Source organism: uncultured Senegalimassilia sp., assembly GCF_902464545.1.
Lineage (GTDB): Bacteria > Actinomycetota > Coriobacteriia > Coriobacteriales > Eggerthellaceae > Senegalimassilia.
This window is the reverse complement of sequence record NZ_CABQJR010000005.1, coordinates 57,451-109,818: the sequence shown is the minus strand read 5'-3', so window position 1 is coordinate 109,818 and position 52,368 is coordinate 57,451. Positions and strand designations below refer to the sequence as shown.

At 63.4% G+C, this 52,368-nt stretch carries 37 protein-coding genes, 1 tRNA gene and 1 pseudogene (1 of these 39 only partly in view); 28 read left to right on the top strand and 11 right to left on the bottom strand.

Features of this window, described 5'->3' with window-relative positions; translation table 11 throughout:
• Both RDW26_RS02780 and RDW26_RS02775 read right to left on the bottom strand, forming a co-directional pair.
• Positions 1-1,116: pseudogene (locus RDW26_RS02780) on the bottom strand (hypothetical protein); the annotation flags it as partial.
• A gap of 77 nt (positions 1,117-1,193) precedes the next feature.
• Positions 1,194-3,242, bottom strand: a complete 2,049-nt coding sequence (locus tag RDW26_RS02775) for a L,D-transpeptidase family protein (RefSeq protein WP_307982431.1) — start codon at positions 3,240-3,242, stop codon at positions 1,194-1,196.
• A 76-nt stretch (positions 3,243-3,318) separates the two neighbouring features.
• Here RDW26_RS02775 and RDW26_RS02770 point away from each other — a divergent pair, with 76 nt between their 5' ends.
• Entirely contained in the window at positions 3,319-5,196 is a 1,878-nt protein-coding gene (locus tag RDW26_RS02770) for a GH25 family lysozyme (protein ID WP_307982430.1), read from the top strand.
• A 146-nt stretch (positions 5,197-5,342) separates the two neighbouring features.
• Here RDW26_RS02770 and RDW26_RS02765 read toward each other — a convergent pair whose 3' ends face one another.
• Positions 5,343-5,705, bottom strand: a complete 363-nt coding sequence (locus RDW26_RS02765; RefSeq protein WP_307982429.1) for an Hpt domain-containing protein — start codon at positions 5,703-5,705, stop codon at positions 5,343-5,345.
• A 52-nt stretch (positions 5,706-5,757) separates the two neighbouring features.
• Between RDW26_RS02765 and RDW26_RS02760 the strand changes: the two genes are divergently transcribed.
• The 7 genes from RDW26_RS02760 (at position 5,758) to RDW26_RS02730 (ending at position 15,732) form a co-directional block, all read left to right on the top strand.
• Positions 5,758-8,253: a hypothetical protein gene (locus tag RDW26_RS02760; RefSeq protein ID WP_307982428.1), complete on the top strand. Its 2,496-nt coding sequence runs from the start codon at positions 5,758-5,760 to the stop codon at positions 8,251-8,253.
• A 358-nt stretch (positions 8,254-8,611) separates the two neighbouring features.
• Positions 8,612-8,686, top strand: a tRNA-Asn gene (locus RDW26_RS02755).
• A 267-nt stretch (positions 8,687-8,953) separates the two neighbouring features.
• On the top strand, positions 8,954-11,038 hold the full coding sequence (abc-f, locus tag RDW26_RS02750) for a ribosomal protection-like ABC-F family protein (protein ID WP_307982427.1): 2,085 nt from the start codon (positions 8,954-8,956) through the stop codon (positions 11,036-11,038).
• Between the two features lie 15 nt (positions 11,039-11,053).
• Entirely contained in the window at positions 11,054-11,515 is a 462-nt protein-coding gene (locus RDW26_RS02745) for a tRNA (cytidine(34)-2'-O)-methyltransferase (RefSeq protein ID WP_307982426.1), read from the top strand.
• A 40-nt stretch (positions 11,516-11,555) separates the two neighbouring features.
• Positions 11,556-12,938, top strand: a complete 1,383-nt coding sequence (locus RDW26_RS02740) for a hypothetical protein (RefSeq protein ID WP_307982425.1) — start codon at positions 11,556-11,558, stop codon at positions 12,936-12,938.
• Positions 12,935-14,743, top strand: coding sequence for a hypothetical protein (locus RDW26_RS02735; protein WP_307982424.1), 1,809 nt, complete (start codon positions 12,935-12,937; stop codon positions 14,741-14,743). Before RDW26_RS02740 ends, RDW26_RS02735 begins: the two co-directional genes overlap by 4 nt.
• A 5-nt stretch (positions 14,744-14,748) precedes the next feature.
• A complete protein-coding gene (locus tag RDW26_RS02730) occupies positions 14,749-15,732 on the top strand; it encodes an FHA domain-containing protein (protein WP_307982423.1) in 984 nt (327 codons plus the stop codon).
• Between the two features lie 4 nt (positions 15,733-15,736).
• Here RDW26_RS02730 and RDW26_RS02725 read toward each other — a convergent pair whose 3' ends face one another.
• From RDW26_RS02725 to nadA, 4 genes are read right to left on the bottom strand one after another with little or no spacing between them, the layout of a single operon-like run.
• Entirely contained in the window at positions 15,737-16,345 is a 609-nt protein-coding gene (locus tag RDW26_RS02725) for a transcription repressor NadR (protein WP_307982422.1), read from the bottom strand.
• 2 nt (positions 16,346-16,347) lie between these two features.
• Positions 16,348-17,256, bottom strand: a complete 909-nt coding sequence (gene nadC / locus RDW26_RS02720; RefSeq protein WP_307982421.1) for a carboxylating nicotinate-nucleotide diphosphorylase — start codon at positions 17,254-17,256, stop codon at positions 16,348-16,350.
• Positions 17,253-19,079, bottom strand: a complete 1,827-nt coding sequence (locus tag RDW26_RS02715; protein ID WP_307982420.1) for an FAD-dependent oxidoreductase — start codon at positions 19,077-19,079, stop codon at positions 17,253-17,255. Before RDW26_RS02715 ends, nadC begins: the two co-directional genes overlap by 4 nt.
• A gap of 9 nt (positions 19,080-19,088) precedes the next feature.
• Positions 19,089-20,087 (bottom strand): quinolinate synthase NadA, encoded by a 999-nt coding sequence (gene nadA / locus RDW26_RS02710; protein WP_307982419.1) that lies wholly within the window; start codon positions 20,085-20,087, stop codon positions 19,089-19,091.
• A 443-nt stretch (positions 20,088-20,530) separates the two neighbouring features.
• Between nadA and serC the strand changes: the two genes are divergently transcribed.
• The 16 genes from serC (at position 20,531) to RDW26_RS02630 (ending at position 40,761) form a co-directional block, all read left to right on the top strand.
• The gene (gene serC, locus RDW26_RS02705) at positions 20,531-21,613 is read left to right on the top strand and encodes a 3-phosphoserine/phosphohydroxythreonine transaminase (RefSeq protein ID WP_294420696.1); all 1,083 of its coding nucleotides are present in this window, start codon (positions 20,531-20,533) and stop codon (positions 21,611-21,613) included.
• A gap of 264 nt (positions 21,614-21,877) precedes the next feature.
• Positions 21,878-22,564: a site-2 protease family protein gene (locus RDW26_RS02700; protein WP_307982418.1), complete on the top strand. Its 687-nt coding sequence runs from the start codon at positions 21,878-21,880 to the stop codon at positions 22,562-22,564.
• 15 nt (positions 22,565-22,579) lie between these two features.
• On the top strand, positions 22,580-23,371 hold the full coding sequence (locus RDW26_RS02695) for a segregation/condensation protein A (protein WP_307982417.1): 792 nt from the start codon (positions 22,580-22,582) through the stop codon (positions 23,369-23,371).
• Complete coding sequence (scpB, locus tag RDW26_RS02690) at positions 23,372-24,331, top strand: SMC-Scp complex subunit ScpB (RefSeq protein ID WP_307982416.1); 960 nt, start codon at positions 23,372-23,374, stop codon at positions 24,329-24,331.
• A gap of 42 nt (positions 24,332-24,373) precedes the next feature.
• Positions 24,374-25,255 (top strand): pseudouridine synthase, encoded by an 882-nt coding sequence (locus RDW26_RS02685; RefSeq protein WP_307980145.1) that lies wholly within the window; start codon positions 24,374-24,376, stop codon positions 25,253-25,255.
• Positions 25,256-25,711: 456 nt separating this feature from the next.
• Entirely contained in the window at positions 25,712-26,884 is a 1,173-nt protein-coding gene (locus tag RDW26_RS02680; protein ID WP_307982415.1) for a prephenate dehydrogenase/arogenate dehydrogenase family protein, read from the top strand.
• Positions 26,874-28,193, top strand: a complete 1,320-nt coding sequence (aroA, locus tag RDW26_RS02675; protein WP_307982414.1) for a 3-phosphoshikimate 1-carboxyvinyltransferase — start codon at positions 26,874-26,876, stop codon at positions 28,191-28,193. The genes RDW26_RS02680 and aroA overlap by 11 nt, the downstream gene beginning before the upstream one ends.
• Positions 28,190-28,870, top strand: coding sequence for a (d)CMP kinase (gene cmk, locus RDW26_RS02670; RefSeq protein WP_307982413.1), 681 nt, complete (start codon positions 28,190-28,192; stop codon positions 28,868-28,870). The genes aroA and cmk overlap by 4 nt, the downstream gene beginning before the upstream one ends.
• Positions 28,867-29,718: a lysophospholipid acyltransferase family protein gene (locus tag RDW26_RS02665; protein WP_307982412.1), complete on the top strand. Its 852-nt coding sequence runs from the start codon at positions 28,867-28,869 to the stop codon at positions 29,716-29,718. The genes cmk and RDW26_RS02665 overlap by 4 nt, the downstream gene beginning before the upstream one ends.
• A gap of 254 nt (positions 29,719-29,972) precedes the next feature.
• Positions 29,973-30,809 carry a 4-hydroxy-3-methylbut-2-enyl diphosphate reductase gene (ispH, locus tag RDW26_RS02660; RefSeq protein ID WP_307980154.1) on the top strand — a complete coding sequence of 279 codons (837 nt, stop codon included), beginning with the start codon at positions 29,973-29,975 and terminating at the stop codon, positions 30,807-30,809.
• Positions 30,810-31,079: 270 nt separating this feature from the next.
• Positions 31,080-31,808: a LytTR family DNA-binding domain-containing protein gene (locus tag RDW26_RS02655; protein ID WP_307982411.1), complete on the top strand. Its 729-nt coding sequence runs from the start codon at positions 31,080-31,082 to the stop codon at positions 31,806-31,808.
• 323 nt (positions 31,809-32,131) lie between these two features.
• On the top strand, positions 32,132-33,550 hold the full coding sequence (locus RDW26_RS02650) for a DUF512 domain-containing protein (RefSeq protein ID WP_307982410.1): 1,419 nt from the start codon (positions 32,132-32,134) through the stop codon (positions 33,548-33,550).
• A gap of 45 nt (positions 33,551-33,595) precedes the next feature.
• A complete protein-coding gene (gene der, locus RDW26_RS02645; RefSeq protein ID WP_307982409.1) occupies positions 33,596-34,912 on the top strand; it encodes a ribosome biogenesis GTPase Der in 1,317 nt (438 codons plus the stop codon).
• 12 nt (positions 34,913-34,924) lie between these two features.
• Positions 34,925-35,590 (top strand): glycerol-3-phosphate 1-O-acyltransferase PlsY, encoded by a 666-nt coding sequence (plsY, locus tag RDW26_RS02640; RefSeq protein WP_042435991.1) that lies wholly within the window; start codon positions 34,925-34,927, stop codon positions 35,588-35,590.
• A gap of 5 nt (positions 35,591-35,595) precedes the next feature.
• Positions 35,596-36,609: an NAD(P)H-dependent glycerol-3-phosphate dehydrogenase gene (locus RDW26_RS02635; RefSeq protein ID WP_307982408.1), complete on the top strand. Its 1,014-nt coding sequence runs from the start codon at positions 35,596-35,598 to the stop codon at positions 36,607-36,609.
• Positions 36,610-37,077: 468 nt separating this feature from the next.
• Positions 37,078-40,761, top strand: a complete 3,684-nt coding sequence (locus RDW26_RS02630) for a M6 family metalloprotease domain-containing protein (protein ID WP_307982407.1) — start codon at positions 37,078-37,080, stop codon at positions 40,759-40,761.
• Positions 40,762-41,277: 516 nt separating this feature from the next.
• On the opposite strand, the gene RDW26_RS02625 is transcribed toward RDW26_RS02630, so the two are convergent.
• The 3 genes from RDW26_RS02625 to RDW26_RS02615 form a co-directional block, all read right to left on the bottom strand.
• A complete protein-coding gene (locus RDW26_RS02625; protein WP_307982406.1) occupies positions 41,278-42,141 on the bottom strand; it encodes an Mrp/NBP35 family ATP-binding protein in 864 nt (287 codons plus the stop codon).
• Between the two features lie 402 nt (positions 42,142-42,543).
• The gene (bsh, locus tag RDW26_RS02620) at positions 42,544-43,470 is read right to left on the bottom strand and encodes a choloylglycine hydrolase (RefSeq protein WP_307982405.1); all 927 of its coding nucleotides are present in this window, start codon (positions 43,468-43,470) and stop codon (positions 42,544-42,546) included.
• 295 nt (positions 43,471-43,765) lie between these two features.
• The gene (locus RDW26_RS02615; RefSeq protein ID WP_307982404.1) at positions 43,766-44,131 is read right to left on the bottom strand and encodes a hypothetical protein; all 366 of its coding nucleotides are present in this window, start codon (positions 44,129-44,131) and stop codon (positions 43,766-43,768) included.
• A 580-nt stretch (positions 44,132-44,711) separates the two neighbouring features.
• Here RDW26_RS02615 and RDW26_RS02610 point away from each other — a divergent pair.
• The 4 genes from RDW26_RS02610 to recQ all read left to right on the top strand — a co-directional run bounded on the left by RDW26_RS02610 (position 44,712) and on the right by recQ (position 51,627).
• On the top strand, positions 44,712-46,778 hold the full coding sequence (locus tag RDW26_RS02610) for an elongation factor G (RefSeq protein ID WP_307982403.1): 2,067 nt from the start codon (positions 44,712-44,714) through the stop codon (positions 46,776-46,778).
• Positions 46,779-47,476: 698 nt separating this feature from the next.
• Positions 47,477-48,781 (top strand): amidohydrolase family protein, encoded by a 1,305-nt coding sequence (locus RDW26_RS02605; protein WP_307982402.1) that lies wholly within the window; start codon positions 47,477-47,479, stop codon positions 48,779-48,781.
• A gap of 352 nt (positions 48,782-49,133) precedes the next feature.
• Positions 49,134-49,544 carry a peptide deformylase gene (locus tag RDW26_RS02600; protein WP_307982401.1) on the top strand — a complete coding sequence of 137 codons (411 nt, stop codon included), beginning with the start codon at positions 49,134-49,136 and terminating at the stop codon, positions 49,542-49,544.
• A 193-nt stretch (positions 49,545-49,737) separates the two neighbouring features.
• Positions 49,738-51,627 (top strand): DNA helicase RecQ, encoded by a 1,890-nt coding sequence (gene recQ / locus RDW26_RS02595; RefSeq protein WP_307982400.1) that lies wholly within the window; start codon positions 49,738-49,740, stop codon positions 51,625-51,627.
• Positions 51,628-52,006: 379 nt separating this feature from the next.
• Here the strand turns inward: recQ and RDW26_RS02590 are convergent, their stop codons facing one another.
• Positions 52,007-52,368, bottom strand: the final stretch of a protein-coding gene (locus RDW26_RS02590) for an aminotransferase class I/II-fold pyridoxal phosphate-dependent enzyme (protein WP_374110306.1). The gene runs 1,204 nt beyond the window's last position; 362 of the gene's 1,566 nt are visible here — the last part of the coding sequence; its start codon lies off the right edge, out of view; the stop codon is at positions 52,007-52,009.

Here is a 52,368-nt window from a genome sequence, read left to right as displayed (position 1 = left end):
GGCCATCTTGCCGGTCTCGGGGTCGAGCCAGTACCAGGACCCGCCCCAGGACAGCCAGCCCGAACCCATGCGGCCCGAGGCGTCGACCCAGTACCAGGAGCCCGCCCAGCCGGCGACCCAGCGCTGGCCCGACAGCGTGCCGTCGCCAAGCAGGTACCACCACGCGCCGCCGCCGTCCTGCGCCCAGCCGACGGCCATGGCCCCGCTCTCCGGGTCCAGCCAGTACCACGCGCCGTCCCACAGCCAGCCGGCGTCCATGCGCCCGGAGCCGGCCAGGTGGTACCAGCGCCCGCCGGTCGCCTGCCAGCCGGTGAGCATGCGGCCCGAGCCGTCCGCCAGGTACCAGTCCCCGCCGCCGTCGCGGAACCAGCCGGCCGCCATCTTGCCGCTTTGCGGGTCCAGCCAGTACCAGGCGCCGTCCCACAGCCAGCCGGTGGTCAGCGCGCCCGAGGGGCTCGTGCGGTACCACGCGCCGTCCCAGGCCCAGCCCCGCCCGGTGAGCAGCGCGCCGGAGGCGGTGGCGTGCCACAGCGACCCCTGCGCCTCGAAGGTTCCCTCGGCCATGCGCCCGTCCTCGCCCAGCCAGTACCAGGAGCCGCGGTCGCTCACCCAGCGGGCCTCGGCGGCGCAGGGGGAGCCGTCGAACCAGTACCACGCGCCCTCGAAGCTCTTCCACCCGCTGGCGGCGCACGGCTCGCCGTTCTTGGTCCACGTCAGGTGCGGGGACGACTCGGACGGCTCGAGGGCGTAGACGTCCTCGGCAGGGGACGCGGGCTTCGCTTCGCCGCTGCCTTCGCCGGCGGCTGGGCTCGCGTCCGCTGCAGGTATGGTGGTGGCCGGATCTGCCGCTGGGGCATCCACGAGCTGATCGGCACCTCGCTCGATTGTGCTTGATGTCGTTTCGTCAGCTATGGCGATGCTTGCGTTTCCTGCGCTTGAGATCGCGGTGCAGCACGCTGCCGCCAACGCGACGATGGCGGCTTGTCGAGTGGCGCTTCGGAAGTATGCGAGCGCTGTGAAGCGTCTGTTCTCCATCTTGTTCCTTTCCCTGGTGTCCGTGAAGCCTAGCTTCGAGATTACATCTTTGTCGATTGCCTCTTGTGTGGCATTTTGCAAGAGGTTTGGCGGCAAGCGCAAAACGCCGGGGCGCAGGTGGGTTTTCATCTGCGCCCCGGCATAATATGCTATCGGGCTTAGCCCATGTATGTTACGACTTTTGTGTTGTATGGAATGTTGTCGTATACCCATTTCGCTCGGTCAAGGGTCAATCGAACGCAACCGTGAGAGATGTTCACGCCTTGACGGTTATCCATTTCCACGAAAGTCCCCTGATAGTACTCGCCGGAATGAATCAGGTAGTCACCATAGAATTGAGTGTAATAGTAACAGCTGAATCCTGATCCGAACACGTATCCTTTAATGCCGACGGTATACTCGCCGAGAACCGTAGGCGTTGCCCAGGCTCCCGTTGAGCAGCTCCAGTGATATTGAAGCTTCCAATTTCCTTGCCATCCCCAATATACGCCGAATTCGTTGTTAACGGTGTCTATCATAATGAGCCAGTTTGTTGCGCTGTAATAGCCTTGCGCTCGCTGGGTCATGGGGTCGGCATAAGGGTCCCATGCTCCACTGGCGTTGAAGTAGTAATAACCTCCATCGACGTATTGCCAGCCGGTTAACATGGCGCCGCTTGCGCTAAGCCAATACCAAGTTCCGTTTTCGTTGAGCCATCCGGTTTTCATCGCGCCCGATGAGGGGTCGAGATAGTACCAAGCTCCATTGACGTACTGCCATCCGGTTTTCATTTCGCCGCTTTGAGCCATGAGATACCACGCCCCGTTGGCGCTTACCCATCCGGTTTCCATCGCTCCTTGGCTGCCGAACCAATACCAGTTGCCGTCAATCATCTGCCATTGCGTTGCCATGGCTCCTGAATCCGGTTTGGCATAAAAGTCGAATCCGTCGATTTTGACCCATCCGGATAGAGGCGCATCGGAGTCGTCTAGCAGCACCAGTTCGCCGTTGGTCTTGCTGGCGTTTGCGGTTAGCTTTCCGTTTGCGGTGGCAAAGCGGTATTTTCCGGTGTCGTCAATGGGAACCCATTGTTTTTCAACCATCGATCCAGATTCGGCGAAGTAATAGTTCTGCTTGCCGATTGTTTCCAGGCCGGTGGCCATCTTGCCGGTCTCGGGGTCGAGCCAGTACCAGGACCCGCCCCAGGACAGCCAGCCCGAACCCATGCGGCCCGAGGCGTCGACCCAGTACCAGGAGCCCGCCCAGCCGGCGACCCAGCGCTGGCCCGACAGCGTGCCGTCGCCAAGCAGGTACCACCACGCGCCGCCGCCGTCCTGCGCCCAGCCGACGGCCATGGCCCCGCTCTCCGGGTCCAGCCAGTACCACGCGCCGTCCCACAGCCAGCCGGCGTCCATGCGCCCGGAGCCGGCCAGGTGGTACCAGCGCCCGCCGGTCGCCTGCCAGCCGGTGAGCATGCGGCCCGAGCCGTCCGCCAGGTACCAGTCCCCGCCGCCGTCGCGGAACCAGCCGGCCGCCATCTTGCCGCTTTGCGGGTCCAGCCAGTACCAGGCGCCGTCCCACAGCCAGCCGGTGGTCAGCGCGCCCGAGGGGCTCGTGCGGTACCACGCGCCGTCCCAGGCCCAGCCCCGCCCGGTGAGCAGCGCGCCGGAGGCGGTGGCGTGCCACAGCGACCCCTGCGCCTCGAAGGTTCCCTCGGCCATGCGCCCGTCCTCGCCCAGCCAGTACCAGGAGCCGCGGTCGCTCACCCAGCGGGCCTCGGCGGCGCAGGGGGAGCCGTCGAACCAGTACCACGCGCCCTCGAAGCTCTTCCACCCGCTGGCGGCGCACGGCTCGCCGTTCTTGGTCCACGTCAGGTGCGGGGACGACTCGGACGGCTCGAGGGCGTAGACGTCCTCGGCAGGGGACGCGGGCTTCGCTTCGCCGCTGCCTTCGCCGGCGGCTGGGCTCGCGTCCGCTGCAGGTATGGTGGTGGCCGAAAGAGCGCTTTTGTTCGATTTGTCGGTTGCGCTCTCTTTCGCGGTTGTGTCGACCTCAGGCGAAGATTCTTCGACTGTCGAAACCTGTGCGGTGGTTGATTCGCTGTTTTGAACCGGCTCTTCGGCGATTGCTGGAGACGTGTATCCCATGCACAGTGCTAGGCATGTCGCCGTCGGTAAAACGGCTAGTTTTCGCCATTGAAACGGATTTCGGTGCTTTCTTCTGCTCACAAGATGCTCCTCTCCTCTATAGTGGTGCTACTTACAGTTCCGAATTTCTAAGTTCAGAATAGCGTATAGGAGTGTGTTGGTCTTGTTTAATCGGGTGACTTTGCCTTTGATTTGTGCGTTAGCGGTGGCGCTGTCGCTTGTTGTTCCTGTTTGCTCGTTTGCCGATGTTGCTGATGATGCATGCGCCGAGCGCGAGTCGGATGGATTTGCTAACGAATATGACCAAGGTTCCGGTTCGTATGCAAATAGTTGGCGTTACGGAAATTCCGATGCCTATGGAGAGGGAACCGGTTTCGCGTTGTTTGCAAACCGGCTCAATTCGTGGTGGAGCGAGAGCGGCGTTTGGTATGGCTCAAACGGGACGATAGTCAATAGCGCCGTGGGATTCGGCGTTGATGTTTCGGAGCATCAGGGCTATATCGATTGGTCTCAGGTTCAGTCTTCCGGTGTGACGTATGCGATTCTTCGATGCGGCTATGGAAGCGATTATTCGAATCAGGACGACAAGCGATTTCTGAGAAATGTTCAGGAATGCCAGCGTTATGGGATTCCTTTTGGCGTGTATCTGTATTCATATGCTACCGATAATGCAATGGCCCAAAGCGAAGCAGAGCATACCTTGAGGCTTTTGCGAGAAGCCGGCCTTAGCCCTTATAGCCTTTCTTATCCTGTTTACTATGATATGGAAGACGAGAATCAGCAGGGGAAACTTGGATCCGCGGCTTTAGGGAGTATCGCTTCGACATATTGCAATGCTATTGCTGCTGCTGGTTATACGCCAGGTGTGTACGCGAATACCAATTGGTGGACCAACCGTTTGACCGACTCCGCTTTCTCCTCTTGGCCTCGTTGGGTCGCTCAATATAACTGTGAATGCACGTATTTCGGCAAATATGGGATGTGGCAGGCTGACAGCAATACATCGATTAAGGGCATTGACGGGAGAGTAGATATCAATTTCGATTTTGCGGGCCCGATTCGCCACAAAGATACGTGGGTTTTCTCTAATGGTTCTTGGTGGTATCAGTATAAAAATGGGAGCTACCCGTCGAATGGCTGGGCCTATATCGATAACGCATGGTATTACTTTGATTCCGCTGGCTGGATGCAGACCGGTTGGGTTCTTTCGAATGGCAGTTGGTACTATTTGAACTCATCCGGCGCCATGTTGAATGGTTGGCAGTGGGTTAATGGTTCCTGGTACTACCTCGACCCCGCAAACGGTGCGATGGTGACCGGTTGGCTGAAGGACGGTCAGAGCTGGTACTGGCTGACCCCGTCCGGCGCGATGGCAGTTGGCTGGGCCGATGCCTGGGGGACGTGGTACTACATGGGCGGAAGCGGCGCTATGCTTTCCGGCTGGCAGTTTGTGGGGGGAGCTTGGTACTACCTCGATCCCGAAAACGGCGCCATGGCAACTGGATGGCTGAAGGAGGGTCAGAGCTGGTACTGGCTAAACGAATCTGGAGCTATGGGCATCGGCTGGTTGTTTGTAAACGGTTCTTGGTATTGGTCGGATAACTCGGGATGCCTGAGAACAGGTTGGAATCAAATCGGGGCTAACTACTATTATCTCGACCCTACTAGCTGCGCTATGCATATTGGTTGGATAGACGATGAAGGTACCTGGTATTACTGCGACGGTTCTGGCGCGATGGGTACGGGGTGGCAGTTCGTGAATGGCAGCTGGTATTGCTTCTCCGATGCAGGCAAGATGCTGGTTGGGGAGCAAACTATCGAAGGCGTTGCGTATCGATTCGCGTCATCTGGCGCAATGGTTACGGGTTGGTTTAACGACGGAGTTGCCTGGCGTTTTTATTGCGGTTCTGGAGCGATGAAATCATCTTCGTGGGAAGGGGATTACTACCTTCTTGAAGATGGCACTATGGCAAAAGACCAGTGGATCGGTTCGTATTATGTTGGATCGGACGGAAGATGGATTCCTGGATACTAGATTGATGCAGTTGGCCGGCTGGAAATGGCCGGGCTGCGCTTAGCGTCTTCCTCTCATACAAAAGCAGGCCGGGTCGCTTTGGTGGCGATCCGGCCTGCTTTGTTGTTTGGCGTGGCGTTGGCGCTTCGCGCGTGGGTTTCCGCTTTCTACTTCCCCAAAACCTCTCGCAAGGCTTCTACTGCCTTCGCGTATGCCTCGTCCAGCTCTGGGAGCAGCTTGGTTGCTGCGGCTTCGTCGCCGTTTCTTAGGGCGTCGTTCATGCTTTTCGCCAGCTTGTGCACGCTGGTGAGCGAGAGGTTGCCGGCTACGCCTTTGAGGGCGTGGGCTTCCGTCTCCGCGGTTGCCAGGTCGCCTGCGGCGAACGCGCGGCGGACGTTGGGCATGTGGGGGTCGTCGAGGAACAGCTCGGCCAGCTTTAGGTATAGCGATTCGTTGCCTTCGAAGCGGTCGATGATGTCCTCGTAATCTATGTCGGCGTTTTGCAACGCGGCAATGTCTTTTTCGTCCATTGTGCCTCCCTGGGTTTCGGACGTGTTCGTCCTTGGAAGTATAATCCGGGCCATGACGAATCGTAATCAACAGTATCATGACCCTTTCGAGCCGGGCGTCTCCTCGCCCGAGTTCGAGCAATATGCCCGCCAAAGCTACGCCTCTCACGGCGGGCGCGGCGCAGCACGGCCCGGCAACCCCGACGCAGCTCGTCCTGTTGCCCCTGGTGCGCCTGCCGGCCGCAGCGGGCAGCCTGCGCAGCCCGTCAACACTCCCTATAGCCGCTGGTCGCGCGGCGGGTCGGGAACGTCACGCATGCCGGGCGGCTCGGCTGCCGCCGGCGCGCATGCCGGCAACCCGGCGCAGCCTGCGTATGCGCGCCACGGCCGTCACGGCGCCGTGCGTCCGCAGCAGGGCTGGGCTTCGCCTTCCGAAACCTGCGACATGGGCTTCGCCGGGTCAGCCGGCGCCTATGTCAGCCCGCTCAAGCGCTTCGCTGGCCTTGTCATCTGCGTGCTGATCGCCGTGCTCATTGAGGTGTTCGGCTTCAACCTGGCCTTCTTCACGTCCATGACCTACCCGCAGGTGGGGACGTACCTGGTCAACGGCGTGTCGGCAGGCACCGAAGGCGCGCTGACGCTCGACTCGTCCGCGAACTATTTCGAAATCACGGGCCTTGACGACACCGTCCGCAGCATCCACTTCACCCCTCAGCTCAACGACCCCGCGGCGGCAGCTAAGGCCACCGATAGCAAGCTGCAGGTGGTCATGTATCTGCAGGACGAAGGCAACGCGAACTACTATCAGCTGCCGGCGGTCTCGGTCGATCCGAAGGACGCCGCCAGCACCTATATCAGCTTGGACCCGGCGGGCGACTGCCATTCCATCTACGTTTCGATCACGAACCTGGCCGACGTGGGCCCGGTGACCGTGACGGGCATCGGGCTGAACCAGCAGGTGCCGCTCGACATCGACCCGCTGCGTTTCGCCTATATTCTGGCGGTGCTGCTGGCGCTGTACGCTGTCCGTCCTCAGTCGGTTCTGTTCAGCCGCGTGTTCGACGGCCGCATCACGCGCCAGGGCTGGATGGTCATCGCGTTGGTTGCCGTGCAGTGCGTCATCATCTTCATCCTGGTCATGTCCAATACGCACTTCCTGTCCATCACGCACACCGCCAGCACGGAGAACCAGTTTCAGTACCAAAAGCTCGCCCAGGCGCTGCTTCAGGGGCACTTCTACCTTGACGACGTGCCCTCGGCCGCGCTGCAGGCCATGGACAACCCCTACGATACCGCGGCGCGCGATTCGGCCGGCGTGCCTTACCTGTGGGATCACGCGTACTACCAGGGGAAATACTACGTGTACTTCGGCGTGCTGCCGTGCCTAGTGTTCTACGTCCCGTGGCTTTTGCTCACGGGAACCGGGTTCCCCACGTGGCTTGGCGTCGCCATCTGCGACTGCGCGTATGTGGCGGGCATCGCGTATTTGCTCACGCGTATCTCGCGCCGGTGGTTCCCTCGCACGTCGATCGGCGTGCTGCTTGTGCTCGACATCATGATGTTCGTGGCTGGCGGCGGGCTGATCTTGGCGCGCACGCCCAGCATGTACTTCCTGCCCGAGGCTATGGGCTTGGCCCTGATCAGCTGGGGTTTGGGACTGTGGGTGTCGGGTACCACGGGCGGTTTCATAGATCGTCGGCGTGTGGTGGCCGGTGCGGCGCTCATTGCGTTGACGCTTGCCGCACGCCCGCAGATGGTGCTGGCCGCCGTGTTCGGGCTGGTGCTGTTCTGGCCGTTTTTGCGCGACGCTCGCGGCAATGCCCAGGCGCGACGAGCCTGCCTGGGCGCCTTCCGCGCCGCGCTCACGCCGTTTCTGGTGGTCGCCGCAGCGGTCATGGTGTACAACTTCGCGCGCTTCGGCAGTCCGCTCGACTTCGGCGCGAACTACAACCTGACCACCAACGACATGACGCATCGCGGGTTCCACGCCGACCGCATCCCGTTCGGCCTGTACGCGTACCTGTTCCAGCCCCCGGCGCTGGGCAGCCAGTTCCCGTTCATGCACCAGACCTACATGGACCCGGCATATCAGGGCGTCACCATCTACGAGCCCATGTTCGGCGGCTACTTCTTCCTGTACCCCATGACGCTCGTGCTGCTGGCGCTGCCGCGCGTTCGCCACGGCCTGAAGGCGAAGGGCCTCATGCCGCTGTGGATCTGCGCGGTGTGCGTGGCGGTGGTGCTGTGCATCTTCGATTTACAGGGCGCCGGCATCCTTATGCGCTACATTTGCGACTTCGGGCTGTACTTCGCCCTTGCGGCGGCCCTGTCGTTTTTGGAGCTTTTGCAGGTGCGCTCGAGCGAGCCGCTGTCGAAGGGCTGGACCACGCAGCTGGGCGCCCATGCGCAGGTGCCCGTGCAGCAGGCGGGCGCGCATGCGGTGGCGTCGGCCGCCGTGGCGGGGCAGACGGTGTCGGTGTATCGCATCGCGCTGTACTTCATGTTCGGGTCGCTCGTGCTGATGATCGGCGCGAATGTCCTGCTGTGGAACGCGTTCGGGATTTACTAGGGCCTGTGGGGCTGCGCTGGCTGTGCCCGGCGTGGCGCTTGCGTTGCGTTGCGGAGCAGCGAACGTGAACAGGGGACGGAGGTGTGTTCATGTAATACGTTGCCGGAAGTGCGAAGTTAAATCGTGAACACACCTCCGTCCCCTGTTCATCCGGCGCGGCCGATTGCAACTCCAGACTCAGCCGTACATGTCCGGCTGAGTTCGATAACGAAATCGAAGTGTTCGGATGAGGTTGCGAATCAAGCTCAAGCCCTCGAAATCGGCTGCTGAAAAAATTTTTGAAAAAGGGGGTTGCGCCGAAAATTGAAATGTCTATAATACTTTCTTGCGCCAAGGAAACGAAGCGCACCGAAGAAATTCCTCGGTAGCTCAACGGCAGAGCATCCGGCTGTTAACCGGAGGGTTGTAGGTTCGAATCCTACCCGGGGAGCCATGAAGCTCCAAGAACCGCCAGCGCAAGTTGGCGGTTCTTTTTTTGTTTGAACGGATTCGCCTGAATGGATTCCCCTGTTTGCGGGGCGTCCGTTTTCCCCATCTGTGGGGGCGTTGGTTTCCCCGTCTGAGAGGGCGTCGATTCCTCTCGCTGCGGGGGCACGGCTTCCCTCTCTGCGAGGGTATCCGTTTTTGCGTTCATTTCTCGGTGCCGGCTGCCCGCTCCCTGCGCGTACGTTCGTTTTAGCGCTAAAGGAGTTGTCGCACCATGATCATGCAGGTTGAGCATCTGTCGAAGTCGTTCGGCGGGCGCACGCTGTTCTCCGACGTCACGTTCAAGCTGGAGGAATACGACCGCCTGGCGCTCGTAGGTCCCAACGGCGCCGGTAAAACCACCATGCTCAACATCATCAGCGGCCGCGAGGACGCCGACGAGGGTCGCATCCTGTTCGCAAAGGGCGCCCGCGTGGGCTACCTGGAGCAGGAAGCCATCGAGATGCCCGACCGCCCCATCTTCGAGGAGGTCATGTCCTCGCAGGTGGAAATCCTGGAAGCCGAGCAGCGCCTGCGCGAGCTGGAGGAGTCGTTGGGCGATAACCCCACCGAGCGCCAGCTTGCCGCAGCCGGCCGCGCGCGCGATGCCTACGAGATGCTGGGCGGCTACACCATCGAGGCCAAGGTCCGCGGCGTGCTGTTCGGCCTGGGCTTCAAGGAAGGCGACATCAAGCAGGCCACCACGAACTTCTCCGGAGGCTGGCAGATGCGCATCGCGCTGGCCAAGCTGCTGGTCCGCAATCCCGAGGTGCTCATGCTCGACGAGCCCACAAACCACCTGGATCTTGAGTCGGTGAAGTGGCTTGAGGGCTTTTTGCGCGGCTACGAGGGCACCGTCATCGTGGTCAGCCACGACCGCGAGTTCATGGACAACATGATTGACCGCGTAGCCGAGGTGGCAAACGGCCGCGTTAACCTATACAAGGGCAACTATTCCGTATACCTCAAGGCGCGCGAGGAGCGCATCGAGCGCCTCCGCCAGCAGCGCACCAAGCAGCTCGAGGAGATGAAGCACCTGGAGGATTTCGTCGAGCGCTTCCGCTACAAGGCTACCAAGGCTCGCCAGGCCCAGGAGCGCGCGCAGCGCTTGGAGCGCCTGAAAGAGGAGCTCATCGAGATCCCCGAGGAGAAGAAGCCCATCCACTTCAACTTCGTGCAGCCGCCTCGCACCGGCGATGAGGTGGTGCGCTGCCGCGGCCTGGTGAAGGCGTTCGGCGACAAGCGCGTCTACGACAACTTCGACTTCACCATGTACCGCGGTGACAAGGTGGCGCTTGTGGGCCCCAACGGCGCGGGCAAATCCACGCTTATGAAGATGATCGCAGGCGTCATGAAGCCCGACGCCGGCACTATCGACTACGGCGTGCACGTGGCGCTGACGTACTATGCTCAGCACCAGCTGGAAGAACTGCACGCGGGCAACACCGTGTTCGAGGAGCTCGACCACGTGGCGCCGGGCTGGAACATCAGCCAGGTGCGCAGCCTGCTCGGCGCCTTCCTGTTCGAGGGCGACGCCGTCGAGAAGAAGGTCAGCGTGCTCTCCGGCGGCGAGAAGGGCCGTCTGGCGCTGGCGAAGATGCTCGTGGCGCCCAAGCCGCTGCTGTGCCTTGACGAGCCCACCAACCACCTGGACATCGCCAGCGCCGACGTGCTCGAGCAGGCGCTCAACCGCTTCGACGGCACCATCCTGCTCATCACGCACGACCGCCATCTCATCCGCAGCATCGCGAACCGTATCGTCGAGGTGAAGCCCGGCAAGGTCACCGTCTATGACGGCGACTACGATTACTACCTGTTCAAGTCCGGCCAGCTCGACGGGCCCGAGCCCACCGACGAGTCGCTCGTCGACGAGCTGATGGAGCGCAAACCTGCCGGAAAGGGCGCGTCGGGGAAGGGGAAGGCGTCGAAGAGCGCCGCTTCCGCGCCTGCCGCGCCCGCTTCGTCTGCGCCTGCCGCCTCGGGAGAGCTGACGGCAAAGCGCGGCAGCTCGCCGAAGACCAAGGAGCAGAAGCGCCGCGAGGCCGAGGCGCGCAACCGCGCCTACGCCGCGCTGAAGAACCATCGCAAGCGCATTGCCGAGCTTGACAAGCAGATGGAGCGCGACAACGCCCGCATGGAGGAGCTGCTGGCGAAGATGGCCGATCCCGACTTCTACATCAACGAGGACGCGTCCTCGGATGCCGTGGCCGAGCACTCCAAGCTCAAGCAACGCCTGGCCGCCGCCGAGGAGGAATGGTTCATGCTGAACGAAGAGCTCGAAGAGGAGATGGCCAAGCAGGCCGAGGCAATGGGCGTGTAGGGAAAGGTTGCAAGGATGCTGAACATCGTGTTGGTGGAGCCTGAGATCCCCCAGAACACGGGGAACGTGGCGCGCACGTGCGCGTGCATCGGCGCGCGGCTGCACCTGGTGGAGCCCATGGGCTTCGCCGTCACGCAGCGTAATCTTGCGCGCGCGGGGTGCGACTACTGGGACGACGTCGACATCGTGCGCTGGTCGTGCGCCGACGAGTTCTTCGAGGCCCATGCCGCCGACGAGCTACACCTGTTCACGGGACATGTGCAGCGCAGCTTCGCCGACGTTTCGTACGGCTCGGACGCTTGGCTGGTGTTCGGGCGCGAGAGCCGCGGGCTTGACGAGGCCGTTATGCAGCGCTTCGAGTCCGCCTGCGTGCGCATTCCCATGCGCGACGGTATGCGTAGCTTAAACTTAAGCAATTCGGTTGCAATAGCCGCGTACGAGGCTTTGCGCCAGCAAAACTGGCCGGGCTTGGCTTAAACAGCGCCTTTTGAGACGAACGGGGAAAGGAGGGAAGGCGATGATGGAGCAGAACGCGCACGATGAAGAGCGTGACACGGCTGATTCGGCCGCCGGCGACACGTTGGATTCGGCCGTCGATGATACGGCGGATCTGGCCACCGGCGACACGTCGGATTCGGCCGTCGATGATACGACGGGTTCGGCTACCGGCGATGCGGCTGATTTTGCTGCCGGCAACGCGACGGATTTGGCTGCCGCTGATGCTGCGCGCTCTCAGGCGCCCGCCGAGCAGCCGACGCCTGCTGGCCGCGCTGTCAGCCCTTCTCCTAGCCCTACGCCCACGTTCGCCGCTACCGACCGCCCCGCGCGCCGCGCGCGCAGGCTGCGGTGGAAGCCCGGCATCACCCGTCCCATGATGGCGCTCTCGGCCGCATCGTTCGTCCTGATGGTTGCGGGCGTCGGCGGTTACGTGTCTGCAATCCCGGCAGTGGTTGCCGATGATAGGCCCAGCACGGTGGTGATCCCGCTGGAATCGGCGCTGTGGCTTGACGGCCAGATGCGCGAGGTCCAGGCCGGGCCCGTGAGCTCGACGCGCGCAGTGGGCCCGGTGACGATCGAGGCCTCCAAGACCGACGCCGCTGCACCTGATGCTGCGGCAGCTTTGGGCCTTGGCTCGGGCTCCGGGATGCTGGGCGTTGCGTCGCTGACTGGGGCATCTGGGGCTTCTTCGGTGGATTCGTCGTTCGCCCGCGCGCAGCGGATCGCCGGCGGCGCCTCGGCTGCGTCGGGGTCTGGCTCGGAGTCGGGGTCTGCGTCTTCCGGCGGCTCGTCGCAGGCGGGCTCGGGGTCTGCGGGAAGCGGCTCCGCGTCCGGTTCCGGCTCCAGTTCGGGCAACTCCGGCGGTTCGGGCAGCAACTCGGACGACGCGAGCGGCTCGGGCTCGGGTTCGGAAAGCGCCGGCGGCTCCGGTTCCGCACCTGCGCCCGCCGGCCCTACGGCCGAGCAGGAGGCGGCGGCGTATGCCGTGCTGGTCGATCATCAGGCCCGCGTGAACGATTATGTTGCGCGCTTGAACAACGCCGTGGCCGCGTTCAACAACGACTGCATGAGCACGTCGCGCCCCCTTCGCCAAAGCGATTACAACGAGTGCGCGGCCATCGACAGCCAAACGCTCACCGACTTCCTGCTCCTGCGCAATTCTGACGCGTTCGCCGATGGCTCGCGCTGGCTGGAGCAAAAGGGCAACCTCCAGCGTGCGTATATCGCGTTGGACCAGTATCTCTCCGTCATTTACGACGCGTGGGGGTTGAACTTGGCATACGAGAACCCGGCGGAAGGGGTTGATCGCTGGATGGAACCCGTTCGCGCCGATCAGGATGCCTCCGGCAACAGCATGAGGGCTGCGCAACTGAACGAGACGTTAGCGAGCATCAGCTTATGAGTGGGCTTGTTGACGAGGGCGGCGCGCTCGCTTCGTCGGGCGCCGTTCAGGGCATGCGCCTGGTGCGCGTGGCCGATTTCAGCGCGCCGCTTTCGCTTTCCGATGCCGATCGGCCGTCGTACGTGCGCCGTTTCGTCACGTTGTTCGTGTCGCAGGGCCAGGGACATCGCGGCGGCACGGGTCGTGTGGAGCATGCGCGCAATGCGCAGGGCGAGCATCTGGCGCTCAAGTTACTTTCGCTTCCGCATCGCTGTGATGGCGAAACCGAGGACGATCATGCCCGCCGTGTGCGCGTCTCGCGCGCCGCGTTCGAACGCGAATACGAGTGCCATATCCTGCTGTCGGGGCTGAAGGGCTTCCCCCGTCTGTATGGCCGGGGCACCGTTGACGGGGTGCCGTGCATCGTTATGGAATGGGTTGAGGGCATCACCTTGGACCGCGTGCGCCGGCAGCTTGTCGTCGACGGTTGCGGCTGCGTGAGCCCGCTGGTGGCGGCGCGCCTGGGCCGCGACCTATTCGACCTGGTGGCGCGCATGGGGTATGTGGAAGGCGGGTTCGTGCACCGCGACATCAGCCCGCGCAACGTCATGGTGCGCACCTCGCGGCTGTCCTTGGAGCAGCAGGTGGACGAGGGCGTGTTCGACCTATACCTCATCGACTTCGGCTCGTCGGCCGAGTCGGAGCCGCGCTCCACGTCGTTCACCAGCGAGAACGCGGTGTTCCGCGGAGCCACGGCCGATTTCGCGCCGCCCGAGATGCTCAGCGACGACATCCCGGGCCTGGCCGAGCTGCGCAAATCGCCGGCGATCGACGTGTACGCCGCGGCAAGCGTGGTGTACCAGCTGGCGTGCGGGCAGGCCCCTTACGATTTGCATGCGGTTGGGGAAGATGGGGCGCCCGTTTCGCCGTATCGCGCGAAGATGGCGGCTCCCGCGCCGGTTGCGGTGATGGCACACGCTCGGGCCGACGAGCTGCTCGAGGCGCTTGCGCGCGAACCCGAGGTGGCGGTTGCGGTGCAGCATGCGCAGGATAAGCTGTCCGCGCCGATGGGCGTGTCGGAGGCGGCCGAGGCGCTGTCCTTCGTGGACGAGCAGCTCGGTATCGTGTTGGGCGATTGCCTGGCTCGCGGGCAATCCGATCGCCCCGACGCCGCGGCGGTTCGCGATGCGCTGTCGTCGTTCTCCATCCACTACGCCGACAACGTGGAGCGGTCGTTTTGCGGTCGTCCGCTGGTGCCGTGCGTGCCTGGCGGGTTCGCCGCGTCGGCGCTTGATGTTGCCGATTCCACGCTGGCCCATGTGCGTATGGCGTGCAAGGGCGTCGCGACGGCGGCGTTGGCAGGGGTTGCGGTCTCGGCGGCCGTGCTTGCCAACGGGGCGCAGGCGTCGCTTGATGCGGTGGGTTTTGCCTGGTCTGGCGGCCTTCCCGGGTTCGCAGCGGCCGTTGCGGCGCTGTTCCCCGCGTTGGTGGGGCTATCGCTGCGCTTCGGCGGCTCGCGCACCACAGCGGGCTTTTTGCGCGGCACGGCGGGCCTTGCGGTCACGTTTGCGGCGTTGTGGCAGGTGCTTGCTGACATGCGCTTCGAGGCGGCGGCGCAGCAGCATCTGCTGTACATGGCGTTGGTGGCTGCCGTGGCGGCGGGCTGGTGCATCATGGTGGCCGATTTCGCGCTGAACGTGGCATTGCCCCAGATGGTTCGTCGTAAGGCGTTGCCGTCGGGGGGTTCCGACGAGGCCGTGGCGCTTCCGAGTACGGCAGCGCCGGCGCTTGAGGGCGAATATGATGATATGAGCGAAGGAGCGTGAGGCTGATGGCAACGGAGTTGACGCCGTGCGGCGCCCTGTTCGAGACCATGAAACGCTATGGCGGCATCAGCCATAAGGACCTGGCGCGCCTGGTGTTGTCCGGCCGCCCGCTTGCCGACGGCAAAAGCCCGCTGTCGCGCTGCGACGATCGCACGTGGGTCTCGCGCTTCATCGTGCATGCCCCCGTGGGCTCGTTGCAGGACCGCTACTTTTGCGATTGGGGCGTGGCAGCTCTGCGCGTTTCGGCGCGCCTGCGCTCCCGCGACGGGAAGGGCCTGTCGGCCGAAGAGGCGTTGTCGCTGGTCACGAACCAGGGCGGGGCGCTTATGGAGCAGGCGCTGCGTGAATGCCACCAGGACCTGGCGCTGTATCGTAACGTGCTGGAGCGCCTAGCTCGCGGCGCGGGCTACAGCGTGGAGGAGCGCTCCGAGCTGGCCATGGTGCTGTTCGTGGCGGCGGGATGCAGCGCGAACGTGAAGCGCGCGTGCGCCTATGTGCTCGATTACGTGAAGACGGTGCACGGCGGAAGGCTGGAAACCGTTCCCGCCGCCGTTATGGACCAGGGCGAGCAGCCTGGCGCGGCGTCCGCGGACCCGCGCGAGCAAGCGCAGGCGCTGGGCCTTTTGCGCATGGTGGGAGGCCTGGTTTCCGGGGGTTTGCACTGGGTGCAGCCGCTTTCCGACGGCGTGGAGATCGGCGCGCTGGCCTTGGGGCCTGATGATATCAACGACGTGGAGCCCGACGTGTCGGGTCATCACCTGCGCGTCTGGTGCAACGAGGTGGGCCGGTGGTGCGTGCAGGGTCTGGGAAGCTCCAACGGCACCGTGCTGATCAGCGACGAAGATGGCTCCGAGACGGTGGTGGAACCGGCGCGCGCGGGTGCTTCCGCATGCGCCGAACCGGTCGAGGTGCACGCCGGCGACGAGTTGATCTTGGCCGGATCGACCCGGTTCATGCTGATAGAAGGCATGCCGGAAAGCTGGGAATGACCCTTTACGCCTCCTGCTCGTGGGGGAGCAGCGGGGCTAGGAAGCCTTTGTCGGCGAGCGCTCGGCCGATGGCTTCGAGCGCCTGGTTGCTTGGCGCCGACACCAGGTGATAGTGGTATCCCGAGGTGGCGGTGCTCAGCGGCGAGGATTTCCCGCTTTCGATATCGTTGATGAAGCGCTCGATATCCGCCTGATTTGCGATCTCCAAAGGCGCGGTGATGCGGCCGTAGGCGCGATGGCTGATGGATACGTTATGCACGTGCCCGCCAAGCGCGATGATGGTCTGCAGCTCTTCCCTGGTTTGCTCGACCTCGTGATGCAGCTTGAACGTGCGCGCGGGCTCGTCGAGGGCTGCAGTCGGCGGCTCTGCGGCGTTTTGCGCCATGGTTTGCGCTGCGTTTTGCGTTGTGGTTTGCGCGGCATCCGCCAGCACGTAGCCTTTCGTGGTTGCCACGATGTTTGCGCCCGCCTCGCGCAGCAGCGCGATGTCCTGCACGATGATCTGCCGGCTGACGCTGAGTGTGCTTGCAAGCTGGCCGCCGGACACCGGTGCGTCGGCTGATCGGAGCGCATCGAGCAGCGATGCGCGCCTGGCCTCGGATTTCGTTGCCATGGCTACTGCCCGCTTTTCCGGTTTATATCGGTGACCGGTGCGTTGCCGTCGGCGCCTTCGTCCAGCATGCGCAGGTGCTTCATGGACACGTCCAGGATGGGCGCCGAGTGGGTGAGCGCGCCGCTGGACACGAAGTCGATGCCTAGGTCGGCGATGGCCTGCACGTTGTGCGCGTCGATGTTGCCGGAGCACTCGGTCTTCGCGCGCCCGTCGATGAACGCGACGGCTTTCGCCATGGCGTCGTGGTCCATGTTGTCGAGCATGATGATGTCGGCCCCGGCGGCGATGGCCTCCTCGACCTGCGCGAACGTCTCGCACTCCACTTCGATTTCGCGCACGAACGGGGCGTGGGCGCGTGCTGCCTCGATGGCCTCGCGCACGCCGCCCGCTGCGGCGATGTGGTTGTCCTTCAGCAGCACCCCGTCGGAGAGGTTGTAGCGGTGGTTGCGCCCGCCGCCGCACCTCACGGCCTCCTTTTCGAACACGCGCATGTTCGGCGTGGTCTTGCGCGTGTCAACCAGCTGGGTGCCGCTGCCCTCGAGCAGCGCGGCGACGCGGTGCGTGTAGGTGGCGATGCCGCTCATGCGCTGCAGGTAGTTCAGGGCCACGCGCTCGCCCGACAACAGCACGCGCACATCGCCGGTCACCGTTGCAAGCGTCTGGCCTGCGCAAACGTTGTCGCCGTCTGCGGCGAAGCGCTGGACGTGCGTTTCGGGGTCCAAGATGGCGAATGTGCGCTCGAACACATCGAGGCCGCACAGCACGCCGTCGGCCTTCGCGATGAGGTCCACGGCGGCGGGGCGCGCGTCGGGCATGATGGAGGCGGTGGAAACGTCCTCGTTGGTGATGTCCTCGGCCAGCGCCTGGCGGATAAGCGGCTCGGCCACGGTTGTCAGCGTGATGGGGTTCATGCGCAAACGACCTCCTTGGAGCTTGCGGTGCGATCGGTGTCGGATGGGGAAGCGTTTTGCGGGCAGGTTTGCGTTACGGTTTGCGAACCGGATTGCCCAGCGTTGCGAGACTCGGTTCGCGCCGTGTTCTGCCCGGCGTTTTGCGTGCAGGTTCGCGTTTTGACCTGCTGGCCGGATTGCGTCCAGGTTTGCCCACCGTTTTGCGCGCAGGTTTGCGTCGTGTTTTGGGGTCCGCATTTGGCTGCGTTCTCGCGGGTTTTGCGCTCGGCTTCGGCGCAGAGGCGTTTGTACGCCTGCGCGTCGGCTCCGCAGGGCTGCTCAGGGTAGGTTTGCTTGACGGGCGCTTTCACGCCCAGCTTGCAGCACATGTCCCACGCGGCGCGCTGCGCGAACACGAGCGACTCGAGCAGTGAGTTGCTGGCCAGGCGGTTCTTCCCGTGCACGCCGTTGCAGCTGGTTTCGCCGGCGGCGTACAGCCCCGGCGTATCCGTGGCGCTGTTGCGGTCTACCCGCACGCCTCCCATGAAGTAGTGTTGCGCGGGCACGACGGGGATGGGCTCGCGCGTGATGTCGAAGCCCTCCTCCAGGCAACGCTTGTAGATATTCTTGAAGTGCCCCGTGATCTCGTCCTTTGGCATGTTAGCGAAGGAGAGGCGCACGAATTCCGAGCCTTCTGCGGCTATCTGCCGGTATATGGCCGCGCTCACCACGTCGCGTGGTTGTAGCTCGTCGGTGAAGCGATTCCCGTTAGCATCGAGCAGCACCGCCCCTTCGCCACGGCACGATTCCGAGATCAGAAACGCACGGCCCGGCCGCGTCGAGTACAGGGAAGTGGGGTGGATCTGCACGTAGTCCATGTGCTCGAGGGCGATGCCGTGGCGCTCGGCGATGGCGCACGCGTCGCCGGTAAGGCTGGGGAAGTTGGTGGAGCGCGGGTACGTGCCGCCGATGCCGCCGCAGGCCCAAAGCGTCTGATCCGCGAAGATGCGCAGTTGCGCCCCGTTGACGGTGTGCGCAAGGACGCCGCGGCAGCGCGTCTTCGGCTGATGGGGCTCGACGTCGCGCTGCGTGGACGACGGAGCGGCAACGAGCGGCGCGCAGCCATAATCTTCAACGTTGGTCGCGTTTTGCGTCGCATCGCCCTGCGCTGCGGCTTCGTTCCTTGCAGCCATCCCAGCGTTGACCTGGGGTTCGTCCTGCGCGACCAGGATATCGTCCATGCAGGTGTGCTCCAGGATGCGGACGTTGGGCAGTTCGCGCACGCGGGCCAGCAGCGTGGAGGTGATCTCGTCGCCGGTGATATCGCTGTGGAAGCAGATGCGCGGGCGGCTGTGCGCGCCTTCGCGGGTGTAGCGCAGGTTGCCCGCTTGGTCGCGCTCGAAGTCCACGCCGCGTTTCACCAGGTCGGAGATGATGCTGCGGCTTGCGCGGATCATCAAATCCACGCTCTCGCAGCGGTTTTCGTAATGGCCCGCGCGCAGAGTGTCCTCGAAAAACGGCGCGTAGTCGGCGTCGTCGTGCTGCACGCAGATGCCGCCTTGCGCCAGCATGGAGTCACATTCGTCCACGGTCGTCTTCGCCAGCATCACCACGGAAAGCTCGGAGGGAAGGTTGAGCGCGCAGTACAAGCCCGCTACGCCGCAACCGACGATGACCACGTCGCAGGCGATATCGCGCACCTCCGCCGCTCCCTCGCACTTCGGTTGCAATCGGTCACCGGCAGGGTCGCGTGGTGCAACGCCATGCGAGCAAGCTGCAGCGGAAGCCATCGTTTCCGCAGGTGCGGCACCCATTTCGTCAGCTAATTCGTTCTTTTCGCTCATCTTCGCCGCCTACTTCGCCGCGTACTCCAGCATGCGCTCGAGCGTCAGGCGCGCCGCGGGGGCCAGGTTGTCGCCGACGTGCACCTCGTAAGGGGCGGGGTTGCGCAGGCATGCGGCCAGCTTCGGCAGCGTGACCAGGTCCATGTTCTCGCAGCGCGGCGTGGTGGCGGGGAAGTGGAAGCGTTTGCCCGTGCCTTGGGTGCGCAGCTCCAGCTCGCGGATGATGCCGACCACGGTGCACACGATGAACTCCTGCGCGTCCGACGCGGCGGCGTGCTCGATCATGCCCTTCGTCGACCCGATGTAATCGGCCTCGGCAAGCACGTCGGCCGGGCACTCGGGGTGCGCCATGACCACGGCGTCGGGGTGGGCTTCCTCCAGGTCGATGATCTGCTCCACGCTGATGGTCACGTGGCGCGGGCAATAGCCCTTGTTCAGGATGACGTGCTTGTCGGGAAGCTGGCTTGCCACGTAGCGTCCCAGGTTCATGTCGGGGATGAACAGGATGTTGCGCTGCGGCAGGTTGCCGCAGATCTTCACGGCGTTCGAGGAGGTCACGCACACGTCGGACCAGGTCTTCGCCTCGGCGGTGGAGTTGACGTAGCACACCACGGCCAGGTCGTCGCCGTATTCGGCGCGCACGCGGTCGATGTCAGGTTTGCTGATCATGTGCGCCATGGGGCAGTCGGCTGCGGGTTCGGGCAGAAGCACCGTTTTGTCCGGATTGAGCAGCTTCGCCGATTCGCCCATGAACTCCACGCCGCATAGCACGATGGTCTGCTGCGGCAGGTCGACGGCCAGTTTCGCCAAGGCGAAGCTGTCGCCGACGTAGTCGGCCGCGGCCTGCACCTCGGGCGGCACGTAGTAGTGCGCCAAGATCACGGCGTCGCGCTGCTCTTTTAGCTGCGCGATCTCCTGGGTGAGCGTCGCGATGGGCCCGGCCGCGCCAGACGCTTGCGTGCCTGCGCCGGTTTGCCCTGCGTTGTTTTCGATGACCTGCTCGCTCATGTTCGCTCCATGCTTCCGTGCGGTTATTTGACGCTGCAGTATGCCGCAAAACTTTACAGCTGACTTGACAGCTGTAAAGTTCCCATCGTTTCTCCATTCGTCGGCTGACGCCCGCCCGCGTAAGCCGCTGGCTCTCGCGCCAGCGGCGGGCAACGGGCGCGTTTGCCATCAGCTGCGGCACCGTCAGGCACATCCGGCGGCCGGTCCGCGCGCCGATCGCCGGCTTTCGCCCGCCCGCCCGCCGCACACGTGCCCGCGCTCGCCGCCGCGCTCGCCGCCCGCGGAGCGCCTTCGCCGTTTGCCCTTAAATCCCGTATCGCCGGTAGGTTCAACATGCGAAAGGCCCATACTAGACCGGTACGGAACGTGTTTGCGCTCCGCGTTTGGCGCCAACCCGCGAATCGCGGGTGCGCTACCCATTAGTCAACCCAAGGAGGTTCAGCATGGCTCGCGTGTACAATTTCTCGGCCGGTCCGGCAGTGCTCCCCGAGGAGGTGCTGTCCTCCGCCGCCGCGGAAATGCTCGATTATCAGGGCACCGGCATGTCCGTGATGGAGATGTCGCACCGCTCCGCCGCGTTCAAGGGCATCATCGAGACCGCTGAGCAGGACATCCGCGACCTCATGAACATCCCCGACAACTACCGCGTGCTGTTCCTGCAGGGCGGCGCCACGCAGCAGTTCGCAGCCATCCCCATGAACCTCATGCAGAACAAGGTCGCCGACTACATCGTTTCGGGCAACTGGTCGAAGAAGGCCTTCAAGGAGGCAAAGCTCTACGGCGACGCCCGCTGCATCGCCAGCTCCGAGGACGAGAACTTCACCTACGTGCCCGACGTCGACGGCCTCACGTTCAGCCCCGACGCCGATTACGTCTACATCTGCCAGAACGAGACCGTCTACGGCAACCGCTACACCAAGCTGCCTGAAACCGGCGACATCCCGCTGGTCTCCGACGTTTCCAGCATGTTCCTTTCCGAGCCCATGGACGTGTCGAAGTACGGCCTGATCTACGGCGGCGTGCAGAAGAACGTCGGCCCGGCCGGCGTGGTCATCGTCATCGTGCGCGACGACCTGATCCGCGAGGACGTGCTGCCCTTCACGCCCACCATCATGCGCTACAAAACGCAGGCCGACGCCGGCAGCCTGTCCAACACCCCGCCTTGCTACGGCATCTATATGTGCGGCAAGGTGTTCCAGTGGCTCAAGGGCCTGGGCGGTCTTGAGGCCATGCAGAAGCTCAACGAGGAGAAGGCCGCCATCCTCTACGACTACCTGGATCAGTCCAAGCTGTTCAGCGGCACGGCGAAGAAGGAGTTCCGTTCGCTCATGAACGTGCCGTTCGTCACGGGCAACCCCGAGCTGGACGCGAAGTTCATCGCCGAGGCGAAGGCCGCGGGCATCGAGAACATCAAGGGCCACCGCAGCGTCGGCGGCATGCGCGCCAGCATCTACAACGCCATGCCCAAGGCCGGCGTCGAGGCGCTGGTCCAGTTCATGGACAAGTTCGAGCGCGAGAACGCGTAAGTTCGCGATAGGCGAGCGCCCGGTGCGCGGGCGCTGGTCTCGCGATAGCGATAGCGCTTTCAAACGGGCGGGCGGCCATCAAGGTCGCCCGCCCGTTTTGCGTTCGTCCGGTGGACACGTGTCGTGCGTTGTGATTGCGTGCGAGGTGCGTAGTTGCGCGGTGCTGCGTCTATCGAGTGTGCTTGTGCTTATTGGCGTTACGAATGGGTTTCAGGTCGGTTATCGGTTTCGCATTGGCGTTTGCGGCGCTATAATGGTGCGATTATGACTACACAGCTTCCTTATCTCATCTGCTCGATTTTGAGCTTCATTCCCGCCATCGTGTTGCACGAGATGGCGCACGGCTTTGCTGCCTGGAAACTGGGCGACCCCACCGCCAAGCGTGCAGGGCGCCTGTCGTTCAACCCGCTTGCGCACGTCGACCCGTTCGGTACCGTTATCATGCCGTTTTTGCTCATGGCCATGAACATGCCCGTGTTCGGCTACGCCAAGCCGGTGCCGTACAACCCCGCGTACTTCAAGGACCCGCGCAAGGGCGATCTGATCGTGGGCTTGGCCGGCCCCGCCGCCAACCTGCTGCTCGCCGTGCTGGCGGGCGTGGTCGCGTGGGTTCTCTACGGGTTCGCCCCCGTTGCGCAGTGGGTGGTGCAGAGCCAGGCGTTCTTCTATTTCTACCTGATGTTCCTGCCCATGTTCGCGCTGATCAACCTGTACCTTATGTTCTTCAACCTGCTGCCCATCCCGCCGCTCGATGGCAGCTCCATCTTCGCATTCTTCATGCCTGTGAAGTGGTTGCCGAAGTACTACAAGGTGCAGCAGTACGCGTTCCCGATCTTCATGATCGTGGCTATTTTGCTGCCGTATATCATTCATGTGAACGTGTTCGGCATCTACCTGGACGTCACCGCCGGCAATCTGGGCAACCTGCTGTTCCCCTTCACCATTTCGTAGGGGCGGCGGGGCATCGTGTCGTATCGCGTTCGCACCGACAGCTTCGAGGGGCCGTTCGATCTGCTGTTGTACCTGGTCAGCCGCCAGAAGGTTGACATCGGCGCTATCAACATCACGCAGATCGCCGACCAGTATCTGGTCGAAGTGGGCCGTATGCAGAACCTCGACCTGGATGTTGCCAGCGATTTTCTGCTGGTGGCCAGCACGCTGCTGGAGATCAAGGCGCAAAGCCTGCTGCCGCGCGAGCGCGTCGAGGTTGAGGACGACATCGCCGAGCTGGCGCCCTCTGAGGCGCGCGACATGCTGGTGGAGCGCCTGCTGGAATATAAACAGTACAAGAACGCCGCCGCCGCGCTGCATGCGCGGTTCGTCGCCGAGGGTCGCATGCACCCGCGTCCGTTCGGACCTGAGGCGTGCTTCCTGAACCTCATGCCCGATTTCCTGCGCGATGTGTCGCTTGACTCTCTCGCGCTGCTTGCCGCCCGCGCGCTGGCGCGTCGCGAGGTGTTCCTGCTGGAAAGCGAGCATATCGCCGCGAAGCCCATCCCGGTGGAGGTGCATGTGCGTGCCATCCATCAGCGCATCCGCAACCTCAAGCAGCTGCGCTTCTCGCAGTTGATCGCCGACGACGCGCCCACGCCGCTTGTGGTGGTCACGTTCCTGGCGGTGCTCGAGCTGTACAAGCGCTCCATGGTGCGCGTGGAGCAAAGCCAGCTGTTCGGCGACATCGATATCGAGTACATCGAGGGCTCGGGCGAGCTTTTGCTGGATGGCGACGACGCGCTGACGTCGGTTGGGGAGGAATAGATGTTCGAGGGACTTGATCAGGCGCAGCTGAGCGGCGCCATAGAGGCTATGCTGTTCGTCACCGACGAGCCGGTCGGCGTCATCGAGCTGGCAGATATGCTGGAGGCCGACCCGAAGCTGGTCGAGCAGGCGCTGGTGGACCTGCGCGAGAAGTTGGAGCGCGAACAGCGCGGCATCCAGCTGCGCGAGGTGGCCGGCGGCTGGCGGCTGTACACGCACCCGGCGTACCATGACCTGGTGGAGAAGTACGTGCTGTCGTGGGATACGCGCAAACTCTCGCAGGCGGCCATGGAAACGCTCGCCATTGTGGCTTACCTGCAGCCCTGCACGCGCGCCGGCGTTGCCAGCGTGCGCGGCGTGAATTCCGACAGCTCCATAAACTCCCTGGTGGAGAAGGGGTTGATTCGCGAAGCGGGGCAGGCAGACGCGCCGGGCAACCCCACGCTGTACGCCACCACGCGCGGCTTCCTGGAGAAGTTCGGGCTGCGCTCGGTGCGCGACCTTCCCGATCTGGACGAGTTTGCGCCCGACGATGCGACTCGTCAGCTTATCCGCGAGCGCTTGAGCGCTGGTGGGCAGGAGGCGCGTGTGGCGCCCGAGGCGCAGGTATCGGATGACGAAGCGGGCGATCCGCTCGACGGCCTGCAGTTCGACTTCGAGGACGAAGGCGCCGGCGGTGCGCTGACCTCGGAAAAGGGTTCGCGCGGCGTGGGTGCCGGCGGCGAGAATCGCTCGTCCCGGCAAGCGGCGCCTGAGCGCGCCGCGGCAGGCGGGCAACTGCCGCTGTCCGCTGACGACCCGGATCGCGACGCATCGGGCTCGCACGCCGCGTTCCCGGCCGGTGACGGTCCGGCGAGCAATGCCGCGCAGCAGATGCTCGCCGATGCTATGGCGCAAAGCTTCGGGTTGGTGGAGAAGATCGACTTCGACAACCTGAAGTTCGAAACCGACGACGAGTAACCGTTTTCCGGCAAACCTCGACCGACCTGTGATGGGAGAATCATGACCAGGCAACTCAAACCCAATCAAACGCAGCCCGAGGAGCGTCTTGTGCCCATGCGCCTGCAGAAGTTCCTGGCGCGCGCCGGCGCGGCGAGCCGTCGCGGGTCGGAGAACCTCATGACGGCAGGGCGCGTGACGGTGAACGGCCAGGTGGTTACCGAGCTGGGAAGCAAGGTGGATCCGCTTGTGGACCAGGTGGCGGTCGACGGCGTGCCTGTGCGCTTGGAAGGCGGCCCCGTTACCATCATGCTGCACAAACCCGCCGGCTACGTGACCACCATGTCCGACCCGCAAGGCCGTCCCACGGTGGCCGAGCTCGTGCCCACCGATCGCTTCCCGGGGCTGTTCCCCATCGGGCGCTTGGACTTCGACACCACGGGGCTTTTGCTGTTCAGCACCGACGGCGAGCTGGGCAACGGTCTTTTGCACCCGCGTCATCACGTGGAGAAACGCTATCTGGCGCTGGTCAACGGCAAGCCCACGCCCGAGCAGCTGGCCCAGCTTGAGCAGGGTATCCAGCTTGACGACGGCATGACCGCGCCCGCGAAGGCTGCGCTGGTGGAAGGTGCGGAAGCGAAGCGCGCGTTGTCCATGCTGGAGGTGCCGCCCGCCGTACCCGACCATGAGCCCAACGGCAGCGTGCCCAGTCCGCAACGCGCCGCCATCCTGCGCAAGCGCTCCCAGCAGCGCGCCGTGGTGCGCGTGGTGTTGCGCGAGGGAAGGAAACGCCAGGTCAAGCGCATGCTGTCGGCCATCAAACACGGCGTTTTGGCGCTGCACCGCGACAGCTTCGGTCCCATCGAGTTAGGCGACCTGCCCCGCGGCCAATGGCGCGAGCTCACTCCTGAAGAGGTAACGGCGCTGCACGCATCTATAAAGTAGGCGAACGTTCGCCGGGTGAACAGGGGACGCGCGGCGTGAACAGGGGACGGAGGTGTGTTCACGGTTGCCCTTTCATTTCCCAAAGAGCCCTCGTGAACACACCTCCGTCCCCTGTTCACGCCCGTTGGCGGGTCTCGCGTCGCGCGTTGTTCGTGCGCAGTGCTGCATCGCCGATGAGCATTCCCCGCGAACGCGCCTTCGTCCCCCGTTCACGCATGAACACACCTCCGTCCCCTGTTCATGTTCCCCTCGTGCTTGCGTGGGGCGGCGGGATGCGTGCTGTCGGGAAACGGCTATAATGGTCACCCGGGTAAACTGCTGGTGTTTGCGAACTCGGCGTTTCGCCTTGTCGCGGGCGTTCTTTGACCTGCGCGGCGGTTTCGCGCTTGCCGATGCGATGCCGACTTGCCCGCAACGTCCTATCCTAGATCGGATCCGGAAGGTCTGCATCGCCTTATGGCACAAACGATCGATCAAGCGAAAACAGGCGGCTTCGAACGCGTAGCCGTCATCGGCTTCGGCCTCATCGGCGCCAGCTTTGCCGCCGCATTGCGTGCGGCAAACCCCTCGGCGCAGGTCATGGCCGTCGACACCGACCTGGCCACCCGCGTCGAGGCCGTCAACAGGGGCTGGGCAACCGCAACCGCCGCCCCCGATGCCGCGGAGTTCCGCGCGTTCATCGAAGACGGCTGCGACCTGGTGGTTTTGGCCACGCCTGTCAGCGTGGTGGAAGGCTATCTGAAAGATTTGGCCGAGTGGGATTATCGCGGCATCATCACCGATACCGCTTCCACGAAAAGCCGCATCATCGAGATGGCCGCGCACGCGCTTCCGTATCCGCAGAACTTCGTTCCCGGCCACCCTATGGCCGGTTCTGAGAAGAACGGCATCGTGGGCGCCCGCGCCGACCTGTTCAAGGGCGCGTATTGGATCTTGTGCCCCGACGCCGATACGCCCGCGGAGCATTTCACGCGCTTGCACGAGCTGATCACCGGCATCGGCGCGCGCGTGATCAGCCTGCCGCGCGAACAGCACGATGCAGCGGTGGCCGTGGTCAGCCATGTGCCGCATTTCACCGCCAGCTCGCTCGTGCAGCTTGCCGTGCGCCACGCGAAGGGCCAGGATTCGCTCATGCGCCTGGCAGCGGGAGGGTTCAAGGATTCCACGCGCATCGCGGCCGGCTCTCCCGAGCTGTGGTGCGGCATCGCTTTCGACAACAAAGATGCGCTTCTGGGTGGTTTGCGCGAGATGCAGGGCATCATCGGGCAGTTCGCCGACGCGCTTGAAGCGGGCGCTCGCGCAACGTTGACCAGCCTGCTCGCCGAGGCAGCCGATGCCCGCCGCGCGCTGCCGGCCGCATGGCTGCCGTGCACCGAGCGCCTGCTGGAGGTTCGCATCCCTATGGAGGATCGCCCCGGCGTGGTGGCCGAGGTCACCACCATCACCAGCAAGGTGGGGTGCAACATCCAGTCCATCGAGATCGACCACGTCACCGAGGACTCGGCCGTGCTCTCGCTCGTGCTCACCGACGAAGGCGACATCGGCAAGCTGTCGGCGCATCTTATCAATGCCGGTTTCTCCGTATCGTTCAGCCCGCTAGCGCCTAAGGAGCACACCCATGTCGGATAACATCACCGTCATCAAACCGCTGGAAGGCCCTATGCACGGTTCCACGCGCGTGCCGGGCGACAAGTCCATCAGCCATCGCGCTGTGCTGTTCTCCGCCATGGCGGAAGGCACCTCGCGTGTGTCGGGCGTGCTGGATTCCGCCGACGTGCGCAGCTCCATCGGGGCCGTCCGCGCGCTGGGCGCCCAGGTCAGCCTGGAGAAGCAGGCAGACGGAAGCCTTGCCGGCGGCATCACCGGCTGGGGTGTCGCCGGTCCCAGCCAGGCCGCCGAACCCGTGGATTGCGGAAACTCCGGCACCACGGTGCGCCTGCTCATGGGCATCCTGGCGCCGTGGGATATCCAGGTCACGCTCACGGGCGATTCGTCGCTGTGCAAGCGCCCGATGCGCCGCATCACCGCGCCGCTCATGAAGATGGGCGCGCGTTTCCTTCCCGAAGGCCGCGAGACGCTGCCCATCACCGTCCACGGCGGCGGGCTGCGCCCCCTCACCTACGACGCCCCCATGGCATCGGCCCAGCTCAAGACCGCTGTGCTGCTTGCCGGCATGTATGCCTCGGGAACCACCACGGTCAACGAGCCGGCGCCGAGCCGCAACCACACCGAGCTCATGCTGCCCGAATACGGCGTGGCCACCACGGCCGGTGCCTGCACGGCCAGCGTGACCGGGCCCGCCCAGCCCCAGGCCGGCGAGGTGCTCGTGCCGGGCGACCCCTCTTCGGCGGCGTTCCTCGCATGTGCGGCGGTTTTGCACCCCGAAAGCTCGATCCAGATCGAGGACGTCAGCCTGAACACGGCCCGCATCGGCTTCGTACGCACGCTCGAGCGCATGGGCGCCCAGGTCAGCGTCACGCACACGGGCGCGGCAGGCAAGGAGCCCTACGGCATCATCGAGGCCTGCTACACGCCCGATCTGCGCGGCTGCGAGGTGCCGGCCGACAAGATCGCCGGAATCATCGACGAGATCCCGGTGTTGGCGCTGGTGGCGGCGCACGCGCATGGAATCACCGTGTTCCGTCAGGTGGGAGAGCTTCGTGTGAAGGAAACCGACCGCCTTGCCGCTATAATGGATGGTCTGGCCAAGTTGGGCGTGGACACCTGGTGCGAAGGCGACGACCTTTACATCGAGGGTCAACCCGGCTTGCAGGTCCCCGAGGGGCTCGAGTTCGACTCGCTCGGCGACCATCGCCTTGCCATGACCTGGTCGCTCGTCGGCCTGACCGGCAAGGTTTTCGTGAACATCAAGGATTTCGAGGCCGTGCGCGTCAGCTACCCCGGCTTCTTGGACGATATCGAAAGGCTTGCACGATGATCATCGCAATCGACGGCCCGAGCGGCGCCGGCAAATCGACCGTTTCGAAGGCGGTCGCGCGCCGTTTGGGCTTCTCGTGCCTGGACACGGGCGCTATGTACCGCTCCATCGCCTGGCAGGCGCTGCAAGACGGCGTCTCGCTGGAAGATGGCGAAGCGCTCGGCCGCATCGCCGATATGCACGAGATCGGGTTCTCCCATGAGCCGGGCGATCCGCTGCCGCGTCGCGTCTCCATCGCCGGCGTGGACGTGACCGACGCTATCCGCACGGCCGAGATCGACCGCTCCGTCAGTGCCGTGGCCGCCGCGCCCGCTGTCCGCCAGGCGCTCGTGGCCCAGCAGCAGCGCATCGGCCGCGCGGGCAACTATGTGGTGGAAGGCCGCGACATCGGCACGGCGGTGTTCCCCGAGGCTGAGCTGAAGGTGTTTCTGACTGCCAGCGCTGCCGAGCGCGCCCATCGCCGCGTGGCGCAAAACGAGCGTCGCGGCGTGGGCAGCACCGATTACGCCGAGGTGCTCGCCGACATCGAGCGCCGCGATGCCATCGATTCCTCGCGCGATACCAGCCCGCTCAAGCCGGCGCCCGATGCCGTGCAGATGGATTCCACCGGCCGCACGATCGAGCAGATCATCGAGCGCATCTGCGCGCTGGCCCAGGAGAAGGGCATGCACGTATGAGCCTGTTTTTGAGATACGAGGATATGTGGGATCGCGCGCTCGGCGGTACCACCGATGAGAAGCAGATCCCGCATTGGTTCGCGAACTTCGCGTATGTGCTGATCGGCTTCGTGTTCAAGGTGCTGTTCCGCTATCGCGTTGACGGGCGCGAGAACCTTCGCGCGTTCAAGGACCGCTGCGGCGCGGTGGTGGTCTCCAACCACACGTCGTTTCTGGACGTGGTCCTCATGTACGTGGCGGCGCGCCCAAGCCAGTTCGTGCGCCTGATGGGCCGCGATTCGCTGTTCGGCAACGCGCACGGCTTGGCGGGGCAGATCCTCTCGCGCGTGGGCGCGTTCCCCATCAAGCGCGATTCGGCCGACCGCACCGCCATCAAGCGCGCGGCGCATATGCTGAAGGGAAACCAGCTGGTGGGCATCCTGCCGGAGGGCACGCGCCGTGGCAAGGGCAGCAAAACGCCCGAAATCCACTCTGGTGCGGCGTTCATCGCGAAGATGGGCAAGGCTCCCATCCTGCCTATGTGCGTGCGCGAGGCGGAGAACGTCAAGCGCAAAGGCGAGCGCATGCATTTCCCCAAGATCACAGTGGAATACGGAAAGCCCCTGGTGGTAAGCGATTTCGACTTCCTGCCGAAGGAAGATCGCCTGGACGGATGCTCGTGGTACGCCATGCGCGAGGTCTTCGCGCTGCACCAGCGCGTGCCGCGCGAACAGGTGGATATGGTCGCGCTGTTCCCGGACGGCCGCGATTTCTCCGAGGTGTTCGCCGCTCACCCCATTCCCGAGCACACCCCTGAGGAGGCTATCGAGCTGACCCGCCCCACGAAGAAGGCGAAGGCCGAGCAGTAAGAGCAGGTTGGGGGGTAGGGGCCGCGTGAGCGGCCCCTTGCGCTATCGTGCGTCGCAAAAGTCGCGAGGCGCGAGTCGCAAAACGCAAGCTGCGAACTCTAAGTTGCGTACCCGCAACTTGCAGCTGCAATCCGCAAACCCGCGATTCGCGAATCCGCAAATTGCAGTGTGCGAGCGGTAAACTCCCAAACCTCAAGCGCGCGAGCTCGCAAAACCGCTATCGGCAAGCCGCAATCAATACGAAAGGACCGGACATGGAAGTCATCCGCAGCAAGAACGCAGGCGCATGCTACGGCGTGCAACGAGCCCTTGACCTGGCCCTGAAGGCCAGCGAGGGAGATGGCAGCGCGTTCACGTTGGGGCCGCTCATCCACAATCCTCAAGTGGTGGCGAACCTTGAGGCGCGCGGCGTGCTGGCCGTTTCGGAGCCCGAGCAGGCCACGCACGGGGCCATCATCATTCGCAGCCATGGCGTCACCCCGGCTGTGCGTCGCTCGGTGGAGGCGCGCGGACTTCCCGTGATCGATGCCACGTGCCCGCATGTTGCGCGTGCGCAAAAGGCCGCCGCCACGCTTGCTGAGGAGTGCGGCTACGTGGTAGTGGTGGGCGAGGAAGGCCATCCCGAGGTGGAGGGCTTGGTGGCTTACGCCCATGAGGCCGGCGCGCAGGTGCACGTGGCGGAAACGGCCGCCGACCTGCCCGCCGACCTGCCCGAGCACGTGGGCGTGGTCGTGCAGACCACGCAAACCCGCGATGCGCTTGACGACGTGCTCGAGGGCATCCGTGCCCAGGGCGTTGCCGCCCAGGTCAAGGATACGGTGTGCACGGCGACGCGCCAGCGCCAGCAGGCCGCTGCGGAGCTTGCTGGGCAGGTGGACGCCATCGTGGTCATCGGAGGGCGCAATTCGGCCAATACCACGCATCTGGCCGAGATCTGCGCCGCGGAATGCCCGCGCACGCACCACATCGAGTCGGCCGCCGAGCTTGATCCCGCGTGGTTCGCGGGCTGCTCCTCCGTGGGCGTCACGGCCGGCGCCAGCACCCCCGACGACCAGATCGACGAAGTGGTGCAGCGCTTGGAGCGCATGTAGCGATCCTTATCATGCGGGTGGGCCTACATCCGCATTTCCCTGTCCGCCGTCATGGCGCTGCATTTCCTATATATCCCCATGTGAACCGTCCCCATCTGCACGTGCTTCGGCATATGAGGGCGGGGACGGTTTTGTGCACGGACGGTGGAGAAACGGCCCGATTTGTTGCACAACAAATCCCGCGAAAACCGGGTTAGCCTTGAAGCATGAACGAAGCCGTCCGGCGCCGCAAAAGCGCCGGCGCGCGAACGCGATGCGGAGGTTGCCACCATGTGCAGGATATTGCTCGTCGAAGATGCCGTGCCCGAGCCTGAGGCGCTGCGCGTGCTCATCGAGCAGCATCCCTGCGCCGGCGCCATCCAGTTGGAGAGTTGCGCGTTTTCCCAGGTGAGCGAGCGCATCTCCCAAAGCCCGCGCATCGATGCGCTGTTCGCTCCCGTGGATGCCCCTGGCGCCTTCCCGGCGTGCGCTTCCGATGAACGCGCTGGCATCGCGCTAGTGCGCGAGCTGCAGGATCGTGACATCCTTCCGCTGACCGTGTACTGCACCACGCGCGCCGCCTACACCTCGGCGGTGTACGGCACCGACCATCAGTATCTGCTGCTGGCGCCGTATTCGCCCACGGAGGCGCGCAACGCCTTGGACAAGGTGTTCGGCTTGCTCGGCCATCGCGCGGCAAGCCCGCTTGCGCTGCGCAGCGCCGGGACCGTGCACATCGTGGACCCAGCCGACGTGGTGTACGTGAAAAGCATCGGGCGAAAAGTGCTGGTCAGGCTGTCGGACGCTCGCGTGTTGGAATCGTATGCGGCCCTGGCCGAGCTCGAGCAGCAGCTGCCCGGCAGCTTCGTGCGCTGCCACAAAAGCTACCTGGCGAACATGGAGCACGTTGTCCAGGCCTCCTCCGATGGGTTGGTCATGGACTGCGACGAAGCGGTCCCCATCAGCCAGCGCCAGTACCGCACCGTCCGCGACGCCCTCAGGTCGTTCTCCGTTTCATAGACGCAGAAGTCTGCGGCTGACGGGGTTTGCGCCGTCGGCTTCGTTTCGCCTTTGCCGGCTGAGCGCCGGCTGGCACCGCATCCGGCGCTCTTCGCATCGCGCTCCGCGCCGCCGTATTTGCTGTTCTTCCTAGGGTGGGAATTGGCGCCCAGCTTCTTCGCGCCGCCTTTCGGGGGCAAACGCCATCCTGTCTTGAACATAGTTGCGCTGATTTTCCGCGCCGCGTTTCCGCCGGGCGCCTTGGCGGGCGCGGCATGCTACCATGATATGCTGCGAAAAATCGACGGCGTACAGGCGAGCGGAAGCGGAAAGGCGGTGTTGACGTGGGCATTTATCCTCCTCAGGATGTGGCGAAGCAGGCTGCGCAGTCCGCGGGCGGCCGCAAGCGCCGTGCTCCCGAGCCCCCGAAGGCCGTCATCGAATCCGTGCTGCCCGAAAGCCCTGCCGACGACGCGGGCTTCACGCCGGGCTGCATCATCACCAGCGTGGACGGCCAGCCCGTGCGCGACATGATCGACTGGCGCTGGCTTACCGCCGACGACGTGATCACCCTCGGCTACATCGACACCGACGGCGACTCCGGCGAGGTGGAGCTTGAGCGCTACGAAGGCGAGGAGTGGGGCTTCGAGTTCTCGGGCGTGGTGTTCGACGGCGTGAAGCAATGCCGCAATGCCTGCATCTTCTGCTTCATGCGCCAGCTGCCCGACGACATGCGCCCGTCGCTGACCCTGCGCGACGATGACTTCCGCCTAAGCTTCCTGTCGGGAACGTTCGTCACGTTCACCAACTTGTCGGCCGAGGACGAGGCGCGCATCATCGAGCAGCACATCAGCCCGCTGCGCGTTTCCCTGCACGCATCCAACCCCGAGGTTCGCCGCCGCATCATCGGCCGACATGCCCAGCACGGCATCGACGTGATGGACCGCTTGCTTGCCGCCGGCATCGAGTTCCACGCGCAGATCGTGCTCATGCCCGACGAGAACGACGGCGACGCGCTGCGCGAGACGCTCGACTGGGCGTACGCGCGCCCGGGCATCTTGGACATCTGCATCGTGCCGCTAGGCTTCACCAAGCATCAGACGTGCTTCACGAAAAGCTTCAACGACCCGGTGGCCGCCCGCGCCGCCATGGATACCATCGTGCCTGCTCAGCAGCGCGCCCTTGCCGAGCGCGGCCACCTGTGGGCCTTCGCCGCCGACGAGTTCTACTGCAACGCCTACGGCGACGAGCTGCTGGAGAACCTTCCGCCTACCGAGCATTACGGCGACTTCGGCATGTTCGAGGACGGCGTGGGCATCATCCGCTCGTTCGTGGACGATTGGGAGGCTGCGGAAGCGGCCGGGCTTGACGTGCAAGCTGCGCAGGCGCTGCAGCAGGCGGGCATGTGCGTGCGTTACATCGCCGGCATGGCCACGCCGCATTTCTTCCGCCCGCTGTTCTCGCGCGGCCCGCTTGCCGGGGTGGTGGAACCGCTGTTCGTGGAGAACCGCTTCTTCGGCGGGAACGTCGACGTCACGGGGCTGTTGTGCAGCTGCGACATCGCCGACGCCATCCGCGCCGACGCGGCCGAGCACCCGGGCTGGACGTACGTGGTCCCCAAGGTCATCTTCAACGACGACGGCGTCACGCTCGATGACGCAACGTTGGAGGATATGGGGAAGGCGGCGGGCGTGGCCGTGAGCGTGGTATCCTGTAACGCGACTGGGTTCTTGCCGGAACTCGTCGAACTGGCGCGCGCATAGCGGCGTCGCAAACGTAGTATTTTCCTCAACCGAAAAGGATTTGATATGGCTCTGCCCATTGTGGCGGTTGTTGGACGGCCGAACGTCGGCAAGTCCACCTTCGTTAACCGCATTGCCCAGGCCGACGAGGCCATCGTACACGAGATGCGCGGCGTCACCCGCGACCGTTCGTACCACATCGCCGACTGGAACGGCGTGCTGTTCAAGCTCATCGACACGGGCGGCATCGAGATGGGCGACGAAGACGCGTTCCAAAGCTCCATCCGCACGCAGGCGTTCGCCGGCGTGAACGAGGCCGACGTCATCGTCTTCATCGTTGATGGCCGCACCGGCATCAACGCCGACGACGAGGAGGTGGCGCGCGTGCTGCGCAAGACCTCCAAGCCGGTGTATCTGGTGGTGAACAAGATGGACAACCCCGACACCATGGACCAGGTTTGGGAGTTCTACCAGCTGGGCCTGGGCGATCCGTGGTCGGTCTCCTCGCTGCACGGCAACGGCACGGGCGACTTGCTCGACGCCGTGGTCGAGGACCTGAAGAAGGTCGAGACCGCCGATGACGAGGAAGAGGACGGCGGCATCAACATCGCCATCATCGGCCGCCCCAACGCCGGCAAGTCCTCGCTGACCAACCGTCTGACCTCGGATGACCGCTCCATCGTGTCCAACGTCGCCGGCACCACGCGCGACGCCATCGACACCGTTATCGAGCACGACGGCCAGCGCTACACCATCGTCGACACCGCCGGCCTGCGCCAGAAGAGCAAGATCGACGAGGACGTGGAGTACTACGGCTTCGTGCGCGCCATGCGCGCCATCGACCGCGCCGACGTGGCGATCCTGGTCATCGACGGCTCCATCGGCCTGACCGACCAGGACCAGCGCGTAGCCGGCTTCGCCGCCGACCGCCAGTGCGCCATGGTCATCGTGCTGAACAAGTGGGACCTGGTGGAGGGCCCCGACGCCAAGGCCGAGGTGCGCGAGAAGATCACCGACCGCATGACTTTCGTGGGCTATGCCCCGGTCGTTGCCACTTGTGCGCTCACGGGCAAGTCCGTCCATCGCATCTGGGAAGCCGTTGACGTCGCGTACGAGAACTTCTGCAAGAGCATCCCCACCAACCAGCTCAACGTCTGGCTGGGCGAGATCCGCGAGGGCGGTCACACCGTGTCGAAGGGCAAGGCCATCCTGCGCATGAAGTACGTCACCCAAACGGCAACGTGCCCGCCGCAGTTCACGTTCTTCGTGAACCGCCCCGACCTGGTCAACGACAACTACGAGCGCTTCCTGGAGAATCGCCTGCGAAAGTCGTTTGACCTGACGGGCACGCCCATCCGCATGAAGTTTAAGAAAAAAGATTAAGAGAGATCCGCTGTGGAACTGCTGGGAGCATTAGGGGTTTTCGTCATCTCTTTCCTGTTGGGGTCTATCCCCTGGGGCGTCATCATCTCGAAGGTGTTCTACCACACCGACATCCGCGAGCATGGCTCGGGCAACATCGGCACCACCAATGCCATGCGCACCATGGGCAAAGTGGGCGGCAGCGCCGTGTTCGTGCTTGATTTCGGCAAGGGCATCGTATCCGGCCTGATCGCGGCCGCGGCTGCGGCCATGTTCGGCGGCGGCATGTCGCTGTCGGGCCATGTGATCGGCTACGACGACTTCGTGACGGTGGCCTTCTTGGGCTGCGTGTGGGGGCACATTTTCAGCCCTTGGCTGGGATTCAAGGGCGGCAAGGGCATCGCCGTGGCCGTCGGCTGCCTGTTCGTGACGTTCGGCTGGCAGGGCGCATGCCTTGAGCTGGCCATCTTCGCCGTGTTGGTGCTTGCCACCAAGTACGTGTCGGTGGGCTCCATCGCCGCCGCGGGGGCATGCCCGCTGTTCGCCGCGTACTACTTCCTGTACGCCACGTTCGCGCCGGCAGCGTGGGTATGCACCACGGTTGCCGCGCTGACGGTGGTTTGGGCGCATCGCGGCAACATCGAGCGCCTGCGCGCCGGCAACGAGCGCCGTATCGGGCAAAAGGGTAAGGAAGCGTAAGGAAAGTGGACGACGACATGAAGGTTGCAGTCATCGGCGCCGGTTCGTGGGGAACCGCGCTGGCGCAGACGCTGGCCCTCAACGGGCATAACGTGAGCCTGTGGGCGCGCAAGGATTCGGTGGTGCACGGCATCAACCACGAGCACGTCAACCCGCGCTACCTTTCGGATGCGAAGCTGTCCGACAACATCGTGGCCACCACCTCGTACCGTGACGCGCTGCATCGCGCGAAGGCCGCCGTCATCGTGACGCCTTCGAACCTGTTGCGCGGCGTGGCACGCGTGCTGTCCGATGTGGTGGACGATCAGTTCCCTATCGTCATCTGCTCGAAGGGCGTGGAAGCCGAAAGCGGCTTTCTGCCCGTGGGCGTGTTCGAGTCCGAGTTGGGCAACAAGGATCGTCTGGCCGTGCTCTCGGGCCCCAACCATGCCGAGGAAGTCATCAAGGCCAAGCCGGCGGGCACCGTGATCGCGTCGTCGGGTCAGGATACGGCGGTGCTGTTCCGCGACCTGTTCGCTTCGCCGACGTTCCGCACCTACACCAGCGACGACGTCACGGGCGTGGAGCTGTGCGCCGCGTTCAAGAACGTCATCGCCATCGCCGTGGGCGTGGCGTACGGTCTGGGTTATGGCGACAACACGGCGGCCATGCTCATGACGCGCGGCCTGGCCGAGATGAGCCGCCTTACGGTGAAGTGCGGCGGTCAGGCCATCACATGTATGGGCTTGGCGGGCGCGGGCGACCTGATCGCCACGTGCACCTCCGAGCATTCGCGTAACCGCTCGTTCGGCGTGGAGCTGGCGCAGGGCGGCACGCTTGACGGGTATCGCGAGCGCACGCACATGGTGGTCGAAGGCGCGTTGGCGTGCAAAACGCTGAAAACGCTGTCGGATGCCTACGATGTCGAGCTGCCCATCACCGATGTGGTGCGTAGCGTGGTATGGGAAGGCGCCGACCCGAAAGCCGCGGCGAAGGACCTGTTCGCACGCCCATTGACCACGGAATTTTACGGACTGTAGAGGAGAGCTGGGGTTTCTAGGCTGTGTCTTGCCGAGTGAACAGGGGACGGAGGTGTGTTCGTCCGGTGTTCTACGGGCTGCAGGGATGGCTTGGGAGTTCCGAGGCCGTAGCACGCCTGGGGCTTACTGGCTGCAGGTCTGGCCTGGGTATTCGGACTAAGGGTTTGACAGGGGGCTGTCAGGGCCGTATAGTCCGATTTGATATGGTTTTGCCGAAGAGCGGTTGCTGTGTTTAGCGGCAGCCGCTCTCTTTATAAGCTCCGAACAGTGAACAGTGGGGGGTGAACAGGGGACGGAGGTGTGTTCACGCGCCATCGTAGCCGCATGAGCAAGAGACGACGACCGCGTGAACACACCTCCGTCCCCTGTTCATGACGAACGCACCTCTGTTTCCGTTTCGCTAGCAAGCTTCTGAAAGGCGAAAATTGGCGGGCGGATGACGGGCCCCTCCCTTGCGAAAGGAACCGCATGAGCAATTACTCGTCCACCGTTGATACCCTTGCGCATCGGGTGAAGGTCATCGCTTCCAGGGCATTTGCAGTTGTCGCACTGGCCCTTGCGTTCGCAACCGCGCCTGCTTCGGCGTTTGGCGTCGACGCCGTCGCTGCTGGCGACCAGGACTCGCCGTGCGTTCCTACCCAGGAGCAAGTTGAAAGCTACCGTGCGGACGGCTCGCTCGACGAGCGTGCGCAGGTTGCCGAGCGCCTTGGCCATGCGCAGCTGTCCGCTGACCTGACGCAGCAGGCCCTTGCCCGGCAAGCGGCGGCGCTCGGGCAGGGTGCGGACGTGTTCTCCTTGCGCTCTGTGGTTCCTTCGACTTGGAAATGCGGCATGGCCACGGTCGGCGCCGGACACGTGCTGGCGTTGCGCGTGTCGTTCCCGGACCATTCCTTCGCCGACGATGATACGCTTGAGGCGCTTGATGCGCTCATCAACGGCGGCGGCGCCTCCGCGTTCCCTTACGAAAGCCTGCACGCCTACTACCGGCGCGCGAGCTACGGTGCGCTCGACATCTCCGGAACCGCCGTGGACTATCAGGCGAAACACGAGCGCAGCTACTATCAGCACGACATCAACTCGCTGTTCGTCGAAGCGCTCGACGCTCTTGACGAGACCTTGGACCTTTCGCAATTCGATGGAAACGGCGATGGGTACATCGACTGCGTGTACCTGCATTTCGCTGGCCCCGATGCCGGGTGGGGAAGCACCTGGTGGAGCCAGGAATGGACGGTGCCGCAGCAGGCTCCTCCCGAGGTGTATGAACGTTCATGGGATGGCATGCGTCTGTGGAACGCGTGCCTGCTGGCCGACAACTGCGCTGCGGACATGGCGGCTTCCACGCTCATTCACGAAACGGGCCACGTGCTCGGCCTTCCCGATCTGTACAGTTATCGGAAATCGACGGTCGGCTTGTCGGGGCGTTCGGGGTGCCTGACGTTCGACCTGATGGACAATAACGCCGGCGACACCAACGCCTTCTTCAAATGGATGCTCGGTTGGATCGATGAAAGCAAGGTTGTGCGCGTGGTTGCAAACGCTGACGGGATCGATGTGCAGCGCGGCGGCGTTACGCAGCACTACGACGAGCATTCGATCGATCAGGTGCTTTCCGCGTTTACGAGCTCAGATATTGCCGAGTGCGGCGGGTTTATCGCCGTGTCCGATTCCGATGATCTGCTTGACCCGGCGAAGGGCTTGTTCTCGTCCTTCTATCTGCTGCAATACGATCGCTATGCCGGCAACCAGTCGCTGGTGTACAAACGCGGGGGTCAGGATTTCGAGCTGCCGTCGGGCTTCAGGCTCTTCCGTGTGCAGGCGGCGCTTTCGGCGGAGGGGGACGACTACCTGCATCAGAACACCTCCGGAGCGCCCGGCAATCAGCTTATCGAGTTGGTCGACCCCGACATGAACGCCACCCATTCCGACGGGATCGGTTACGCGCCCGCTGCGATTACGGGCGACGGGTACGGGTGCATGCTGTATGACGGCCAGGAGGTGTCGCCGACCACCTATCCCTCCACGAATTTCGGCGAAAGCATCGGCGGCGGTTTCACGGGCTTGACGTTCTCGTTCGGCGAATGCGGCGAAGATTTCGGCACCGTCACCGTTTCCTGGTCGGATGCCGACGAGCCGGTTCCGGGCAACTTCTCCCTTTCCCTGCAGTCAGGCACGCTGCTGAACTGGGGTCCTGTGACGTTCGTCATGTCGTATCCTGCGCTGTACAAGGCATTCGAGAACGGGGCGTTCCCGTATCTCGTGATCGATGGAAGGCGCATCTTCTCCGCTGCGGACGTGAGCGGCGAAACCGTTTCCATGCGATATCAGCTCAATCCCGGCGAGATTTTGCCGACCAGCGCTTGCGAAGCGGTGTTCCCCGCGGGCTGCTTCTTGTTGGGCGTGGTCGATGGGGAAGAGGTGTACTCCGAGGAGATCCACGTGCCGTTTTCCCCGTCCGGCCTGGCCAGCTTCGGTAAGCATGGCTTCTACGAGCTGGAGATCGACCCGCTGGATGAGCGCGTCGGTATCTCCTCGGTGCTCGCCTGTGGCGACGGGTCGCGCTGCTTCCTGCGCGCGGTCGGCGAGAGTCTGTATCTCGAGACCCTCGACGAGAAGGACCCGTCGAAGGTGAGCGAGGTGAAGATCGAAGGCGCGGTGCTGCCAACGTATCCGCAGGCCAGCGCGGTGCTGCAATGCGCCGTGCTGCCCGATGACCGCTGCCTGGTGACGGTATCGTTCGAGAACTTCGATGCTTCCGGCTTGGCGCGCGCCTACTTGGTGGACCTCGGGTCGCATCGGGTGCTCGGCGAGGCGTCCCTCAGCCGGTTCCCCGGCTCCGTTCGCGCCATGGCGGTGGGGAACGTGCCGGTCATGGGGACGTATGCGTACCAGCTTGGCTTCGGCGAGGGCTATGTGATGACGTCGACGTTTGCCGACGTTGCGGCAGGCGGGGTGGATGCGAGCGCTGCGGTTTCGCCTGGTGAGCGCGTGCTTTGGACGCGGGCATCGGGCGTTTACGAGGCGGGTGATGGGCTGATCGCCGCCATGTTCACCGAGGATGCTCTCGATGGCAATGGCCATCCCGGTGGGGTGAACCTTACGGTGCGTCTGTACGATGCCGAGTCGGTGGCAGCGCTTTTCGCGACGGCGCCTGCCGAGCTGAATCCCGATGCGCTCGAGGATTTCACCGAAAGCCTTGATCCAGTGTGCGTGTGCAAATTGAGCGGGTATCAGGCCGTCAACGATGTTGCGGCTCGCGATGATGCCGTGTACGTGCTGACGTCGGGTCGTCTGGATGCCAGCGGGTCCGAAGATGATACGTCGCGCGGAGGGGCGATCGTGAGGTTCGACCGTGCGGGCGTGCAAACGGCCTGCCGGGCGCTTGTCCCGGTCAGCTCGGTCGCGGCGACGTATACGGATCTGGCCGTCGGCGAACAGGGGGCGGTGGCGGCAACGCGCATCGCGATCGGGAACAAGGGCGCGTTCGAACCGCAGGAGACGCAGCTGTTCGATTCGTCGCTGAACGCGGCGGGTTCGTATGATTTCGTCGGGAACTCGACCGGTGGTTGGGTTGACGGGCGTTGGGTGGCGCTGGGTTGGGATAGCTCCCGGTTCGGCCACGCCATGGGCGCCGGGGCTCCGCCCGCGGAGGGCGCGGAGGGCGACGGGGCTGTCGCGGCGTCGGATGATGCGGTCGTGAGTAGCGCGCCTGCTGCGATTTCAGGTGGTGAAACGGCGGGCAGTGGGTCTGCTACGGCGTCGGGCGTTGATGGCTCTGCTGCTTGCGCGGCGCCTTCTGGCCGTGCCGCCGACGGCGTTGATGAGCGAGGGGGTGAGGAGCCTGACCTGCACACGCGCGTCGGCTACGCGATATCCGACGCTTTGGATGTTGCCTCTGGTTCTGAAGATCCAGACGACTCCGAGGACCCCGGCGATTCTGACGATTCCGAGGACCCTGATGATACGGAGAAGCCCGAGAACCCCGAGAAGCCCGGTGCTTCCAAGAACCCTGGCGGGCCAAAGGATTCGAGCGAACCGCAGGGGTCAGGCGCTTTGTCTGCGGGAACCGGCGATAGCGTGCCCGCTCTTCCGCTGGCCATCGTCGCCGTCGTCGCGCTGGCAGTTGCGATATGGGCGCGACGTCTTAGCCGTTAGCGGTTGCAGTGTCCCTTGCCGCAGTCATCGCGCTTGAAGTAGGCCATATTATCCACTAGGTCCAGCACTTCGACGTCCATGCCGTGGGCAAGGAAGGCCGCCTTGCCCACGATCGGGCGAACACACCTCCGTCCCCTGTTCTCAGAACGGTGACCGTCTGACACCGGTGCTAGAATGCCTGCCAACTACAAGAGCGGTGACCGAAACTCACCGATAACGCGATGATGTTGAACGCGCGTATTCCCAGTTCAGCATGGATTTTAAGATAAGTTCCCCTTGCAGCCGAGTCGGTATGAGTTTCAAGAAATGAAACCGTCTAACACTTAGGCGATACGTTCGCGATCGCAACAATACAGTTGCGATTCTCCGAACGCACCTCCGTCCCCTGTTCGTGTTCGCCCGAACAGGGGACGGAGGTGCGTTCGCCCGAGTTTCATGCATGAAGAAAGCCCGCGAACCTCGAAGGATTCACGGGCTTTCGCAATCTAAATGCTTGTGGCGGAGTTGGGGCGGCCGTTACTTGGCTGCTTCCTCTTCCTGCTTTTCGGCGGCTTCGACGATCTTGTCGATGATGACGTCCAGCTTGCCTTCCACGTCGTAGTCCTCGACCTTGCCTTCGTCGCACAGGCGCGCGAACTTCGGGTCGATGGGCAGGGTGGTGTAAGCGGGGATGTTGTAGCGTTCGGCAACCTCGGCACCCTGCGGCTCGCCGAAGATGTGGTGCTCCTTGCCGCAATCGTCGCACTTGAAGTAGGCCATGTTCTCCACCAGGCCCAGCACCTCGACGTCCATGTCATGCGCAAGGTTGACCGCCTTGCCCACGATCATGGCCACCAGTTCCTGCGGCGCCGACACGGTGACGATGCCGTCAACGGGCAGCGATTGGAACACGGTCAGCAGCACGTCGGAGGTTCCCGGAGGCATGTCGACGAACAGGTAGTCGATGTCGCCCCAGTTCGTCTCGCTCCAGAACTGGCGGATGGCGTTGGACACGACCGGGCCGCGCCATGCCACGGGCAGGTCGCCCTTGGGAAGCATGAGGTTGGTGGACATGACCTTGATGCCCGTTTGGGTTTGGCCGGGCAGGATGCCGTCGGCGTCGGCGGTCAGCGGGTTGGTGATGCCGAAGGTCTTCGGGATGGAAGGGCCGGTGATGTCGGCGTCCAGGATGCCAACCTTGTTGCCGCGTTTGTTCATTTCGCTGGCAAGCAAGCTGGTGACCAGGGATTTTCCGACGCCGCCTTTGCCGGAGACAACGCCGATGACGTGTTTGACGTTGCTGCGCTTGTTCGTCTCAAGCTTGGTGGGGCCGGCGGCGGTGCGCTCGCCGCATCCCGAAACACCGCAGCTGCCGCACTCGTGCGAGCACTCTTCTGCCATGATTCCCTCTTTCCTATTGTGCTCCCAGATGCCTGGAAGCGTCACTCGTCCTGAAGGGATGATAGCACAACGCACCCAACCATCAGCCAATTAGCACCTGCAGCGTGACATTTGCAGCATATTGTCAAGCAAATCTCGCTTTATGCATTTTGGGATGCGGCTTTCACAGCGAGATCACGCCGGATGCTTCGGGCGGACGCTTCGGGGACGTAGCACTAACTGTCAGCTTGCGCCGTAGCTGGTTCCTTACCCGTTTCGCTCCCTCGCAGTTCGTGCGTGCGTTTGCTATTTGAGGGTTGGCAAACGAGATCATCGGCGAAGGTCGCCTACCGGAGCACGTGCCGCAAAACTGACAGATAGTTCTACGTCCCCAAGTGTCTGGCTTCGGGCGGTTAATTGTGCTTACTGTATCTGCTGGACTTCGGTGCCGTCGAGGTTGAAGTCCTTGAATGCAGCGGTGGTGTAGGCGGCGTTCTCGTAGGTGTTGAAGTAGTAGCGGCCCTCTCGCGCGGAATAGGCGCTGGTGAACACGGTGAACTCGTTCGCGCCGTCGTTCATCTGCGCGCTGCCTTCCACCATGGCCACGCCGCCGAGTGTGCGGAACACGCGGGCAACGTTGCCGCACTCGGTGTCCTTCGGCGCATGATGCGCGTTCAGGTACGCTGCGCGCACGAAGCGCGACGGGGAGTACACGTCGCCGGGCAGCCCGCGCATGCCAGCGCCCGCACCGTAGGGCGTCAATGTCGCGTTTGCCCACGTCACAGAGCTAGGGGAGCCGGGCGTCACGTTCATGTAGCTGCGCAGGTTCTCCAGGTGCCACTCCAGCCCCGGCTGATTGGCAAGCACGTCGGCGGGGTCGCGCATCACCTGCAGGCCTTCGGCGGTCGACTCTATCACGATGCAGCCGCTGGCGTCGGCGATGATCCAGTGCAGCATGGCGATGGGAAAGTCGCCGAAGCCCTTGTTCACCAGCGTGATGTTCGCCAGCGCCGCCTCGACGTCGTCAACGTTGTCGAAGTTCGAGGCGACCCACAAGGGGAACTCGTACGGGGCCACGGCTGTGGTTCCCGGGCGCGCATCGTCGGGGAAGTAGGCGTAGCCGGGGAAGTTCAGGCCCGCGATGGCCAGGCCGTTCTCGTTGGCGCAGTCGAAGTACAGCGGGTATCCCTCCGATGCGATGGCCATGCCCAGCACCGCACGATGCCCCGTGTTCGCGGGATGGTTGCGCGGGGTGAACGTGATGGTCTCGCCGTAGCCGTACGCCCAGTCTAGGTTGCGGCCGAAATATAGGTTTCCGTCAGAATCGGTGAATCGAATCGCTGTGCACATACGTGCCTCCGTTCAATGTTGACGCGCGGGTTTGCGCCTGCGTTTGCTCTTTCGGGGCGTTTTGCCCCTGCGGGAAAGGAATAGTACGCCTGTGGCAGCAGCTTGCAATGGGGAAACCCCGAGCGTTGCCTTCGCGTTGCGAAGCCGTTGAGCGGAAGTTCGCGCGGCTTGCAGGCAAAGAAAGCGAACTGCCCGCGCATCGCGCGAGGTGATATGCGGGCTGTTGGGCTTGAGGGGTCTGGGCTGGTGGGTGCGAAAGGCTTGGGAACGGCGAACAACCGCCGTCGTCCTTGCACTATTTCCCGTTGCGGATCTTCTTGATGCCGCCGGCGGCTATGGCGGCGCCGGCGCCGATGGCGAGCACGCCGGGCCCGGGCAATATGAGCATGGGCACGCCCACCGCCATGACGGCGGCGCCGGCCACGGTTTGGGCTGCGCCCGTCAGGCGCGATGCGGCAGCGGCAGCATCGCCTTGATTGCGAACGGGATTGCCGCGACCGTCGACGAACGTGGTGTGCGGCGGCTGGTTATCCACCTTCCCGACGCGCTTGCCGAACGAGGGCGGCGTGAAGGGCTCCGCAGCGGCTTGGGCCGCAGCGGCGGCGCCGCGCGCCGCGTCAACAGGGGTCACGTCGATGATGGGATGTTTCGGGAACGCCATAAGCAGCTCCTTATGCGTAGCGCCGCACGGGGCGGCGCGGGTAATCGTTGTGCGGGACGGGCCTAGCAGCCGCGTTCCGCTATCCGTAGGGTATCGCGTTGCGGGCGCTATGGGCCGCCGCGCGCTGACGCTGTCACCAACGCGTAACGAGTTCGCCACATGTATTACCCAGTGTTCTTCGAGGTCCGTCTGCTCCACGGCGCTTCGGTTTGCAGATGGTCTCTCGGTGCGCATTGTCTCGGTCCCCCGGTTTCCTTTCCGTCTAGTGCTTCGACTCGCCGTTGCCCCCCGTTTCCGTCGCTGCGCCCCGGCTTGCTGTCTGCCCGGTTTCCCATAAAGCTCGGTATCCTTGATGCTCGTCTTTTAGCTTCCCGAATCATCTCCCTTGCGGCGGCCTCGGGGCACTGCCCACCTCCCTGCAACGCCCCGGGGCGTATCCATCATCAGGCGTTTTACCGGCTCGCGCTGGGTTTTGCGCTACACTATCAGTAGTGTTCCGACCGTTTGGTTCGACTGCGTTTCGCGCTTGAATCGAGTTGGCGAATCGGGCGCGACGCCTTTATAAGGGGAAGGTGATCGTATGGCAGCTCCTGCTACCGAACATGTCCGAAACATCGTGCTGGTGGGCCAAGACGGTGCCGGCAAAACCTCGCTCGCCGAGGCCATGCTGCACGTTTCAGGCCGCACGCCGCGTATGGGCACCACTCACGACGGCAAATCCTACCTTGACTACGATCAAGAGGAGATTCGCCGCAAGTTCACTCTGGGCACGTCCGTTGCGCCCATTCCGTACCATGATTACAAGATCAACTTGCTCGACACCTCGGGTCATCCCGACTTCATCGGCGACACGCTTGCCACCATGCAGGCTGCCGAAATGGCGCTATTCGTCATCGATGCCGTCGCAGGTCCCCAGGTCATGACCACGAAGCTGTGGCGCGAAGCCGAGGGCATGCGCCTGTCGCGCGCCGTGTTCATCAACCACATCGACCGCGAGCACGCAAACTTCGACACCATCATGGCGCAGCTTCATGCGCGTTTCGGAAGCCGCTTGGGGCCGGTCACCATCCCCATCGGCGTTGCCGAGGACTTCAAGGGCGTCATCGACGTGCTGCGCATGAAGGCCCGCTACTTCGACCAGGACGGCACCACCGACGACCGCATCGAGGACATCCCGGCCGAGTACGCTGAGGCGGCGCAGATTGCTCGCGACCGTCTGTGCGACTTGGTAGCCGAGGCCGACGACGACCTGATGATGAAGTACCTGGACGGTTCCGAGCAGCTGACTCAGGAAGAGCTCGAGAGTCTGCTCGATAAGGCCATCGCGCAGGAGCTGTTCATCCCCGTGTACGTGGGCTCCACCATCATCGAGCAGGGCATCCGTTGCGTGATGAAGGATATCTGCACCTACTTCCCGCATCCGCGCCACCACGGCGCCTTCCGTCTTGCAAACGGCGAGGAGACGTTCGTGGATGAGGACGGCGAGCCGGCGGCGTTCGTATTCAAGACCGTTGCCGACCCGTTCGTGGGACGTTTGAGCTACTTGAAGCTGATCAGCGGCGTGCTCACTCCCGGCATGGAGCTGACCAATGCGCGCACGGGTAAGAAAGATCGCCTGGGACACCTGTACGTGATGATGGGCAAGGAGGCCACGGATGTGAAGTCCGCGAAGGCTGGCGACATTATCGTGGTTCCCAAGCTCACCGACACGCGTGCCGGCGACACGCTCTCGCAATCGGGAACGATGTCCATCGATCCGCTGCCGCTGCCTGTGCCGCAATATCCCGTTGCCATCGAGGCGGCTAATAAGAAGGAAGAGGACAAGGTCGGCACCTTCCTTGCGCGCGCGGTCGAGAACGACCCCACGCTGCGCGTCGCCCGCAACGAGCAGACGCACCAGACTATCGTCACGGCAATGGGTGAAGCGCAGGTGGAGACGCTGCTTGCGCGCATGAAGGAGCAGGCGAAGGTGGAGGCGCGCCTGGTTCCCGTGCGCATCCCGTATCGCGAGACCATCACGAAGACGGCCGAGGCGCAAGGGCGCCACAAGAAGCAGACCGGCGGCGCGGGCCAGTTCGGCGATTGCTGGCTCCGCATCAGCCCCAACCCCGGCGAGGGCTATGAGTTCTCCGACGAGATCAAGGGCGGCGCTATCCCTGGCGGTTTGATCCCCGCTGTTGATAAGGGCGTTCAGGAGGCCATGGCAGAGGGCTTCTTGGCGGGGTATCCCATGGTTGACATCAAGTGCGCCGTGTTCGATGGCTCGTACCATTCGGTCGACTCCAACGAGATGGCGTTCAAGACCGCCGCACGCATCGGCTTCCGTGCGGCATGCGAGCAGGCCGGCGCTATTCTGCTCGAGCCAATGGCGACCATGGATATCGTGGTCACCGAGGAGTACGCCGGCACCGTTATGGGCGACATTGCTACGCGTCGCGGACGCATCGTAGGCACCGACTCCACCGACGAGGGCGAGACGGTCATCATGGTGCGCGTGCCGTACGCCGAGGTCATCGGCTATACCAAGGACCTGCGCGCCATGACGCGCGGTTCCGGCAGCTACTACATTGAGCTGGAGGGATACGATCCTGCGCCCGCCGATGTGACGAAGAAACTGGTCGAGGCTTACCAGGCATCGAAGGCATAGGCTGGTCCATAAGATGATTGCAACGAGCCGTCCTTCGGGGCGGCTCGTTGTTTGCTGCGGCGAAGCGTTTCGGTTTGATGCTCGCATTCGCGCCTCCTGGTGCGTTCTTGTCGGGACGGTTTGACGGTCGTGTGGTGCGGATCGGGATTATCGGCGTGCGTGAGGGCAGGGTTCCCGCGTTTCGTGGCGGTCTGCTTGCTTGTGGCGGGCAGGCCCTGAGTTTGCGAGGAGCCCGCCCGTTCCAAAGGGAGGAGAGGCGATGGGGAGTGAAGCAGCAGGTCAGGAGCGTCTCCCATGACACGGCCCGCTTAAATCCAGCCGCCTCATCGCCTGGTTCGAGTATGACGCCGCCATCTTGCAGAACCCTTGTGCGTTACACCGAAAACTGTCCGCTGAACCTTGCAGGTTTGGGAAGATTCCGTCTGCCAGGAAGCCGCTGGAATGACCGAGAAACCCTGCGTCGTTGGCGGGCTGCAGTCTCCTCTATCTTGCGAAGGTGGGAGTTCTCCCAGGTTATAGCGGGACTCCGTGTCGTGTGCGCTAGCGTTTCGGGCCGTCTGATGCATCTCCTTCTAGCCCCGGTAACTTTTCCTCATGTGGGCATTTTCCCTAGACGCTTTGCTGAGTTCTTGGTAGGCTCGAATCATTGATTCCGCGCCATGTCCATGCATCGGCGCAGGTAAGTAAAGGGGAATGCCATGTCTTACGTATTCACGCACGCAACGCTGCTCGACGGCACGCGCGATATGCAACCTCAGGAGAATATGACCGTTGCCGTGGACGATAACGGCCGCATCAGCGCGGTCGGTCCGGCTGCTTCCACGGTGGGTCCTGCGGGTGCGCAGGAAGTCGACTTGAAGGGCGCGTATTTGATGCCGGGCCTGGTCAACTTGCATGTGCATCTGTGCGGTAGCGGCAAGCCCACCAGCGCCGGCGCGGCGGGCGACCTTATCGAGAAGGTGGTTGCCAACCCCGTTGGGCGTTGGTATCTGCATCGCACGTTTCGCAAGCATGCTCAGCAGCAGCTTGCCAGCGGCGTCACCACGGTGCGAAGCGTGGGTGACCCGGGGTTCGCCGATGTGTGGGTACGCGATGCCATCAACGCTGGCAAGTACCAGGGTCCGCGGCTGGTCACGTCGGGCGTGGGCGTGACGGTACCGGGTGGTCACGGCGCAGGGTTGTTTGCGCACATTGCCGAAACGCCTGATCAAGCGCGTGAAATCGTGCGCGATTGCTTCGCGCATAAGTGCGACCTGGTGAAGCTTTTCATCACCGGCGGCGTGTTTGATGCTGAGAAGGAAGGCGAGCCGGGCGTGCTGCGCATGTCGCCCGAGATCGCGGCGGCAGCGGTGGACGAGGCTCACAAGCTGGGCATGCATACCGCGGCGCATATCGAGAGCACCGAGGGAGTTCGCGTGGGCCTGGAAGCGGGTGTGGACACCATCGAGCACGGCGGCGTTTTGGACGACGAGCTGCTGGCGCTGTTCCGCGAAAACGGCGTGGGCCGCAAAAGCTCGCTGACCTGCACCGTCTCCCCGGCGCTGCCGTTCATCAAGTTGCCGCCCGAGATGACCCATTCCACCGAGATCCAGGTAGTCAACGGGCGCATCGTCTTCGACGGTATCGTGTCTGCCGCAAAACAGGCCTTGGAGCAGGGGATTCCCGTTGGATTGGGTACCGATTCGGCATGCCCGTACGTTACGCAATACGATATGTGGCGCGAGCTGGTGTACTTCGAGCGCATCGTGGGCGCAAGCCGCCAACTTGCGTTGCATGCGGCAACGCTGGGCAACGCGAGCATCATCGGGCTTGGTGACGAGACGGGCTCGATCGAAGTAGGGAAATCGGCCGACATGATCGTGCTGGATACGAACCCGCTAGATGACCTGGAGGCGCTGCGAAACGTGCGGCGCGTCATGGTCCGCGGCAAGTTCGCCGATGGCCTGCAGGTGAAGCACCTTTCCGAGCTAGATCGCGAGTTGGACAAGTTCTTGCCGCGATAGCGCATCCGGATGGGGTGGTCGCGCGTCATGGCGCGAGCCTGGTCTTGGAAGACGTCTGCTGAATGCGGTGGTCGGTTTGTTCGGGATTTGCTGCTGCATATATGGCTTGTGCTTCTCAGACGGGTTGCTTGTCACCGAGGGTAGTCAACCTGTTGATAATGCGCGGATTTGACGGGGTTTTGTGGAAGAATCTGCTGTTTCCGCAGGTCAAACGGTGTGAAAACACAATAAAACAAACGTTCGATTTTTCTTGAACGCGGGGGTTTCGCATGGTACAGTAGGTGCAGCGAACCCCCTTTTCATATATTCGCAACCCACTTGTCCATATTCATGTAGGAGGCACGAGCACCCGATGATCAGACCGATTATGCGAAACCAGCTGTTCTTGGCCATGCCATCGGAGGCCGCAACCATCGAGGATGCGCCTGTCGGGCAGGACTTGCTCGATACGCTAGAAGCGCACGCTCATGAGTGCGTGGGAATGGCGGCGAACATGATCGGCGTGCGCAAGCGCATCATCGTATTCGACGACAATAGCACTGCCAAGCTCATGTTCAATCCCGAAATCGTGCATGCCTCAAGCGAGTATTCCACCGAGGAGGGGTGCCTGTCGCTTGTGGGGCAGCGGCCGTGTCGGCGGTATCGCAAGATTCGCGTGTCGTATCAGGATGAATCGTTCAAGACCTGCCAGAAAAGCTTCAGTGGCTTCACTGCGCAGATTATCCAGCACGAAATAGATCACTGCAACGGGATTATCATCTAGGCGTTTATCGAAGCGTTTTCTCACGTGAAACGCCTCCGGGATAGGCTTCGAAGTTGCTGTAAGCCGCGATTCTCCTGCAGGATTGCGGTGACGCGATCATGTAATCGCGGATTTGCGTTTTCATAGCAGCTGCATTTAGATTTGCGTTTGCGCTTCGCGCATAGTGGAACTTGTTGTGAGGGAAAGGTTTGCCGTGTCGGTACCTATAGAGCAGGCGCGCTTGGCGCTGGAAATGCATTTCGGCTACAAGGATTTCAGGCCGGGCCAGCAGGGCGTGGTGCAGGCTTTGCTTGCAGGTCGCGATGCGCTTGCGGTCATGCCTACCGGCGCCGGTAAGTCGGTATGCTATCAGATACCGGGCGTTGTCATGAGCGGCCTTGCGCTGGTTATAAGCCCGTTGGTGTCGCTGATGGGCGACCAGGTGCGCAGCTTGCAGGATGCCGGCATTCAGGCGGCGTATCTGAACTCCACGCTTACCCCGTCTCAGCAGGGTTCGATCATGGCGCGTGCTCTAGTGGGGGAGTTCGACCTGCTTTATGTTGCGCCTGAGCGCTTGGAGGACCCGCGCTTTGTGGAGTTCGCCTCGCAGGCGCCCATCCCGCTGGTCGCGGTAGACGAAGCGCATTGCGTTTCGCAATGGGGCCAGGATTTTCGCCCGTCGTATCTGCGCATCGGTATGTTCATCGAGCAGCTTCCCACGCGTCCCACTGTTGCCGCACTCACCGCAACGGCAACGGAGCGCGTTCGTGCCGACATCGTGCGCCTTTTAGGATTGCGAGATCCCTACCAAGCGGTCACCGGTTTCGACCGGCCGAACCTCCACTTTTCCGTAGAGCGCCTAGAGCCGAATAAAAAGCTGAACCGCATCACAACGTATGCGAAGGCGCATCCCGAGGACTCAGGCGTGGTGTATTGCAATACGCGCAAAAACGTCGAGAAGGTGCACGAACACTTGGTGCAGTCCGGCGTGAAGGCAACGCGCTATCACGCAGGATTGAGAAAAGAAGAGCGCAGCGCCAATCAGCAGGCATGGATCAACGACGACGCTGCGGTCATCGTGGCGACTAACGCCTTCGGCATGGGCATCGATAAATCGAACGTGCGTTACGTCGTCCACTACAACATGCCGTCAAGCATCGAGGCTTATTATCAGGAAGCGGGCCGCGCGGGACGCGACGGGCTTGCAAGTGAGTGCATGCTCTACTGGAGCGATGGTGATTTGTCCACTTGCAGGTTCTTCCTTGAACAGGATAGCGGCAACGAAAGCATGAGCCCCGAGGAAGCTGAGGTTGCCCGCGCGGCTAGGCGCCGTATGCTGGCGGCCATGGAAGGCTATTGCCTGACGTGCGAATGCCTGCGCGGCTACATGTTGCGTTACTTCGGCGATGAGTCCGCAGCGCAGCAGGACAACGGCTCGTGCAACAACTGCTCGAACTGCGAAGGTGGGTTCAGGGCAGTGGACGTCACCGCGGAAGCGCGTGCTGTCATGCGTTGCGTGCAGGAGCTGCGCGGAAGGTTCGGCAAAGGCGTGGTGGTTGATGTGCTGCGTGGCACGAACATGGAGCGCCTTGAGCAATTCGGCCTTGCGCAGGCGAAGTGCCTCAACTCCGTCAGCATGTCGCAAGTGCAGCTGAAAGAGGTCATCGAGCTGCTTGCGGCGGGCGAGTACTTGGAGATATCGGATGGCCAGTTCCCCGTAGTGGGGTTTGGGGCTCGCTTCCGTGAAGCGGCAGCGCCTGATTTTCGATTGCAGGTGAAGCAGGTGCTGCGACAACCGCAGCGTAAGCCGGGCGTTGCCGGCGGTCACTCGTTCGGTGGGTCGGGTACGGCAAGCGGTCCCTATGCAGCATACGACCAGGATTTGTTCGAAAGGCTGCGTGCGTTGCGCAAGCAGCTGGCGGTCGAAGGTGGACTGGCTCCGTACATGGTCTTCGGCGATGCCTCGTTGCGCGATATGTGCGCTCGCATGCCCGAAACCGAGGACGAGTTCATGGACGTCAGCGGCGTAGGCATGAAGAAGCTTGAGAAGTACGGCAAAGCCTTCCTCGACGAGATCGCAGCCTATCGCTCCGAAGTGCAGTAGGCGGCGGCGCGATTCGGTTGCTTGCGGGCGAAAGGTACAGGCCCGTATTGAAATTCCCTAATGCAAGGGACAAGAGCTAGATATCTTGTTGCCGTGAGAACAGCCTTGCTTTGAATTGGCTCCGCGTCGAAGCAAGGTGCATTTCGCGCATCAGCATCAGCTGAAATAAGGCCACGCATAGCTTGGCACCATATGGGAGGAGGGGCTTGCGCCCCTCTTCCCATATCTGATGAGTAATGCTTTGAAATCTCTAAACGCCTCAAAAGCGCTTGACGGGACAGACTCCTGTCATGCCGGTAGGCGACCGCGCAGCAGCGGTTGGACGACCCTGATACGTGAGCAGGGGACTGCCCCCTGCTCACGTGCGTCTCCAAACCCGTTACGCTTGGCGGTAGTGCGAGAGGAAGTCACCGAGCTGGCTCATGGCTTCGGAGAGCACCTCGATACGCGGCAGGTATACCACGCGGAAGTGGTCGGGCGAACCCCAGTTGAAGCCCTTGCCGGGAACCAGTAGGATCTTCTTCTCGTGCAGCAGGTCGAGCGCGAACTGCTCGTCGTTGGTGATGTTGAACTTCTTCACATCGATCTTCGGGAAGATGTAGAAAGCCGCACGGGGTTTGACGGCGGTGATGCCGGGGATGTCGTTGAGCGCCTTGTACACGTAATCGCGCTGCTCGCAGACGCGGCCTCCGGGCACCACGTAGTTGCGCACGCTCTGATGGCCCCACAGAGCGGTCTGGA

Coding starts and splice junctions, on each gene's coding strand:
- scpB (WP_307982416.1), top strand. CDS start 23,372: ATGTTCGAGGGACTTGATCAGGCGCAGCTGAGCGGCGCCATAGAGGCT.
- nadC (WP_307982421.1), bottom strand. CDS start 17,256: ATGAACCCCATCACGCTGACAACCGTGGCCGAGCCGCTTATCCGCCAG.
- RDW26_RS02680 (WP_307982415.1), top strand. CDS start 25,712: ATGGCACAAACGATCGATCAAGCGAAAACAGGCGGCTTCGAACGCGTA.
- RDW26_RS02610 (WP_307982403.1), top strand. CDS start 44,712: ATGGCAGCTCCTGCTACCGAACATGTCCGAAACATCGTGCTGGTGGGC.
- RDW26_RS02665 (WP_307982412.1), top strand. CDS start 28,867: ATGAGCCTGTTTTTGAGATACGAGGATATGTGGGATCGCGCGCTCGGC.
- RDW26_RS02715 (WP_307982420.1), bottom strand. CDS start 19,079: ATGAGCGAAAAGAACGAATTAGCTGACGAAATGGGTGCCGCACCTGCG.
- RDW26_RS02725 (WP_307982422.1), bottom strand. CDS start 16,345: ATGGCAACGAAATCCGAGGCCAGGCGCGCATCGCTGCTCGATGCGCTC.
- RDW26_RS02605 (WP_307982402.1), top strand. CDS start 47,477: ATGTCTTACGTATTCACGCACGCAACGCTGCTCGACGGCACGCGCGAT.
- RDW26_RS02615 (WP_307982404.1), bottom strand. CDS start 44,131: ATGGCGTTCCCGAAACATCCCATCATCGACGTGACCCCTGTTGACGCG.
- RDW26_RS02685 (WP_307980145.1), top strand. CDS start 24,374: ATGACCAGGCAACTCAAACCCAATCAAACGCAGCCCGAGGAGCGTCTT.
- ispH (WP_307980154.1), top strand. CDS start 29,973: ATGGAAGTCATCCGCAGCAAGAACGCAGGCGCATGCTACGGCGTGCAA.
- RDW26_RS02630 (WP_307982407.1), top strand. CDS start 37,078: ATGAGCAATTACTCGTCCACCGTTGATACCCTTGCGCATCGGGTGAAG.
- RDW26_RS02700 (WP_307982418.1), top strand. CDS start 21,878: ATGACTACACAGCTTCCTTATCTCATCTGCTCGATTTTGAGCTTCATT.
- RDW26_RS02625 (WP_307982406.1), bottom strand. CDS start 42,141: ATGGCAGAAGAGTGCTCGCACGAGTGCGGCAGCTGCGGTGTTTCGGGA.
- RDW26_RS02740 (WP_307982425.1), top strand. CDS start 11,556: ATGATGGAGCAGAACGCGCACGATGAAGAGCGTGACACGGCTGATTCG.
- aroA (WP_307982414.1), top strand. CDS start 26,874: ATGTCGGATAACATCACCGTCATCAAACCGCTGGAAGGCCCTATGCAC.
- RDW26_RS02760 (WP_307982428.1), top strand. CDS start 5,758: ATGACGAATCGTAATCAACAGTATCATGACCCTTTCGAGCCGGGCGTC.
- RDW26_RS02655 (WP_307982411.1), top strand. CDS start 31,080: ATGTGCAGGATATTGCTCGTCGAAGATGCCGTGCCCGAGCCTGAGGCG.
- RDW26_RS02600 (WP_307982401.1), top strand. CDS start 49,134: ATGATCAGACCGATTATGCGAAACCAGCTGTTCTTGGCCATGCCATCG.
- der (WP_307982409.1), top strand. CDS start 33,596: ATGGCTCTGCCCATTGTGGCGGTTGTTGGACGGCCGAACGTCGGCAAG.
- nadA (WP_307982419.1), bottom strand. CDS start 20,087: ATGAGCGAGCAGGTCATCGAAAACAACGCAGGGCAAACCGGCGCAGGC.
- cmk (WP_307982413.1), top strand. CDS start 28,190: ATGATCATCGCAATCGACGGCCCGAGCGGCGCCGGCAAATCGACCGTT.
- abc-f (WP_307982427.1), top strand. CDS start 8,954: ATGATCATGCAGGTTGAGCATCTGTCGAAGTCGTTCGGCGGGCGCACG.
- bsh (WP_307982405.1), bottom strand. CDS start 43,470: ATGTGCACAGCGATTCGATTCACCGATTCTGACGGAAACCTATATTTC.
- RDW26_RS02745 (WP_307982426.1), top strand. CDS start 11,054: ATGCTGAACATCGTGTTGGTGGAGCCTGAGATCCCCCAGAACACGGGG.
- serC (WP_294420696.1), top strand. CDS start 20,531: ATGGCTCGCGTGTACAATTTCTCGGCCGGTCCGGCAGTGCTCCCCGAG.
- RDW26_RS02735 (WP_307982424.1), top strand. CDS start 12,935: ATGAGTGGGCTTGTTGACGAGGGCGGCGCGCTCGCTTCGTCGGGCGCC.
- RDW26_RS02730 (WP_307982423.1), top strand. CDS start 14,749: ATGGCAACGGAGTTGACGCCGTGCGGCGCCCTGTTCGAGACCATGAAA.
- RDW26_RS02765 (WP_307982429.1), bottom strand. CDS start 5,705: ATGGACGAAAAAGACATTGCCGCGTTGCAAAACGCCGACATAGATTAC.